This window comes from Gordonia sp. B8661-1, assembly GCF_059427765.1.
In genome coordinates this window covers 113,978-171,648 of record NZ_JCAHRL010000005.1, presented here as the reverse complement: position 1 = coordinate 171,648, position 57,671 = coordinate 113,978, and the positions used below count along the sequence as shown (strand labels likewise).

Genomic DNA, 57,671 nt, shown 5'->3' with positions numbered 1-57,671 from the left:
GTCCGCCCGACGAACCGGTGAGTGCCGGTTTCGCCCCGTACAACCGCGGCAAGAAGTCGGTGCGGATCGACATCCGGTCCGATTCCGGTGCACGCGAATTCGATGACCTGCTGGGCACGGCCGATGTCCTCGTGAGCAACCTGCGGCCGGGATCACTGGCTCGCGCGGGTTGGGACGCCGACACCCTGCGCCGCGATCATCCGGAGCTGATCGTCTGCGAGATCACCGGATTCGGTGTCACAGGCGGTCCCTACAGCCGGTGGCCCGCCTTCGACTCCGTTATCCAGGCGATGAGCGGTCTCAGCAGTCTGCTCGGCGAAACCCCGGACGCACCACCGGGACTCGCGCCCATGTCGACGATGGATCTGCTGTCCGGACTGTACGCGGCCTTCGGTATCTCCACCGCATTGGCGGCGCGCGCGAACGGATCGTCGGTGCGGCATGTGGATGCCGCGATGTACGACATCGGTGCCGCCTTCCTGCTGCGACCGCTCACCCTCTACGACTACACGGGCGTACCGGAGACCCGGGGCGGCGACGCGTTCAGTCCGGTCGGCGCGTTCCGGGCGGGCGACGGCACGTGGATCTCCATCGTGATCCCGACCGATGAGATGTGGCGCAGAACCTGTGCCGCGGTGGGTGATTCGTCCCTGGCCGACGATCCCCGCCTCGCCACCGTCGTGGATCGCGCACGACACATGGGTGAGGTGATCGTCCCCGCACTGGAGCGATGGGCGTCGACACTGAGCGGAGCCGAGGCGGCGGAGGCACTCCGGTTCGCGGGGCAGCCCGCCGGACCGGTGCAGTCCGTCGCCGACGTCCGGGACTGTCCGCAACTCGATCACCGTCAGTTGTTCCTGCCGCTCGACATCGAGGCGCCACGCGCCGCGGGCGAGGGCCCGATCAGCACACCTCGCCTGCCGCTGCTGTTCGACGGCGCCGCCGCGGAGAACGGTCATGTGCCCACGCTCGGGGAGCACGACGACGAACTTCTCGGACCTCGCGATCCGGAGCCGTGAGCCGGGTGATCTCGATACGCCCTCGGCCGGCGCCTCGGGCTACTCGATCAGCGGAATCGTTCTTCACCGGTCGAGTAGACCACGAGCGCAGCAACTTCGATCAGCGGAATCGTTCTTCACCGGCCGAATAGACCACGAGCGCAGCAACTTCGATCACCAGCTCGGTTGTCGCCGGTCGAGTAGGCCACGAGCGCAGCAACTTCGATCACCAGCTCGGTTGTCGCCGGTCGAGTAGGCCACGAGCGCAGCGAGTCGCCGTATCGAGACCACTCACTGCGACTCAGCTCTCGGCAGCGTCGAGCCGTGCTGCCACCTCGGCCGGGAAACCGCCGGTGGCGATCGGCCCCCACCGCACCGGTGTGATCCGGATCAGCGACTTGTCCTGCAGCCGCATGGCGGCCCGGTACTCGTCCCAGTCCGGGTGTTCGCCACCGATGGCACGGAAGTAGTCGACGAGCGCATCCTCGGCCTCCGGCATGTCGAGCACCTCGGCATCGCCGTCGACCTGAACCCACCCGCCGTCCCACTCGTCGGACAGCACACAAACACTCACGCGCGCACGGTGTTTGGCATTGACGGTCTTCGCCCGCCCGGGATAGCTGGCGATCACGATGCGGCCGCTGTCATCCACTCCGCCGGTCACCGGCGACATCTGTGGACTGCCGTCGGATCGTCTCGTGCACAGCACCATTCGGTGTCGCGGGCGGATGAACTCGAGGAGTTCACGTCGTTCGACGGAGTCGGCGGTCGCGATATTGCGGGGCATGCCCGCACCCTACGCCGCCACCGTGTCGGTGTCAGAGCCGGAAACGCCCGGCGAAGGCACGCAACGGCATATCCGCACTCGTCAGGATGCCCGGCGGTGCGGCGACGACCGAGGTGATCGCGTTGAGCGCGGGCATTCCGGTGACCGTCATGCCGATGGAGGCGAAGGAATCCGGATCGCTCAGGTCGACGCCCGCCTTCGGGAAGATCATGTGCTTCGAGTAGATCGAGGGATCACCGGTGATGTGAGTGATGTAGCAGCCCTGGATGTTCCACGACGGTTCGGTCCGTGGCGTCATCTGCCACTCCAGGTGTGTCTCCACCCGCGGCACACCGTCGACCATGCCCTGGTACGTGATGTAGCTGCCGCCCAGCGAGCCCTTCGGCAGGAAGTACCAACCGAGATCGACGTCCTCGGTGCAGGCGCCGAGCTCGTAGGAGAAGGCCACCTCGTCGAGTTCCAGGTCGAAGCAATCGGCCATCAGATAGACCGAGTCGGCGAAGACCTCGGTGAACTTCCGCAATGACGCCGGGATGTCCGGGTCGTCGACGGGTCGGCCGTAACCGACCTCCTGCCAGGTCTTCGCGGAGTGATGGCAGGACACATCGACAGATTCGGTGACGGTGATGTTCTGGATCTCGGCCACATCCATGGACTGCACCACGCCGATGATCTGGCAGGCACCCGGATTCATGCCGGTGCCGTAGAAGGTGGCGCCGCCGCGCAGGCATGCCTCCTGCAGGATCTCGGTCGTCCTGCGGCCACTCGGATGCGGGTGGTTGGTGTCGCGGTGGAATCCGGTGATCCAGTCCGCGGTGGTGACGACGTCGATACCGGCTTCCAGCACCCGCACATAAAGGTCCTCGTCGGGGAAGACGCCATGGAAGGTGACGACATCCGGTGCGGCGGAGATGATGTCCTCGACGGTGCCGGTGGCGACGACCCCGATGGGATCGCCACCGACGATCTCGCCCGCGTCCTTGCCGATCTTGTCGGGCGAATAGCAGTGCAGTCCGATGAGTTCGAGGTCGGGATGATGGGCGATGCGCCCGATCATCTCGCTGCCGACGTTGCCGGTCGCGACCTGGAACACCCGGATCCTGGGGCGAGAAGTCATGCTGCTGTGTGCCTTTCGCTAGTCGGAGACCGATGACCGGGCGGCGACGATCGCACCGCTCTGCGGGCTGTGGGCCGGATCGACGCCGGCGGGGCCGCCGTCGGGATAGAACTGGCGCGCCCAGTTCCGGAGCGCGGTGAATCCCGCGTATTCCTTGCGGGACAGCGCGGGCGGATCCGAATAGCGTTGGTGCGCCCAGATCTCGATGTCGGCTTCGAACTGCTCGATGACGAACCCGGCCATCGATCTGCCGTAGTCGGTGAGGACGTCGGGGCCGATCACGTCGGCCTCCTCGCCCGGCTTACGGCCGATCCAGACGGTGAACCGCACGTCGGAGGTGCGATCGTCGACCGGGGTCACCGCGGGCATCGTGCGATTGTCGATCATTCCCCAGCTCCGCGTCACCGAGCAGCCGAGGCCGGCATTGATGGATTCCACACCGCTGGTGGCGCCGTCGAGTGTCGCGCCCTCGTCGAAGGCGATGGTGAAGTCGACGTGGGACACCGGGCCGGAGAAGTCGTGCCGGGTGAACTCGGGCATGAACGGCGTCTTGTGGACGAACGTGAAGTGGGCGAAGTCGACGCCGTTCTCCATGATGTACTGCGGATGGATCTCGAGCCGCCGACGGAACAGCGTGGCACCCGGCACGGGCGGATAGTAGTCCTCCGCGCTGCGTCCCCATCCCGCCGTGCCGGGGCCGAAGCCCGAGAAGACGTCCGGCACATCGAAATACGGCGGCCGGTTGTCGACGTCGAACCAGATCCAGACCGCCTCGTTGCGCTCGACGACCGGATAGCTGCGGATGCGACGTCCACGGTTCGGATGATTCTCGTACGGGATACAGACGTTGCGCCCCTCGGCATTCCACTCCCAACCGTGGAACGGACACACCAGGTTCTCCCCGACCACGTGGCCACCGTGACCGAGATGCGCCCCGAGGTGTTCGCAGTAGGCGTCGAAGACCGACACCGTCCCGGAGGCTGCACGCCACGCGACCATCTCGCGCCCGAAGTACGTCATCTTGTGCACCTCACGGACGCCGATCTCGGTCGACCAGGCGACCTGGAACCAGCCGGTCGGCTCCATCGACAGCGGCGTCTTGGCCATGCACATACTCCTTCCGGACACCCTACTATCGGATCGTAGTGGGTTCTACGAATTAATAACAGTGGGTTCTATGTTTCTGTCCGGCCACTACGATCGGCTCATGTCCACCTCCACGACCGGCACCGGCGGACGCCGGACGAATCGTCGCGGTGAGGCCACCCGCGAGGCCATGCTCGACGCCGCCCGCGACGCACTGGCGTCGGGCGAGCCGGGATCGGTGTCGGCGAACCGGATCGCCAAACAGGCCGGCGCCACCTGGGGAGCGGTCAAGTATCAGTTCGGCGACGTCGACGGCATGTGGGCGGCGGTGCTGCGCCGGACCGCCGAACGTCGCGGCGACCTGCCCTACCGCCCGGACAATCCGTCGTCACTCGCCGACCGCGTCACCGAGATCGTCGAGATGCTCATCGCCGGACTCGATACCGCCGATTCGCGCGCCATCGAGAACCTCCGGGCCGCACTGCCCCACGATCAGGCGGAACTCGAACGCCTCTTCCCCCGCACCGCGAGCGAGTTCGCCTCCTGGAACGAATCCTGGGCCGTGGCCTGCCAGAAGGCCTTCGCCGATCTCGACGTGGACCCGGACCGTGTACGCGACGTCGCCGCGTTCATTCCCGGCGCGCTGCGCGGTCTCGTCTCGGAGACCCGCCTGGGCAGTTATCAGGACGCGACCGTCGCGCGGCGAGGCTTCGCCAGGGCCGTCACCGCCTATCTGGAACCTCCCTCCCAGCCGGAATGACCACGGCATTGCGCCGAACCGGCCCGGACATCACCGGTGGTGCCCTAGCTTCGAGTGTCGAGTGACCATCGCACCCACACGAGGGAGTTCTTCATGTCCGCTGTCGTCGTCATCGCCACCATCTCGCCGAAGCCCGGTCAGGAGGCGGCCGTTCGGGATGCCGTGCTGACCGCGATTCCCCAGGTCCATGCCGAACCCGGCTGCGGACGGTACGCGCTCCACGAGGGCACCGGCGGATCGACCGATCTCGTGATGATCGAGCAATGGGAGTCGATGGACGCGCTCGCCACCCACGGCGGGGCGCCCGCGCTGACCGAACTCGGCAAGGCCATCGGCGATCTGCTGGCCGCGCCGCTCGACGTGAAGGTCTTCACGCCCGTGCCCGCAGGCGACGCCGACAAGGGTGCCGTCTGAGCGCTGCTCCGGAGATCCCGCGAGAACCTTGATCTCGCGGGATTCGCCGTGCTAGACAGATAGAACGAGCGTTAGATCGGGACCCTGCCGGGTGCCCGCCGGAGCGTTCGGGCACCTGAGATCTCCGGTCTGCACCGTCCGGGGCAGCAGCGCATGCGAGGAGTGTGAACCGCCGATGCCCCGTTCATCGAACAAGCCGGCCGTCGGCACGTCGACCGCGGTCGAGGCCGTCGCCGATTGGCGTGAGGACAGTCCCAATCCGTTGCCCGCGACCCTCGTCGCCGCCAAGGACGCGTTCCACGCCCGCGGCTTCCACGGCACCACCATCCGTGACATCGCCGCCCGTGCGGCGGTCTCGCTGCCCACCCTCTACTACCACCACGACAACAAACAGGGCATCCTCGTCGCGCTGCTCGAGGAATCCATGTCGTCGGTCCTGTGGCGGGTCCGGCTGGCGATCGCCGACGCCGAGGACCCCACCGGCCAACTGTCCAATGCCGTCGAAGCCATCGTGCTCCACATGACCGCCGACCTCGAGTTGGCCAGTGTCGCACGGGAAGTGCGCTACCTGGACCCCGACAACCCACACCGTCGCCACTACGTCGAGATGCGCGGCGAGGTCGAGGACATCCTCGACGAGGTTCTCGAACGCGGTGTCGCCGACGGCAGTTTCCGGCTGAGCGGCGACCGCCGCGACGTGCTGAGGTACCTGCTCGGCGCCTGCCAGGAGGTCACCACCTGGTATTCGCCCACCGGTTCCCGCACCCCCGCCGAGGTCGCGTCCTCCTACGCCGAGATCTCCCTGCGCCTCATCGGGGCGCACCCGTAGACCCGACAGATTCCACCGTCCACCTGATTGATCACGAGAGGCACACACCATGAAACGCACAGTCTTCGAGCCCGAACACGAACAGCTCCGGGAGACCGCGCGGCAGTTCCTCGCCCGCGAGTGCGCACCGCACGTCGACGAGTGGGAAGCCAACGGACAGGTCGATCGCTCCGCCTACGTGAAGGCGGGTGACGCGGGATTGCTCGGCTTCAACATCCCCGAGGAATTCGGCGGCGGCGGTACCGACGACTTCCGGTTCAACGCCGTGGTCGTCGAGGAATTCGCGCGCTTCGGCGGCGCGGCCCCCGGACTGAGCCTGCAGAACGACGTCCTCGTCCCCTACTTCCTGAACCTCGCCAACGAGGAGCAGCGCAAGCGCTGGATGCCCGGAATGGCCAGTGGCGAAACGATTCTCGCGGTCGCGATGACCGAGCCCGGCGCTGGCAGCGACCTCGCGGGCATCAAGACCTCGGCCACCCGCGACGGCGACGACTACATCCTCAACGGGAGCAAGACCTTCATCTCGTCGGGTATCAACTCCGACCTCGTCGTCGTGGTCTGCCGCACCAACCCGGATCCCGCGGCCGGGCACAAGGCGTTCTCGCTGCTGGTCGTCGAGCGCGGCATGGAGGGCTTCGAACGCGGACGCAAGCTCGACAAGATGGGCCTCAAGGCACAGGACACCGCCGAACTGCACTTCGACAACGTGCGCGTGCCCGCCGCCAACCTGCTCGGCGAAGAGGGCAAGGGCTTCTATCACCTGATGGCCAATCTGCCCTCGGAGCGACTGTCGATCGCCATCGGCGCCATCGCCGGCGCACGTGCCGTCTACGACGAGACACTGCAATATGTGAAGGACCGCAAGGCATTCGGCAAGCCGATCGGCACCTTCCAGCACAACCGTTTCGTGATGGCCGAGATGTCCACCGAACTCGACATCGCCGAGCAGTACATCGACCGCTGCCTGCAGGCGGTCGTCGACGGCGACCTGTCCGCCACCGACGCCGCCAAGGCCAAGTGGTGGTGCACCGAACTCGCCAAGCGCGTCATCGACCAGTGTGTCCAGTTGCACGGCGGCTACGGCTACATGAACGAGTACCGCGTGGCCCGTGCCTACACCGATGCCCGCATCCAGACGATCTTCGGCGGCACCACCGAGATCATGAAGGACCTCATCGGCCGCGACATGGGGCTGTAGTCCAACCACCGACCGAGCAGCCGGCCGGGCCGCCTCCACCGCTGATCGAGTAGCCGACGAGCCGCCAGGCGAGGCGGCGTATCGAGATCCCGCACACCAGATCTCGATACGCCCTCGGCTAGCGCCTCGGGCTACTCGATCAGCAGGTGGCGTTGTCAGTCCCCGCGCACGCCGTCGCCCAGCAACAGGTGCGCACTCTCCCGTCCGTCGAGTACCCGGCTGGTGCGTTGAGCGACGCGCCAGCCGTCGCCGGTGCGGGTCACCTCGAAGCGGTGCGCGGTGGCGCGGGCGACGAGAAAGCGTCCGCGCTTCTCCCCGTCACGGGGTGCGCGGTGCAGGACGAGCAGCGAATGGCACACGGCGACAGCGCGATCCGTGTCGCGCTCATCAAGTCGCACGTGGGCGGGTCCGAGAAAGTGTGCGCACCCGTTGGCGATGAGTCCCTGATGGCCGTCGGAGCGGACCATCGCCTCGATCTCCGCGCGGCCGCTCATGGACATCTCGTCGACGTCGTAGCCGCCGTCCTCGGTCCAGAGCGCTGCCACCCCCTCGGCGTCACCGTCGTCGACCAGCGGTCCGTAGGCCGCGATCAACCGGGCGATGTCGCGCTCGTCGGATAACCTGCGGACCTGTTCCTCGAGCGCGGCGAGACGTACCTCGACACCGGTCATCGCGCCACATCCCTCATCTCGGCCAGCGCTTCGAGCTGTGCCACATAGTGTTCCACGGAATCCGCGCTTATCGATGCAGAGAGGATCGTCGCTCCCGCGTCCTCGGTGCGGCCGAGTGATTCCCGGGTTCGTTCCGGGTCTCCGAGGGGATCGACGGTGCCGCAACTCAGCACCACCTCGAAGCCCGACGGCATGTCCACGTCGTCGAGCATGGCACGCATCTGCTTGCGGCCCAGCGCGAACGGCATCCATCCGTCGCCGAGTTCGACGGCACGGCGCAACGATCGCGCGGTACGGCCGCCGACCCACATCGGCACCGTCGGCGCGACCGCATTCGGTGCGACGACCAGGTCGCCGAAATCGTAATGACTGCCCCGGTATTCGGGCTTCTCGACGCCGAGGGACGCACGCAGGGCACGCATGGCGTCATCGGCACGGTCACCGCGGCCGTCGAAGGCGGCACCGAGGAGTTCGAACTCCTCCTGCAGCGACCCGACACCGACACCGAGCACGAGTCGTCCGCCGCTGATCGCATCGAGGGTGCCGTAGCGCTTGACGATCTCCAGCGGATGGTGATAGCCCAGCACCAGGACCTGCGTGGCCAGCCGGATCCGTTCGGTGCGTGCGGCCAGAAAACCGAAGGTGGACAACGGGTCCCAGTAGACACCACCACGTTCGACGGCCACACCGGTCGGCACGGCGACGTGCTCACTGCAGGTGAGGTGATCGAAGCCGAGCCGGTCGGCGGCCGTCGCGATCTCGGCGAGTTCGGCGATGCCCGCATGCTCCTCCCAGGCGGCGTGCGCACCCGGGTACTGCGTGACGATCGGGCTGGAGATGCCGATACGCATCGTCAGCCGTCGGCCTTCTCGTCGCGCGGCAGCATCGCGCGCATCGCCTTGTACATACCCCGCACCAGCTTGGAACGGTCCATGCCGGACTGCATCTCGACGCCCTTGGCGTTGCCGCCGGCGATCCAGACCGGACCGTCCTTGAGATGGTCGAGACCTTCGCGGGCCACATCCGCCGGCTCGGAGACCGAGATTCCCGGCAGGTCGAAGTTCAGACCAGCGCGTTCCATCGCGGGCGTCCGGGTCACGCCGAGCACCAGTTCCAGGACATCGACGCCGGTGCCCTGGAGTTCCAGCCACAGCGCCTCGGCGAAGATCCGTCCGAAGGCCTTCACGCCGCCGTAGATGCTCTGCTGGTACTGGCCCAGATAGCCGCTCATCGAGCCGACCAGCAGGATGCCGCCGCGTCCGGCGTCGCGCATCCGTCGCCCGAAGTGATGAACCAGCGCGAGTTGCGTGGTGAGGTTGAGGTCCAGCACCGTCTGGAACCCGGCCAGCTCACCGTCCAGGAAGGTGTTGCCGTAACTGTTCGCTCCGGCGTTGTAGATGAGCAGCCCGACGTCGAGATCCTCGGTGGCGGAGACGATCTCCTCGACGGCGTCCGCGGTGGTGAGGTCGAGCGCCAGCGTGCGCACCTCGACACCGAGCGCCTCCACCTGTTCGGCGGTGGCCGCCAGTGGTTCCGGCTTGCGGGCGATCAGGACCAGATTGATGCCGGCCTCGGCCAGTTGCGTGGCGAAGGCCGCGCCCACCCCCTCGGAGCCTCCGGCGATCACGGCCCACGGGCCGTACTGCTGCAGATCTGTCGTCATCGAATGTCTCCTCGACACTGTCCGGTCGCTGTCTGCCGACACCTCTCCCCGCGGAGGTGTGGCACATGTGATTCGGACGGTACGCGCAGGTCACAGCACTCGGGGCGGATATCCCGCACAGCGAGACCACCGCGGTGGCCGGGTGGGCCGGATCGGACGTGCGCCCCACACGTATGCTCGCATCCGATCAGCGGCCCTCAGGAGGTCGACGGAGGAAACGAGCTCGGCAACAAGGGGGCAGGCTCATGCTGGACGGCGTCCGCACGCTGTACCGACTGACTCGCGGGGAGCGGGTCGTCGAGGACCGGCCGACACCGAACACGGTGATCGCCGAAGGTCACCACCGGACGCTGCGCCGGTACGGCACCGACGACGACCTGGCCGCGGCCCGCGCGAGCGGCTCCACCCCGGTCCTGCTGATCCCGCCGTTGGCGGTGCCCGCTCGCTGCTACGACCTGGCGCCGGACATGTCGCTGGTCGCCTTCCTGCTGTCCACCGGCCGCATCCCGTATGTGATCGACTTCGGCGAGATGGGCTATGCGGATCGTCACCTCGGGTTCCGGGATTTCTTCGACGACATCGTGCCGGAGGCCATCGACCGTCTCCTCGCGGATTTCGGCGACGCTTCCGGAGTCGATCTGGCGGCATGGAGTCTGGGCGGCACCGTCGCCTTCCTGACCGCGGGCGCCCACCCGGAGCTGCCGATCCGGTCGATCGTCGCGGCGGGTACACCGCTCGACTACGCGAAGATCGCGCCGTATCCACTGGTCACCCAGCTGTTGCGCCCGGTGCGCGGCAAGCCGGTGACCTACGCACTGAAGGCCATGGGCGGCATCCCCGCTCCCCTCGTGCGCTTCGCCTATCGCGCGACGGCCTGGGAGCGGGAGCTCCGCAAGCCGGGCTACATCATGCGCAATGCCGACAACACCGAAGCCCTGGCGCGTATGCAGGTCATCGACTGGTTCCAGGAATCGCTGCCCGGCTATCCCGGCAAGGTGTCGGAGGAGATGTGGGAGGTCCTGGCGTTCCGCGGCGAACTGGCCGCAGGCTTCCTGCACTTCGGTGATCGCGTCGTCGACCTGACCTCGATCACCGTGCCGATCCAGTTGTTCGGCAGCCACCGGGACGCGATCGTCAGCTGGGGCGCCGCACAGCACGGCGTCGACCTCTTCGCCGATTCCGAGCAGGTGCACTTCACCACCGTCGAGACCAGCCACCTCGGCCTCATCGCCGGAGCCGATGCGGCGGCCCACTCCTGGCCGCGTATCGCCGAATTCCTGGACTCGCTCGATGCCGAACGGATGACCTCGGCCTGAGCTTCGGCGTAACCGTCACCGCTCCGGTGTCCAGAGGAGCCCCTGACACTCCGAGTGAGCGCAGCGGTGACGGTTACGCCATGACCCGCCGCACCGACGACCCCATACCCTGGTGACATGGTCGACGTCGCAGTGGTGGGCAGTCTCAATCTCGACGACATCATCCGCCTGGAACGAATGCCCGACGTCGGGGAAACCGTACTGGGCCACACCATGACGCAGCGCCCCGGCGGGAAGGGCGCGAACCAATCCGTGGCCGCAGCGGCCGTCGCATCGACCGCGCTGGTCGGAGCGGTCGGCGACGACGATGCGGGGACACGGCTGCGCGCGGTGCAGACCGACGGCGGCGTCGACGTCTCCTGGTTGCGCACCGTGTCCGGGATCAGCGGCCGCGCCATCATCGAGGTGAACTCCGCGGGCGACAACCGGATCGTCGTGCTGTCGGGTGCGAATGCCACGGTCGACGACGACCACACCACGCGTGCCCTCGACGATCTTCGCCCGACAGTGGTTCTGACACAGCTGGAATCACCGACACGGGTCACCGCGTCCGCCGCGGCATGGGCGGAGGCGAACGACGCCCGGTTCATCCTCAATCCGAGTCCGGTCGCGACGATCGACGCCGCGATCCTCCGGGCCGCCGACCCGCTGGTCGTCAACGAGCACGAGGCCGGCTTCTACGCCGCCGACAGCGATTCGGCCGCATCGCCATCGGACGATCCGGAGGATCTGGCCCGCAGGCTGCTCGGCATCTGTCGTTCGGTGGTGATCACCCTTGGGGGTGACGGGGTGGTCGTCGGCGAACCGGGCGACGGCCGCCCGCAGATCCACGCCCTTGCCGTGGAGCGCGTCGACGTCGTGGACACGACGGGTGCGGGCGACCTGTTCGTCGGACGCCTGTCCGGACTCGTCGCCGGCGGCACCGGACTCGTCGACGCCGCTCGCGACGCGGCGGCCGCAGCCACCCGGCTCGTCGCCGAGAAGCGTGGCTGAACTCCCGAAATCCTGATGATCCGAGCGGGATTCAGGAGGTGGGCGCCGCCTCCCGCTCCGACACACGCTGGGTCCAGCGGTACAGGCCGATCAACGTCAGGACGAACAGCACGACGCCCAGAAGCTGCGCCCAGCCCTCGAATCCGTCGCCGATGAACGGCAGACCGAGGACCCCGTCGTCACCGGTACTGGCGACGATCCCGGCGAAGACCACGTTCCACAGGCTCTCGCCGACGATCATGCCGGTGGCGGCCAGCACGCCGAGTCGCTTCTTGCGCTCCACGTTTCCGCCGCCGCGCTCGGCCCACTTGTTGTAGAAGAATCCGATGACCGCACCGATCGGAATGATGAGCGTGACCGACATCGGCAGGTACATACCCATGCCCACCGCGAGCGGCGGAAGACTCTTGCCCGGCACCGCACGCCGGAAGACCTCGTCGACGACGATGACCGCGGCACCGATCAGCGCGCCGAAACCGAGCATCGCCCAATCGATCGACCCGCCCAGAACACCTTGGGCCAGTGAGGAAATGAGGCCTGCCTGCGGGGCGGCCAGTGCATCCTCACCGGCGCCGGGTGCTCCGACGAAGCCGAACGCGTTCTGCATCAGGCTCAGGATCGGCGGGATGATGAGCGACCCGAAGGCCACGCCGATGATCAAGGCCACCTGCTGTTTCCACGGTGTGGCGCCGACCAGCTGACCGGTCTTGAGGTCCTGCAGATTGTCGTTGGAGATGGTCGCGACACCGAAGACGATGGCCGCGACGAACAGTGTGAACGCGATCAGTGCCGCGGTCTCCGCGGGATTCGCCGAACCGAAGGTGACCTTGATGAGGATGGCCGCGATGACGACCACCAGGATGCCGACACCCGAGATCGGGCTGTTCGACGAACCGATGAGACCGGCCATGTAACCGCAGACGGAGGCGATCACCAATCCGATGAGCAGGACGAAGATGATGCTGACGGTGATGATGCCCGCGGAGTGGTGCGCCAAGGCGGTGTTGCGCAGGAAGTCCCACAGCAGCCAGCCGATCGGGATCATCGACGCCAGCACCACACCACCGACGATGGTGATCGGGATGTCCTGTTCGGTGAGGTCGACCGTGTGTCCGGCGCGGCGTTCGCGGGTGGAGGCCATCGCCTCGCGGATACCGCGGATGATCGGTCCGAGGATCTTCAGCAACGTCCAGACCGCGGCGACCGCAATGGCGCCCGCCCCGATCATGCGGACGTCGTCGCGGAAGAAGGCCGCCACGGAGTCGTCGATGCTGCCCGTGTCCGGCAGCTTGTCCCAGGACACCAGCGGCAGCAGCACGAAATACGACAGGGCGAGTCCGACGAGCATCGCGATGCCGACCGCGAGACCGACCAGGTGGCCGACGCCGATCAGCGAGAAGAGCATGCTGGCGCTGAACATCGAACCGCCCGCGCCGATCTTGAAGACACCGGACAGGTCGGCGGCGATGACCTTCGTCTTGGTGAGGACGGAGAACACGGCGGACACGACGGCCGAGACCGCGATGACCAGGAGCCCTCGCCGATTCTCCTCATGTCCCTGGGCGGTGTCGCCGACCTTCAGGACCTCGGCGGCCGCGGCACCCTCCGGATACGGCAGATCGGACCCGGTGACGAGCGCGCGGCGCAGCGGGATCGAGTACATGACACCGAGCACACCGCCGAGGGCGCAGACGGCGACGGTGATCCAGTACGGGAAACCCGTCCACCAGCCGATCATCACGAGACCGGGCAACACGAAGATGATGGCCGAGAGTGTGCCCGCCGCGGACGCGATGGTCTGCACGATGTTGTTCTCGACGACAGTGTGATTCGCGAAGTTCCGGAGAATTGCCATCGAGATGACGGCGGCCGGGATGGCGGTCGCGAAGGTCAGACCGACCTTGAGTCCGAGGTAGACATTCGCGGCCGTGAAGACCAGCGTGATGAGACCACCGAGGATGACGCCACGGAGGGTCAGCTCCCGAAGACTGTGGGTACGAGGCCCGGGAACCTCTGGCGCGATACCGGCCATCGATTGGACCGCCTTCCATCCCGACGTTTGTTTACGCATGCGAACGTTCCAACAATAGGGCCGGTACTGCGCGCCGCGCAGACGAACGCACCACCGGCGTGGCGCGGAATCACCGACGCGGGCGGACCACCAGCAGGAGCGACACCGCGACCGCCAGCAGAACCGCGGTCGACAGCAGCGAATAGGTCGTCGCATGCCGTGCCACCCAGGTGGTCGCCTCGAGATGGCCGTCCGGTGCCATCGGATTGCCGGCTCGAAGACGCACCACGGAGATCACCGCCGATGCCGGATTCCATTCCGCGAGTGCACGTAAGGGGCCCGGCAGATCGGCGGTGGCGACGAACGCCGTCGACAGGAACACCGCCGGAAATGCCGGAATCAGGAAGGCCGCCACCGTCGACTCGCCGCCACCGGACACCGATCCGATGACCGATGCCACCCCGGACACCGCGCATCCGAAGAACAGCAGGACGACGACCGCCACGATCATGTCCCACAGGTTCCCGTGGAATCGCCACCCGACCAGCAGGCCGACGACCGCCATCACGACGATCACCACGGTGTTCACCACCAGATCGGCGGCCATCCGGCCCACGACCGGAGCGAACCGCGAGATCGGCACCGACGCCAAACGGTCGAGCACACCGAGCCGCAGATCCTCGGAAGTGCCGAGGGCCGTGAACATTCCGTTGAAGACCACGGTGAGCGTGAAGATCCCGGCCATCACAAATTCCCGATAGGAACCGGCGCCCGACGAGCCGCCGAGCGCCATGCCGAAGACGTACGAGAACAGCACCACGAACATGACCGGCAGCACGAGCGCGGTGACCACGAGCCGTCGGGTCCTGAGGAAAGTGGTGAGATCCCGGCCCGCGATCACCCCGCAGTCCCGGGCGAAGTCCGCCGCGTCGCGCGCCACGACACGAACACGCGGATCGATCTTGGTGACCGTCATCGGCGAACCTCCCGCGGCGGGCCGTCGGCACCGTCATCACGGTAACCGCCGGTGAGAGTGAAGAACACGTCATCGAGCGTCGCCTCGCGCACCCGCGCCGCCGCCACCTCGACACCTTCCCTGGTCAATGCGCTCACCGCGTCGGCCAGCGCACGGGGGCCGTCGGCCGCGCGGAACTCCAGCGTGCGGAATTCCGTGACACCGTCGTCGACGGAATCGACGTCCGCGCCCACCATCTGCCGCGCGAGGATCGCGCGGGCGGAGTACCGGGCGGCCGGATCCTCGAGCGTGATTCGGACGACGTCGCCGCCCACCGCCGCCTTGAGCGCCCCCGGGGTGCCTCTGCGGATGACCCGGCCGTGATCGACGATGGCCACCTCGTCCGCGAGTTCGTCTGCCTCGTCGAGGTATTGGGTGGTGAGGAGAACCGCCGCGCCATCGGCGCCGAGACCGCCGATCACATCCCACATGTCGCGTCTGCTCTGCGGATCCAGTCCCGCGGTCGGCTCGTCGAGGATCACCAGTGAGGGCCTCCCGACCTGTGCGGCAGCGAGATCGAGGCGGCGGCGCATCCCGCCGGAGTAGGTCCCGACCTGACGATCGGCCACTTCGCCGAGGCCGAACTGCTCGATGAGCACGGCGGCCCGCGCGCGACCGGCCTGCCCGCGCATGCGGTGCAGTTGCGCGAGCATCGTCAGATTCTCTGCACCCGTGAGCTTCTCGTCGACGGCGACATGCTGGCCGGACATCCCGATGCGGCCACGTATGCGCCGTGGTTGATGTACCGCGTCGATTCCGTCGATGAGCACCACTCCCGATGTCGGCCGGTCGAGACCGGCGATGATCCGCGCGGTGGTCGTCTTGCCCGCCCCGTTCGGCCCGAGAAGGGCAAGCGTCCGCCCATGGCCGATGCGCAGCGACACGCCGTCGACCGCGCGGACCGTCGACGCACCACGGCCGAAGACCCTCGTCACGTTGTGCACCTCGACCACCGCGGCCGCCGCACCATCGGCAGCCGGCCGGATATGGGCGCGGTGCGCGATCGCTGTGCGGGTCGAAATCGGCTCGCGCACAATATCGTTGAGGTCCGCCCCGATCTCGTCGATCACCGGGCTGCGGCCGAGTTCCTCGTGTGTGACGTCGAAGTCACGAACCTCCACCTCACCGGCGACGTACGGCCCCCACAGTCCGACGTGCAGTCCTCGCCGCGCATCCCGGGTCGCACGGTAGAACACCATGTCACCGTCGAAGACCGACGGGATGTGGCGGCGTTCGAGTTCGATGTCGTTGAGGTGCCCGGAGTAGAGCCGGCCCAGCATGTCGGCGTCGAGTTCGCCTGCGGGGCCTCCGATCTCGTGCAGCTTTTCGATGGCGGAGTCGATGGTCGTGACATCGTCCACCGCACATCCGGCGAGCCCCTCCACCAGGCCGGACAGGTCCGGTGCGCCGGAGCCGCGCCGGGTTCCGGTCTGGTGCGCGTCGGCCATCGGGTAGGAATCCAGCAGCACCAGCCGGACCTCCTCCCCGAGCCTGCGGAGTTCACATCCCATGGCGTGCGCGATCACACCACCGAGACCCCAGCCGACGAGGACATAGGGTCCCGCCGCCTGTGCGCCCCGAATGGAGACGACGTATCCGCGCGCGAGTTCGGCGATCGATGCCGCCGGCGGTACCGCCGCCGTAATGCCCTGTGCCTGTACGCCGACGAGTGGAATCGCCGGATCGAGTCGGGTGCCGAGTCCGATGTACTGCCAGGCCACACCGAATTCGGAGTGGATGCAGAACACGGTGGGGCGCCCGCATCGTCCGCCGTCCGCCGGTCGCAACGGCAGCAGATGGTCGGTGACCGGTCCGATTCCGGTGGCCGGAACGCCTGGCACCGCGGATGCCGCCACCTGGGCTGCGATGGCACCGACCCGCGCGTCGTCGAGGAACGCGCGCATACCGATATCGGTGGCGCCGAACTCGTTTCGCAGGCGGTCGACCGCCAGGGCGGCCTGCAGCGACGTGCCACCGCGCCCGAAGAAATCGTCGTCGGGTCCGAGCATCGGCACGCCGAGCACCTCGGCCAGGACCCGGGCGACGCGCCACGGAACACCGGCCGGGTCAGCGGCGGGATCGCCGACCGTCATGTCCGGGCGGGGCAACGCGCGGCGGTCCGGCCTGCCGTCGGGCAACCGGGGGATGCCCGACAGCGGGACGAACTCGTCCGGGATCATGTGGCGCGGCAGCCGCTGAACGAGGTGCGTCCGCATCTGCGCCGGATCGATCGGCTCGTCCGAGGACACGTAGGCGATCAGGGAGGGGCCGTCGGTGGCGACCGCCCGCCTGGGCGCCACCGCGATGGCGGCACGGACCTCGGGATGGGATTCGATGGCGCGCACGACACCCGGCATCGATACCCGGAAGCCGCGGACGATCCGCCGGTCATCGGCGCGACCGACGTATTCGAATTCCGCCGTTCCGCGCTCACCCATGCGCCAGCGCACCAGCATTCCGGTCCGGAACATGCGCTCCTGGTCGGCGGTGCGCGCGTACGGATTGGCGACGAATCGGGCGGCCGTGGTCCGCCGGTCGGACGTATACCCCTGCGCGACACCGGGACCCGCGACGTACAGCTCGCCCACCACACCGGGAGGCAGGGCCGACAGCCGCTCATCGCAGACCAGCAGCTGTGTGCGTGCCAACGGCGACCCGAGGGTGTGCCGCCGGGGATCGACCTCCGCGACGGTCGCCGCGATGCTCACCTCGCCGGCGGTGTACATCGTCAGCAGTCGCCGGCCCGGTGCCCAGTCCTCGATGCTGCGTACGTGCGGCGTGCCGCCGCCGACGGCGATCGTCGCCAGCTCGGGCAGATCACGAACCGGCATCTCAGCCAATCCGGCCGCACTGCGATACAGGTGGGTGACGTGGCGACGCCCGATGAGATCGACAAGTGCCTGGCCACCGTCCGCCTCCCGGGGCACGATCACCAGGGTGGCCGTCGCCCAGGTCGCGACCAGGATCTCCAGCACTCCCGCATCGACACCCGGCGCCGCCGCGTGCGCGACCAGCGCATCCCGGCCGACGTCCATCGCACGGGACATCGATTCGGCGAGCGGGGCCAGCCCCCGTTGTCCGACAAGGACTCCGGGCCCGGAGAAGCCGGACGGATACACGAGATACGCGGGATCGGTGGAACGGGTCTCGGGCAGGTCCTCCGCGTGCGTGGATGCCGCCCGCACCGACCGGTCGGCGTCGACCGCGATCCAGGTCAGGTCCTCGGGGCCGGGCCCGAAGTCCCGGCGGCCGATGGCGAACCCACCCGATCCCGTTCCGCCCGTGCCCGCGCCGCGTACCGTGCGCCGCAGGAAACGATCGATGCGTGCGGATCCGATGGCGGGGTCGATCGCGACGTGAATACCACCGGCACGGATCACCGCCCAGAACGCGACGACCGACGCGATCGAGCGGTCGAGGACGACCGCGACCCGGTCTCCTTCGCGCACACCCGAATCGAGCAGTCGGATCGCGAGATCGGTGGCCATCGTGTCGAGTTCGCCGTAAGTCACGCCGCGGTCCTCGGTCTCGATCGCGGTTGCCGACGGCGCGCGGCGCACCGCCCTGTCCAGCAGACCCGACAGGGGCATCGGGTTGACCGAGACGTGCGGTCCGCCGCCGACGAGGTCGTTGATGTCGCCGGGTAGCAGGATCGGCAGGGCGCCGACCGCGGTGCCGGGTGTCGAGATCGCCGCCGAGAGCAGGGCCACGAATCGGTCGAGAATCGCCGCGGCAGTGGATGTCCGGTACAGGTCGAGCCGATGGCGAAGGGTCAGACGCAGACCGTCGTCGACCGTGCCGACCTCGATCTCCACATCGAACGGGCTGTTCCGGGTGGCCTGCGGCCGGAACCGCAGACCGCCGCCGTCGCCGCCCGGTACCTGCCTCTGGTCCACGAGGAGGACCTGGAACACCGGATGCGCCGACTCGTTGCGCGCGGTGGCCACGGCCGCGGCAACCCGGTCGAAAGGAGCCGCCGCCGCGGCGAGGTCGTCGGTGTCGGCCAGGTGCACCCGATGAGTCAGTTCCTCGAAGGACTCCGACGGCTCCACCGTGGTGCGCAGGGCTATCAGGTTCTCGAAGGGCCCCACGAGATCCCGCATCCACGCGTCGTCGCGGCCCGGCACCGGTGTGCCGATCACGATGTCGTCGAGACCGCCGAGCCGATGCACCGTGGCCACCAGGGCCGCGTGCAGGACGGCGAACTCCGAGACCCCGGCGGTGCGGGCGAACCCCGACAGCGCGTAGCGGTCGGCCGACCTCAGTTGCGCGGTCACCTCCCCGGCAGCGGTGTCCATCACCGCGGGACGCGGGACATCCTCCTCGAAGGTGCTCTCCCCCGGTGCATCCCGGAGACGAGCAACGAAATGATCGATGGCCCGCAGGTGCCTGCCCTGTCGTCGCTGCCACACCGCGTGATCGGCGTATTGCAGCGGCAGTCCGGGCCATCCGGGCTCGGCGCCCGCGCGACGAGCCCGATACGCGAGCGCCAGATCGCGGGACAGTGGCGCGATCGATCCGGGATCGGCCGCGATCCGGTGGATCACCAGGACCACCGTGGTACTCGCATCGGACGTCCGGATCACGCGCGCCCGGATCGGCAGACCGGTGTCGAGCCGGAAGCCGAGATCGGCGAACTCGGCGATCACCCCGTCGACATCCGCGGTGTCGATGTCGGCGACCGAGTCGAGCGGGATCTCGTCCGGAGTCGGTTCCAGGACATGCTGATACGGGCCGATCCGGTCGGCCAGGTAACTGCTCCGCAAAGTCTCGTGCCGCATCAGTACGTCGTGCAGCGCGATCCTCAGGACGTCGTCATCGACGCCGCCCCGGCCGTCGAGTCCGTCCGCGTCGAAGGTGGCGAGGAGGTGATAGGTCGATCCGCTGTCGAGTTTGTCGAGCAGCCACAACCGTTCCTGCGCGGACGACAACGGCAGCCGCCCCGTCCGGGACACCTCGCGCGGGATGTCGGGCAGCATCTCCGGCGGCGCGACCGGGCCGGTCACATCGACCGGCGGTAGGGCGGGTGCCGCCTCACTCTCACCCGCCGGATTTTCAGCAGCGACGCCGCTGTGCACGAGTTCGGTGGCGCTGCTGTCGATCCGATCGTCCGACGCACCCGAACCGTCGTCGCCGACGAGATCCAGGATCAGATCGCCGTCCGGGCCGACCACCCATCGCACACGTTCACCGGTCCGATACATCCGCTCACCGGGCCGCAACGGGCTGGCCACGAAAGCGGCCGCGGTCGCCGCGGTGTCCCGCCGATAGCCCTGCGCCAGTGGCGCACCCAGCACATAGAGCTCGCCCGGCACACCGATGGGCACCGGACGCAGCCGGGAATCGAGCACCACGACACTGGTGCCGCGCACGGGAGCGCCGATGCCGAACCGGTCGTCGGTGATGCGCGCGACCGTCGTGGCCATCCCACCCTCGGGCGAGCCGCGGAGCCAGAACAGATGCCTGCCGATTCGCCACTGTCCGGCGAGATCGGGTGACAGGCACTCCCCACCGGTCATCACATAGGCGAGATCGGGAAGTCGGTCCGGCCGGAGGCTGTCCAGGGTGATCGGCGGCAGATAGGCATGGGTCAGCTGGGTGGAGGCGATCAACTGCTCCAATTCCGTTCCACCACTGACATTTTCGGGCACCACGATGAGCGTCGCCCCGGACGAGGCCGCCATCAGCATCTCCATGATCGCGGTGTCCTGGGCGGGCGACGCGAACGCCAGGATTCGCGCGTCCGCGGTGATCTGCATGCGCTCCCGCAAATCGGTGGCCAGATTGGCCAGGCCACGGTGGGACACGACGACGGCGGACCGGCGTTCGTCGGCACCCGTCCCGTGAATGACGTAGGCGGCGGCCGAGATCGGCGGAATCACCCCGGGATCGTCCTTCGCGCCCTGGCCGTCGAGGTAGTCGGAGATCTCCGGGGTGTCGACGACCAGCCACTCCAACGGCGCGCCGTCGATCTCGTGCGCCCGGTCGGTGATGCCGAGACGGCAGGTTGTGTCGGACAGGATCTCGCCGATGCGGTCGACGGGATCATGGGGGTCGAGCGCCGCGATCGCCCCGCCCGCCAAGGCGATACCCCAGAACACGATCAGCGATTCGAGGGACCGTGGCACATGGGTGATAACGAGTTCGCCGGGCTCCACGCCGATCTCCACGAGAAGGGTGGCGAGCCGCGCCGCCCGGTGATGCAGATCGGAGTAGCGGAGCAGACGGGCCCCGTCGACGGCGGCCGGCCGATCCGGATGTGCCTGCGAGGCCGAACGCAGCAGTTCGGCGAGCGTCGCCTCCTCGGCACCGGCCGGCCCCGATGCGGGGTACACCCGATGGCGGTCGTCGTCGCCGATCACCGGCAGCATCCCGATCCGCGTGTCGGGTGCCCGCACCGCCCAGGAGAGCAACACCAGCAGGGCATCGATGATGGCCTCGGCCTGATCGTGCGGATACATGTCGCGGGCATGCCGCAACTCGATCTCGCCGTCGATGCCGAGAATGAACTCCAGATCGACGCGCGAGATCGGCACGTCGTACGGCCGGACGTTGACCTCCACACCCGGCATGGACACGTGCATCACGCCCTGCGACCGCTGCGTGAGGACGACCTGGAAGATCGGCCCGCGGCCGGGCACCGTGGGCGGATCGAGGAGGCGGACGAGATCCTCGAAGGGGAACTCGCTGTGCGCCCGTGCGTCGACGTCCACCGAAGCCGTGTACTCGAGATGTTCGGCGAAGGTCTTCGCCTCGGCCACATGCGTTCTCAGCGGCACCGAGTTGACGAACATGCCGACCAGATCATCCAGATCCGGTTCGTCGCGCCCCGCGACCGACGTACCGATCACGATGTCGTCCCCCGCCCCCAGGCGGGACAGCAGGATGGTGAGCGCCGCATGGACCAACTGGAACGGGGTGACGCCACGTGCCTCGCACAGTTCGGCGACCTGCGTCCAGGTGACGGTGTCGACCGCCCGGCGCACGGTACCGACACGCGTCGCGCCGTGTACGGATCGCGGCCGCAGCGGCGGCACCGACGACTCCGCGGGCGCACCGTGCAGGGTGTCGAGCCAGAACTGCCCCAACGATTTCCGGCGATGCTGAATCGTCCGCTGATGCTCGACGGCATAGTCACCGAAGGTCCGCGCGAGCGGGGTGAACTCCGGTTTCCGCCCCGCAAGACGCGCCGAGTACGCCGTGGCGAGGTCGCGGACCAACGGCACCATCGACGGTCCGTCCACGGCGATCTGGTGGAGCACGAAGAGCAGCCGATAGCGTTGCCCGCCGAGTTCGAAGATCCTGGCCCGCAACGGAACCTGGGTGGCGAGGTCGAACGGCTCGGCGGTGAACACCTGATCGGCGTCGTCGAGTCCGTCTCTCCTGAGGGGCACCATCGTGAACTCGAGCTGTCCGGCCGCCGATGGCAGGGTGCGCTGCACCGGCGCCTGGGGGCCGACCGGATACACCGTGCGCAGGGGCGCGTGCCGATAGACCACATCCGCGAGTGCGGCCCACAGTGCGGGGATGTCCAGATCTCCGTGGAGATCGAGCGCGAGGCGGATATGGTGCGCCGAGTCGGCCTCGATCCTGTTGCGGCGCCACAGTTCCTGCTGCGCGGGCAGAAGCGGGACGGCCACGTCGGTGTGCGCATCGTCCACCGGCGGCACCGGCTCGAGATCGGTGGGTCCGCCCGGGATCTCGGGCGGTGCGAGGGGCGGCACGGGGTGCGGCAGGATGGGCAGGACGACGTCACGGGTGGCACCGGCCGCAGGCCCCCGGGACGACGCGGTCTGCCCCGGATGGACCGGAACGCGTGCCACGCTCGGCACCGGCATGTCGGCGGACTCGAGGAGAGCGGTGAGGGCACCGATCCGCGGCGCCACGAGAACCTCGTCGGCGGTGATGGTACGGCCCGTCATGATGCTGAGCCGACCGGCCACCCGGTGCGCGGTGGCCGCATTGCCTCCGAGATCGAAAAGGCTTGCCCGCATGTCGATCTCCGCCGGGGACGAACTGCCCACCGCATCGGCGAAGACCTGCGCCACGGCCTGTTCGGCGGCGGATTCGGGATAGGTTCCCGACAGTCGATCCGGGATCGGCAGCCGTTCCTCGTCGATCGCGCCGTTGGCGGTCGACGGCAGCGTGTCGAGGACGACGATGTGATCGGGCACCGCGTACCAGGGCACCGACACGGCGAGTTGGTCCCGCAGGGCGGCCGCGTCCCCGGTGCCCGCGACGTAGGACACCAGTTGTCCCACCGCGGCCGTGCCGTCGTCCATCATGCGGGTGGCCGACTGCTCGACGCCGGGGAAGGTCTCGAGAAGCGCGTCGATCGCACCGAGTTCCACCCGGAAGCCGTGGACGACCGCGTGGCCACCGCCGTGCCCGATGAACTCCAGCCGGCCGTCGTTGCCCCAGCGCGCCAGGTCGCCGGTTCGGTACATACGTTCCCCGGCAATGTCATTCGGATTGGCGACGAAGCGGGCGGCGGTGCCTGCCGGGTCGTCGTGGTAGCCGCGCGCGAGCCCGACACCACTCAGGTAGATCTCACCGATGGCACCCGGGGGCACCGGGCGCAACCGGGCGTCCAGGACGTGCAGCCGGGTGCCGCGCACCGGTCGTCCGAGCCGGGACGGCACACCGGCGGCGGGCGTGCCGACGACGGCGGTGCCCTGCATCTCGGCCATGCCGTAGAAATCCACCATCGTGCGGCCGTCCATACCGGGCGCCCCGGTGCCCCAGCGGTCCGCAATGAGTTGCGGTGCGGGCGCGCCGTTCACCACGAGGGTCCGCAGATCGCCGAGGGCGCCGGGTTCCAGCGTGGCGGTGTTCGACGGGGTGAGGAACGCCGTGGTGATGCGTTCGACGAGCAGTGCGGTCTGAACCCCCGCACTGCCGGTCGCGTCGGTGGGCGGCACGACCAGGGTGCTGCGGCTGGCCGCCGCGACGATGACGTCGAGCGCGGACACGTGAAAACCGGTGGAGCCGAAGTGCATCAGCCGGCCACCGATGTCGATCGCCGCGGTCGAGATCAGGTCGTCGACGGCGGCGCCGAGACCGCGGTGGGTGACCCCGACGGCCCCCGGTACGCCCGGCCACCCGGCCGTGAGGAACAGGCAGGCCAGCTGATCGAGATGGATGACGCGCGCGGGCACCGTGGATTCGGCATCGGTGGCCGTGAGCCGGTACACGTCGTCGGCGTCCAGGCCTGCGACCGGATGGACGAATTCGGCGATGTCCTCCAGGCTCAGTCCGGGCACCCGGGGGTCCACGGGCACGCAGGCCGCGCCGGTTTTCGCGACCGCCCACATCGCCACGACGTACTCCAGGCACGGTCGCATGCGGAGCAGCACCGCCCGTTCCGCCCGCGCACCGATACCGGCCAGGTGTCCGGCGAGCCGATCGGACATCCAGTCCAGCTCCCGGTAGGTGATACTGCGGTCCGAGTCCTGAACCGCGATCGTGTCCGGAACACGAGATGCGTTGATGCGAAATAGCTCCGGAAGTGAGGGGCCCAGTGCGTCGGAGACGGCGGAGGCCTCCTCGCGTCGCCGTCCGGTCAATCCCACGACGTCATGGGGATCCAGGAGGTCGACGTCGGCCACCGTCGTCTCGGCCGCGCTCGTCACGAAACGATCGAGGTAGCGATGGAACCGTTCATGATGACGACGCAGATCGTCGGGCGAGCCGCAGGCCGGATTCATCTCGAGGTCCATGCGGAATCCGGTGGCGTCGGCCTGGCGGACACTGAGGGCGACGTCCTCGACCGGACCGGAGGTCAGCGGATGGAACTCCCCGCCGACCGGTCCGAGACGGATCATGGTGGCGGGCACCATCATCGAGATGACGTCACCGCATCCGGAGCCGGGTGCCCCGGGTCGGAGCACGGGTGCGCCGATACCGGCCGCCGGATACAACTGGTGCCGCAGCGCGCCACGGATGTCGGCGTCGATCTGCGCGGCGAACGCGCCGACGCCCATGTCCCCGATGCGGATGGCGAGGGGCAGGGCGCTCGCGGTACTGCCGGCGGAGACCCGGGCCGCGGCGGTGACCCGCGCCGGCACCGACAGTGCGAGCAGTGTGTCATCACGACCGGCCAGTCGAGCGGCATAACTGCCGAACGCAGCCGTCACCAAGCGGTCCGGGGTGGTGCCGAGTTCGGTCGCGGCCGCGGCCAGCCGCCCCCCGAGTCCGTGATCCAGGGTTCCGTTGTGCCGCAGATTCATCCGCGAGGGTGCCGCGTACCGACCGGTCAACGGTACGGGGGTGGGCAGGGACGGGGCCCGCCGTGACCAGTAGCCCGCATCCGTCTGTGCGCGTGTCGATGCCAGGTACTTCTGTTCGGCGGCGACCATACCCGCCGGGTCCAGTGGCCGTGGCCGCAGACGCGGCGGATCGGTCCGCTCGATCGCGGCGCTGTAGTGCTCCGCCGTCTGCGTCACCAGCGCGAAGATCCCGTGATCGTCGAGGACCAGGCGATGGGCCCGGACGTACCAGAGCCAATGGTCCGGGCCGACCTGGATGAGCCGCTGCACGACGGGCACCCGCGCGGTCGCGCCCGGCGGGGTACTCGCCTCGGTGCGCATCCACTCCACCGCGCGGGCGATCCGCGCGGGCAGATCGTCGGCCCCCTGCACCGCGGGCAGACTGATCACGCGCGGGGCGAAATCGATGTGTTCGTCGACGATCTGTTGCGGAGCACCGTCATCGCCGACCACGATCCGCGTGCAGGGTGACACGTATTCGCGACCGACGGCGTGCGCGGAGGCCGCGAGCAGATCCGGGTCCAGAGGTCCGGGCACATGCACGTATCCGGCCACCGTGTACGCGATGTCCGGCGCGGCCTGCTGATCGAGCCAGGTGGCGAATTGCGCACTGCTCAACGGAACAGGCAACACCCTTATCCCCCAAGGATCGTTCCCGACGACTGACCCCGACCGCCCGCACGACTGTCATCCCGTGGCCGACGATGACTCACCCGCGCCGACCCCGCGGTGTCCCCACACCGTGAGGTCCGAGCATCCTCGGAGCCGAGCGCCGTTGCGCCCGACTGAATTTGTCGAACCGACCTGCCGAAACGCTAATGCGCCTGACCCCGCCACGCAAGTCACCCGACCGACGTGTCATGCCCTCCGGTCATTCGTTGCCGGGGACCGCGCAACCGTCCGGCCCGCAGGCGTCCGCCGCGGTGTCGCCGATCGGCACGACCCGGTCGTCGGCGGCCCGGCGCAACGCCTCGGCGAAGACCTCGGTCGGCTGTGCGCCCGAGACCGCGTACTTGCCGCCGAACACGAAGAACGGCACTCCGGTGATGCCCAGTTCGGCCGCCTGCTGTTCGTCGGCGCGCACCTCGCGGGCATACGCTTCGGGATCGTCGAGGACGGCCCGTACCTCATCGGCGTCGAAACCGGCGTCGGTGGCGACACGCACCAGCGCCTCCCGGTCGCCGAAGACCGGCCGGTCGTCGGCGAAGTTCGCGGCGTACAACGCATCGAGCAGTTCCTCCTGGCGGCCCTGGGCGAGCGCGAAGTGGAGAAGCCGGTGCATGTCGAAGCTGTTGCCGAAGTCCCGCCCGGCCGTCTGGTAGCCGAGGCCGAGTTCGGCGGCCTGGGCCGCAAGCCCCTGCTCGTTGGCGGCGGCCTGATCGGCCGGGATGCCGTACTTCGCCGCGATGTGTTCGATCACCGGTCCGCTGTGATCGGCGGGCAGAGTCGGGTCGAGTTCGTACGACCGGTGCACCACCGACACCCCGTCACGACCGGCGAAGTCCCGTAGCGCCGCGGTGAAGCGGGCCTTGCCGAGGTAGCAGAACGGGCAGTTGATGTCGGTCCATATGTCGACGGTGAGCGGAGCGGTGGGCTGTGCGGATGCGGTCATGATCGCTGCAACACGTTCTCCGGGTGCGGTGTTCCGCCCGCCGGCCGAGACGGATGCGGCCGTGATCGCGCCGGGTGAGTTGTCCGGTTCGTGGGTATTCTCTGCACCGTGCTGACGAACTCCTGCCCCTGCGCCGGCGATTCCCCGGAATCGTCGGGCGGGAGCGTGGGCGCCGGACCGGATCAGATCGGGGAGCTGGAATCCGAGTTCGTCGACCTGTGGCGACGCGGCCGCACCCAGACCCGGGAGCGATCCCGGCTGATTCATCCCCGCCTCGATGCCACGCTCTATCCGCTGCTCGTGGTGCTGGCCCGCCATGATCACCCGGTACCGATGTCGGAGCTGGTGGACCTGCTGGAACTGGAGAAGTCGACGGTCACCCGGCAGATCGATTCGGTGGTCCGGCTCGGTCTGGTGGAACGCATGCCGGATCCGGCCGACGCGCGCGCCCGGCTCATCGGTCTGACCGACGAGGGCCGGGCACGGCTGGACGAGGTGTCGGTGGCCGCGTTGGAGCGCTGGCGCGATCGATTGTCGCGCTGGGATCCCGCGGACGTGCGGGAACTCACCCGCCTCCTGCGCAGGCTCGCCGACGAGCACTGACCTTGTTCTCCGCCACGTGAGCAACGGACCCCGATCACGTACTCGGGCCGCGGGAATATCCAGCATTAGTTGCATGTTGCATCCATCTGTGGATATAGTTGCGAGCATCAACTAGCCGGGGCGACAGTCGTCGCCCCGCATCCTTTTCCGGTCACCGGCCCATTCCGACCGATGCCCTCATCACCGCAGACCCCTGGCGACAGCCGTGGGTCCCGACACTTTTCCGGGAGGTACCCGCATGAGCACGACCGCCACGCAGGCCGCCGACACGGATACGCCGATGACCCACCGCCAGAAGCTCGAAGCGCTGGTCGGCCTGCTCCTCGGCATGTTCGTCGCGTTCCTGTCCTCCACCGTCGTGTCCAACGCGCTGCCGACGATCATCACCGATCTGCACGGCACCCAGGACCAGTACACGTGGGTGGTCACCGCCACCCTCCTCGCGTCGACCGCGACGACCCCGCTCTGGGGCAAACTCTCCGACCTGATGAGCAAGAAGCTCCTCGTCCAGGCCTCCCTCACACTGTTCACACTCGGCTCCGTGCTCGCCGGACTCTCGCAGTCGGTCGACATGCTCATCGGTTTCCGCGTGATCCAGGGCCTGGGCCTCGGCGGTCTGCAGGCTCTCGTGGTGATCGTCATCGCCTCGATGTTCAGCCCGCGTGAGCGTGGCCGTTACCAGGGCCCGATCGCCGCGGTCATGTCTCTGGCGACGGTGGCCGGTCCGCTCATCGGCGGTGTCATCGTCGACACCAGCTGGCTGGGCTGGCGGTGGACCTTCTACGTGTGCGTCCCGCTCGCCGTCATCGCACTGCTCGTCATCCAGCGCACGCTGAACGTGCCGGTGGTCCGCAAGCCCGTGCACATCGACTATCTCGGCGCCTTCTTCATCGCGGCCGGCGTCAGCACCCTGCTGATCTGGGTCACGTTGGCGGGCAAGCAGTTCGACTGGACCTCGGGCGTCTCCTACGGGCTCATCGCCCTCGGCATCGCGCTCCTCGCGGCCGCCATCTTCACCGAGACGAAGGCCAAGGACCCGATCATCCCGCTGCGGCTGTTCCGGGACCGCACCACGTCGCTGGCCACCATCGCGAGCATCTCGGTCGGTGTCGCCCTCTTCGGCAGCGCGGTCTTCCTGGGCCAGTACTTCCAGATCGCCCGCGGATACTCACCGACGGCAGCGGGTCTGCTGACCCTGCCGATGGTGATGGGTTCGATGGTCTCGGCGACGGTGTCGGGCAACCTGATCACCCGCTTCGGCCGCTGGAAGGGCTACCTGGTCGGCGGTGCCGCGCTGATGACCGTGGCCTTCGCGCTACTGGCCACCATCGACGCGCACACCAACATGGTGCTGCTCGGTTCGTACCTGTTCGTTCTGGGCCTCGGCATGGGCATGACCATGCAGAACCTGGTGCTGGCGGTCCAGAACAACGTCGGTCACGCGGACCTGGGTGCCGCGACGTCGACGGTCTCGTTCTTCCGTTCGCTCGGCGGCGCGGCCGGGGTGTCCGTCCTGGGTGCGGTGCTGTCCAATCACGTCACGGATCTGATCGCCACGGGTCTCTCGGCTCTCGGTGTGGACATGTCCCGCTCGTCGGGCGGTGCGAGTCTGGCCAACCTGAACGAGTTGCCCGCACCGATCGCCGCGATCGTCCGTGGCGCCTACGGCGACGGCACCGCACGCATCTTCCTGATCGCCGGCGCCATGGCCCTGATCAGCCTGGTGGCCATCCTGTTCATCCGTGAGGTCGCGCTGAACACGATGAGCGCCGACGACCAGCGCCGGCAGGAGTCGCTGACCAGCACCGACGACGGCGAACGGATCGACGCCGAGATCTCCGAGAGTGTGCACGGTGATCCGATGGTCATCGAGCCCGAACGCGAGCAGCTGGCCGCGGGCCGTCGGTAGCCGGTTCAGCGACGTACGCGATACCTGAGGTACAGCACGTCCGACTCGCAGGTGCGCGACTCGATCAGCTCCAGGTCGCGGCGCTGCTCATCGCGACCGAAGTACGGCACACCTCCTCCGACGAGTACCGGACACACCCGAATCCGGTACTCGTCGATGAGGTCGGCCGCGGCGGCCTGCGCCGCCAGCTCCGCGCCGCCGATGGCGATCACGCCGTCCCCCGGCTCGGCACGCAGACGGTCGATCTCCTCCGCGAGGGTCCCGGTCGCGAGCCGGGCGTTGCCCTCCACGTCCGACAGCGTCGTGGAGAACACGAGCTTGGGCACGGCACGCCAGAGTCGCGCGAATTCGGCGGTCGAGTACGGGGAATCGGGGAGTTCCTCCATGGTCTCCCAGCCCAGCATCGTCTCGTACAGGCGCCGTCCCATCAGGTGCACGTCGACTCCCCGGACCTCGTCGGTCGCGATGCCGAAGACCTCCTCGTCGGGTGCTCCCCAGTCGAAGGAGCCATCGGGTCCCATCACGAACCCGTCCAGGGACATGCCCAGCGAGTAGGTGACCGGGCGTCGTCCCGGTTCCCGCGTCGAATCCGTCATCTCGTCATCTCCCGACTCGGTGCGCTCCGACGACGGAACGCTTCTCCATGGTCCGACCGCGCTGCGAGGCAGAACTCATCGCGGCACGGGCAGGTTGTCGCCGATGGCCCGTGGCAATAGTCTGCGCCCATGCGCTACGGGATCTGCATACTTCCGGAGAACTCCTGGCACGCGATGCGGCCCCGGTGGGAGCGGGCCGAGGAGATGGGCTTCGACCACGCCTGGACCTACGATCACCTGGTGTGGGGCGGTTTGCCCGACTCCCAATGGTTTTCGTGTATGCCCACCCTCACCGCGGCGGCCATGGTCACCACCCGCATCGAACTCGGGGCCTTCGTCATCTCCCCCAATTTCCGGCATCCGGCGTCGCTGGCGCGTGAGGTCCAGACCCTCGCCGACATCTCCGGAGATCGGTTGCTCGTCGGATTGGGTGCGGGCGGAACACCCGACGACACCATCCTCGGTGCCCCCGCTCTCGACGCGCGCCATCGGGTCGACCGACTGCAGGAGTTCACCCTCATGCTGGACCGCGCACTGCGCGAGGACCATCTCACCACCGACGGCGAATACTTCTCGATCCGCGATCTCCGGCTCGTCGGCGGCCCGGTCCGGGAGCGTATCCCGTTGATCCTGGCGGGTAACGGCCCCCGATCGGTTCGGTTCGCGGCACGGCACGGAGACGGCTGGGTCACCACCGGCCCGGCGGCAGGCGGACGCTCCACCGCCGACGGTCTCGACGCCTGGTTCGCCGGCGTGGCCGAATCCGCGGCCGTCTTCGCCGAGACCGCGCCACAGCGGCCCGGGGATGAACCGATTCGTCGCTACCTGAGTCTGGATGCCTCGCCGGTGAACTCACTGGAGAGTCTCGAGCGCTTCGACGACATGGTCGGGCGCGCAGCCGAACTCGGCTTCACCGATGTCATCGTGCACTGGCCGCGGGACACCGAACCGTACCGGGCGGGCGAGGACGTGCTGAGCGACGTCGCCGCGCACCGCCTGCAGCCGTGATCACCCGACTACCCTGAGAAACGTGAGCATTCGCGCAGGCATCATCGTCACCGGCACCGAGGTCCTGTCCGGCCGGGTGGCCGACCGCAACGGCCCCTGGGTCGCCGACCAGCTGCTGTCCCTGGGCGTCGACGTCGGGCACATCACCATCTGTGGCGACCGCCCCGACGACCTCACCGCCCAACTGGCCTTTCTGACCGCGCAGGGCGTCGACCTCATCGTGACGACCGGCGGGCTCGGACCGACCGCCGACGACCTCACCGTCGAGACCGTCGCAGGATTCCGCGGCACCCCATTGCGCGAGGACCCCGAAATGGAATTTCACATCGAGGGCATCGTGCGTCGCTGGCGTGGGCTCGAATCCGGTGCACCGCTGCCGGATGCGCTGCGCACAGGCGTTCACAAGCAGGCGATGGTTCCGCTTGGCGCCCAGCCCATTCCACCCACCGGAACCGCGCCGGGCATCGTGATGCCCGCCGAGGGCACCGCTCCGGCCGTTCTGATCCTGCCCGGTCCGCCCGCCGAACTGCAGGCGATGTGGCCCGCCGCGGCCGCCACGCCGCCGGTGTCGGCGGTTCTCGCGGCGGCCGACGTCGAGCGGCAGTCGACCATCCGCGCGTACGGACTGACCGAGGCCGACCTGGCCGAGACCCTGCGCATCGCCCGGGCCGAACTCACCGGCTTCGACGACCTGGAGATCACCACCTGTCTGCGGCGCGGTGAGATCGAAATGGTGACCCGGTATCCGGAATCGTCCGCATCCGCCTATGCCGTGCTGTCCGGGATCATGGCGGATCGTCATGGCACACAGATCTTTTCCGATGACGGTTCGACCGTCGACGATCTCGTGGCTGCCGCACTCTCCGGGCATTCGGTGGCCACGGCCGAATCCTGCACCGGTGGCCTCGTCGCCGCCCGCCTCACCGATCGCGCCGGATCGTCGGACTATGTGATGGGCGGTGTGGTCTCGTACTCCAACGCGGCCAAGTCCGACATGCTCGGTGTGCCCGCCGATCTCATCGCCGAACACAGAGCGGTGAGCGAGCAGGTCGCCCGGGCGATGGCCGAGGGCGCGATGCACCACTTCGGCACCGACACCGCGATCTCCACCACCGGCATCGCCGGCCCGGGTGGCGGATCACCGGAGAAGCCCGTCGGCACAGTGTGTTTCGGACTCGCCGTGGCAGGCGCTCCGACGGTGACCGTCACCCGCCGGTTCCCCGGCGACCGCACCTCCGTGCGGGAACTGTCGGTCACCGCGGCCTTCCACCTCCTTCTCGGCGCCCGGTAGCGGTCAGCGACCCGGCGCCGAATCGCTGTGCGACCGACTCCGACCCGCGGGCCAGAAGCGTGACATCCGCGGCCGCGAGGAGAAAGGCGGCCCCGGCACCCAGGTACCGGTCAGCCACCCGTGGGTCAAAGGCGTTGACCCCCACAGGTTTATCGCACGCAGTCACGGCCTCGAACACCTCGAGGACGGCGGTGACGACCTCGGGATGGGTCTGCTCGCCCAGGAATCCCATCGATGCGGCGAGGTCACTGGGGCCGACGAAGACCCCGTCCACCCCGGGGACCGCGGCGATCTCACGGGCGTTGCCCACGCCCTCGGACGATTCGATCTGCACGATGACAGAGACATGGTCACGCGCATGCGCCAGATAGTCGTCCACCCGGTTCCAGCGGGCCGAACGGGCGAGGGCACTCCCCACGCCGCGGCATCCCAACGGCGGATAGCGGGTGGCCGCCACCACGGCCTCGGCCTGCTCCGCGGTCGCGATCATCGGGACGAGTAGATTCTGCGCGCCGAGGTCGAGGACCTGCTTGATGATCACGGCATCGGCGGTGGGCACCCGTACGACCGGGGACACGGGATACGCCGACACCGAATGTAGTTGGGCCAGTACCGAAGTCAGGTCGTTGGGTGCGTGTTCCATATCGATGAGCACCCAGTCCAGACCCGACCCGGCCATGATCTCCGCGGCGATGGGGGAACCCGAACACACCCAGCCCCCGATGAACGGACGTTCCGCCTCGTCGACGGCCGAGCCGAAGGTGGGGCTCAACTGAATCGGCATGACACCGTCCCCAGCGGGCCGTAGTCGGCGAAGACCACGTCGCCTGCGTCGATCCAGATCGGCCGTGTGAAGGACCCCGCCAGCACGATGTCGCCGGCGTGCAGTCCCTCGCCGTGGCGAGCCAGCGCGTTCGCCAGCCACGCGACACCCGTAGCGGGATGGTTGAGGACCGCCGCAGCCACCCCGGTCTCCTCGATGACCTCGTTCCGGTACAGCATCCCCGACACCCAGCGCAGATCGACATCCTCGGGCCGGACCGGTCTGCCGCCATGGACCATGGCGCCGATCGCGGCATTGTCGCTGATCGTATCGACGATGGAACGTCCGTCCAATTCCACACGGGAACTGAGGATCTCCAATGCGGGCACGACGTAGTCGGTGGCGCCGATGACGTCGAACATCGTCACTCCCGGACCGTCGAGCGGGGCGCGCAGGACGAAGGCCAGTTCCATCTCGATACGGACGTTGCCGAACCGGGCGTGATCGACCGTCGACGAGTTGGCCACCACCATCGAGTCGAAAATCGATCCGTAGTCGGGCTCGTCGATCCCGGTGGCGGCCTGCATCGCCCGGCTCGTCAAACCGATCTTGCGGCCCACCGGACGTTCGCCCGCCTCGATGCGGCGGCGGCGCCATTCATGCTGCACGGCATAGGCGTCGTCGATGGTCATCTCCGGATGCCGCCGTGTCGGCCGGGAGATGGTCCGGCGCTCACGCTCGGCGACCATCAGTTCGTCGGCGAGATCGGAGATCGTCTGCGCCGCAAGCATCACCGCTCCTGTTCGGCGGTGAACCAGAAGCCGTCGGCTCCCAGCGTGGCGGCCAGTTCCGACTTCGCTACCCGCATGCGGAGCGGTTGTGGCCTGCCCTGCAGATCGAGAACCGCCGAGGCCTCGCTGTACCAGCTCGGTATCACCGGGTTGCCCCACCAGTCGCGTCGCTGATTGTCGTGTACATCCCAGCTGACGACCGGATTGTCGGGGTCACCGGTGTAGTAGTCCTGCGTGTAGATCTCCACGCGATGCCCGTCGGGATCCCGCAGATAGAGATAGAACGCGTTCGAAACGCCGTGTCTGCCCGGTCCGCGTTCGATGTGATCGGTGAGCCGCAGGGAGCCGAGTGTGTCGCACACCGACAGGATGTTGTGTTTCTCGTGGGTGGTGAACGCGAAATGATGCAGGCGCGGCCCGTCTCCGCCGGTGAGTGCCACATCGTGCACGGTGGGTTTGCGGCGCAGCCACGCGGCATAGAGGCCGCCCGCCGCGTCGATGATGTTCTCGGTGACGCGGAACCCGAGGTTCTCCAGGTGGGCGACCCCCTGCTCGACATCGGGCGTGACGAGGTTGACGTGGTCCATACGCATCAGCGCGCCCGCCGGCTGCAACTCGTAGCGCCAGGCGAGCCGTTCGACATGGTCTGTCTCGCAGAAGAATTCGCACGGAAAGCCGAGCGGGTCGACGGTTCGCACGGTGTCGCCGACGCCCCGGACATACCCGTCACGACGCCGATCGGTGGGACAGCCCAGCGCAGCGAAGTACGCTTCCGCCCGGTCCACGTCGGCGGGTTCGCGGACACGGTAGGACATCGTGATCACGCCGGCCGAGGGGGTTCGGCGCAGCACCAGGTTGTGGTGGATGAATTCCTCGAAGGTACGCAGGTGCACCGCGTCGGCATCGGCGTAGGTCACGACCAGACCGAGAACGTCGGCGTAGAACCGGCGCGAACGTTCCAGATCGGTCACGCCGAGTTCCACCGACGTGCAACGGACGATGTCCGGTGGTTGCGGTCCGCCCGCCACGGCATTCATCGGGCGCCGCCGAAGGTCGGGTTCTGCACCGCCCCCAGAGTGATGTGCATGGCCTGCTGCTGAGTGTGGAAGTCGAGTGACCGATACCCGCCTTCGTGGCCGAGGCCGGACGCCTTCACGCCGCCGAACGGCGTGCGCAGATCCCGCACGTTATTGGAATTGAGCCACACCATGCCTGCCTCCACGGCCTGTCCGAAGTTGTGGGCGCGCTGCAGATCCGAGGTCCAGATATAGGCGGCCAGACCGTATTTCACACCGTTGGCGAGGGCGAGCGCGTCCGCGTCGTCGTCGAACGGGGTGATGGCGACGACCGGCCCGAAGATCTCCTCCTGGAAGATCCGGGCGTCGGGCGGTACGTCGGCGAAGACCGTCGGCGCCACGAAGTTTCCGGTCTCGAAATCATCGGGTCGCCCACCACCGGCGAGGAGCCGGGCCTCGGTCTTGCCGATCTCCACGTAACGCATCACCTTGTCGAAATGCTCGGGGTGCACAAGCGCGCCGACCTCGGTGTCGGGGTCATTCGGCAGGCCGACCTTCACCCGCCGCGCCTGGTCGGCGAACCGTGTCACGAATTCGTCGTAGATCGACCGTTCCACCAGAACCCGACTGCCTGCCGTACATCGTTCCCCGTTGAGCGAGAACACCCCGAAGATCGTCGCGTCGACTGCGGCCTCGATATCGGCGTCGGCGAACACCACGGCGGGGCTCTTGCCTCCCAGTTCCATCGACAGGCCTTTGAGATACGGAGCAGCGTTGGCGAAGATCGTCTCGCCGGTACGACTCTCTCCGGTGAACGAGATCAGCGGTACGCCGGGATGTTTGACCAGGGCGTCGCCCGCCTCCTCACCCAGTCCGTGCACGAGGTTGAACACCCCGTCCGGCAGCCCAGCCTCGGCGAAGATCCCCGGCCACAGCGACGCGGACAACGGAGTGAACTCGGCGGGCTTGAGCACCACCGAGTTGCCCGCGGCGAGCGCGGGCGCCAACTTCCACGACTCCAGCATGAACGGGGTGTTCCACGGCGTGATGAGACCGGCCACCCCGATGGGCTTGCGGTTCACGTAATTGACCTGGCGGCCGGGCACCTTGTACACCTCGTCGGACTGCGCGACGATCAGATCGGCGAAGAAACGGAAGTTCTCGGCGGCCCGCCGGGCCTGGCCCAACGCCTGACTGATCGGCAGACCCGAGTCGAAGGTTTCCAGTTCGGCGAGGCGCGCATCCCTCGATTCCACGAGGTCGGCCACCCGGTGCAACACCCGGTGACGTTCCCGCGGAAGCATTCTGCTCCAGGTGCCGTCGTCGAAGGCCTCCTGGGCGGCGGTCACCGCCCGGTCGATGTCCTCCGTGCGCCCGGCGGCGGCCCGGACGTACACCTGATTCGACACCGGTTCGAGGACGTCGAAGGTCGATCCGTCCAGGGAGTCCACGGCGCGGCCGCCGATATGGTGACGTATCCGATCAGGTAAATCCTGTGGCGCGTGCGGCATTCCGAGATGCTGTGAGTTCCGCTGCTCCGCGGACGTGGTCATGCACTACCTCCTCAGCTGTTGGTCTGTTCGGCCTTCCGCCGCTCACCGGCTTCATAGGCGATGAAGGACGCCAGTGTGGCAGCGCGATGCCGACGGCACAGGTCCTCGATCTCCGCGAGCGGTGCCCCGTTCTCGATGCTGCGCACGATCTGTTCGTGCTCACCGACCGATTCGCGGGCGCGGTCCGGCACGAACGCGAACGTCGATGCACGCAGGCGGTCCAGCATCGCCCACTCCGCTTCCACCAGCGTCACCAGCCGCGGATTGGTGCACCGGGCGAACAATATCGAATGGAATCGCCTGTTGGCCTTGGTGAATTCGGCCGGGTCGAAGTTGTCGAGCAGCGCGATCATCTCGTCGTTCACCGCCCGGGCCGCGTGGAGGTCGTCGTCGGTGAGTTCGCGTGCCGCCAACGCCGTCGCCGCACCTTCGAGCACGCTGAGCGTCTCCATGCACTCCCGGTACGACGTGTCGTCGAGCATGGCGACCTGGGCGCCGACATTGCGCTCGAACGTCACCATCCCCTCGGCCTCGAGCTGCCTGATGGCCTCGCGCACCGGGACCACGCTCATATCCAGATCGCTTGCCAGAGTGCTCAATACCAGCCGATATCCGGGCGTGTACTCACGTCGCTCGATGCGCCCGCGGATCGCCTCATAGGCGATCTGATGCTTACTCGGTTGTCCGACCCCGCTCACCCCTGTGTGGCTCAACGTGTCGCGCGCCATTCCGCGTACCTCGACTTCCACTGGTCCTCCGGCGGAAACAGTCCACGCACCGGATGGCCTGCCGCGACCATGTCGGCGACCCATCCGTCCATCAGTTCCTGCTCCGCGGCCTCGTCGACGACGTCGTCGGCGATCTCGGCGGGCACCACGACCACACCGTCGCCGTCACCCACGATCAGATCCCCGGGCACCACCGCGGTGCCACCACAGGCGATCGTCACATCTCGGTCCCAGGGCACATGATGCCTGCCGAGCACCGCCGGGTGCGCGCTGCGCGCGAACACCGGCAATCCGGTGGCCACCAACGCATCACGGTCTCGGACCGCACCATCGGTCACCACTCCGGCGGCACCGTTGACGCGCGCTCGGAGACCCAGCACGTCGCCGAGGGTGCCCGCGCCACGCTCCTCGCGGGCGTCGATCACCAGCACCTCGCCGGTGCCGATCTCGTCGAAAGCCTGCTTCTGCGTGTTGTATCCGCCACCGTGCGCACCGAACAGGTCTTCGCGGCCGGGTATGAACCGCAGGGTGCGCGCCCGGCCCGCCATCCGTTCACCGTCGGCCAGCGGATACACACCGTCGATGACGACGTTGTTCAGTCCGCGCATCCGGAGCTGTCGGCTCAACGTCGCGACGGATACCTGGGATGCTTTGTCGCACAATGCCGCATCTCGTTCTGGGGATCGGGAGGAGAACGGCGGCGTGCCGGCCCCTCGTTCCTTCGGCACGCCGCCGCCTTCCCCAGTGACCCCCGAGATCTGTGACGTGCCCCGGGCGCGGGCACGTAGTGCGTCGTCGACCGCAGGCACCGCGCCCAGGGTCGGGTCGAATCCGTCCGCACCCGCGACCACCGAGGTGCGCAGGCGTCCGGACGTGGGAGAACCCGCCGAATCCGGCGAGTCGACCTCGACGATCACCTCCGACCCGGGTTCGACCACACTTGCGCCGGCCGGTGTACCGGTCAGGATCACGTCCCCCGGTTCCAGCACGAGATGCTGCGACAGATCCGCGACCAGTTGCGGGAAGCCGAACAGGAGATTGGACGTCCGATCCTCCTGCACGAGTTGGCCATCCACCCAGGTTCGCAGTCGCAGCGAGTCCGGATCGATGATCCTGGCGTCGATGAAATCCGGTCCGAGCGGGGTGTACCCGGTCCGCCCCTTGGCTCGCAGGTTGGACCCGGAATCTGCGGGCTGCAGGTCCTGAAGACCGAAATCATTTGCAGCGGTGACGGACTCGACGTGCTCCCAGGCGTCCGACATCGAGACGCGGTCGGCACGGGTGCCGATAACAAGCGCGACCTCGCCCTCGAAGACCAGCAGCTCGGTGCCCGCAGGCCGCTCGACGCTTCCATCGTTCCGGCCGATCGAACTGGCCGGCTTGAGGAAATACGACGGGACATCGGGACGACGCCCACGCTGCTCAGCCCGGGCCGCGTAGTTCAGATGAACCGCAATGATCTTGCCGGGGCGCATGGACCTCCCTCCAGGCCTTGCATCGTATTCGAAATCGTATATGATTTTTGTGCAGGCCGCAAACATGTCGACACAAAGGTCATCCGACAAAGGAGTCATCATGAGCCTGCCGAGCCGACCAGCGTCGGCGCCGGAGCCACAACGCGCCGAATCCTCTGACAATCAAGACAATTCACCTGCCGCGGCAGATCCGCGAGCCACCATCGCCACGCCGCGTGAGCGCAAACGTGTTGTCGCCGCGACGATTATCGGCACAACGGTCGAGTGGTACGACTTCTTCATCTACGGCGCCGCCGCGGGCCTGGTCTTCGACAAACTGTTCTTCGAGGCGGCGGGCAGCGGCATCGCCCCGATCCTCTCCTTCCTCACCGTCGGCATCAGCTTCGTGTTCCGCCCACTCGGCGCATTCATCGCCGGACACATCGGGGATCGCTATGGCCGGCGGGTCGTCCTGGTGATGACCCTGGTCACGATGGGCCTCGCGACAACCCTGATCGGCGCATTGCCCACCTACGCCACGATCGGTATCGCCGCACCCATCATGCTCGTGATACTCCGTGTGCTCCAGGGCATTTCAGCGGGCGGCGAATGGGGTGGTGCCGCGCTTCTGGCCGTCGAGAACGCGCCGACGCCCAGGCGCGGGATCTTCGGGGCCGCACCGCAGATCGGTGTTCCGCTCGGCCTGCTGCTGGCCTCCGGGATGATGGCGCTGATGACCACCGTCTCCGGCGACGATTTCGACGTCTGGGGATGGCGTATCCCGTTCCTCCTGTCCATCGTGCTGGTCGGCATCGGGTATCTGATCCGGATGCGCGTCCACGAGAGTCCGGTCTTCCTCGAACTCGCCGAGCGTCGCCGTCGCACGCAGGTCCCGATCGCCGCGCTCTTCCGCAAGCACACGCCGCTCGTGCTGGTTGCGGCCCTGATCTTCGCCGGCAACAACGCGGCAGGCTATATGACCACGGGCGGATACATCCAGAAATACGCGACGGATCCGGACGGCCCGGTCGGGCTCCACAAGGGACCCGTCCTGATCGCCGTGGCCGGGTCCGCAGTCACCTGGCTGATCTTCACCGTGGTCGCCGCGGCGGTCAGCGACCGGATCGGACGACGCACCACCTACCTGATCGGCTGGGTGTTGCTGATCCTCGGACTGCTCCCCCTCTTCCCGCTGGTCAACACGGGCAACATCGGTCTGCTGTTCGTCGGGTTGGCGCTGCTCACCATCGGACTCGGATTCACCTACGGGCCACAGGCCGCCCTGTACGCGGAACTGTTCCCGGCCTCGATCCGGTTCTCCGGGGCGTCGATCTCGTACGCGATCGGCGCCATCCTGGGCGGAGCCTTCGCACCGACGATCGCGGCCGCACTCGTACGTGCCACCGGCACAACGGCTTCGGTCACCATCTACCTGGTGGCCATGTCCGTACTCGCACTCTGCGCGACCCTGCTCCTGCGCGACCGGACCGGTATCCCTCTCGATCCCGGTCACGAGGCGGAGCAGGAGAAGAGTTCACTGCACGGCATCCGGTGACGGCGACGGACGGGTGTCGAGCGTCAATTGCAGGAAGGCCAGGTCGAGCCACGCCCCGAATTTCGCCCCGACCTGCGGCAGGACGCCGACGTTACGGAAGCCCAGCCGCTCATGCATGGCTATCGAGCCGGCATTCGTGGCGTCGATGCCCGCGATCATCACATGCTTGCCCGCGCGACGCGCCCGCTCGATCAGCTCCGCCATCAGAGCGGTGCCGATCCCATTGCCGCGCTGATCATTCCGGACGTACACCGAATGTTCGACGGTGTACCGATAGCCGTCGAAAGCCCGCCAATCCCCGTACGAGGCATAGCCGAGTACCTCGGCGCCGGTCGCGTCGACGGCCACCAGCACCGGATGGCCGGCCTCCCGGCGGGCCGCAAGCCACTCCCGCCGGTTGGCGGTGCCCACGAGCCGGTCGTTCCAGATGGCCGTCGTGTGCTCGACCGCATGGTTGTAGATCGCCGCGATCGCCCCGGCATCGTCGGCCACCGCATCCCGAATGTGCATGTCCACCATGGTGACACGGCGCGGGAGTGATCTCGATACGCTGCCTCGCTGCGCTCGGAAGCTACTCGATCAGCGAGGCGGCAGCGCAGCGCCCCACCGCTGGTCGAGTAGGCCGCGAGCACAACGCATTCACCACCGGTCGAGTAGGCCGCGAGCACAACGCATTCACCGCCGGTCGAGTAGGCCACGAGCGCAGCGAGTCGCCGTATCGAGACCCTGGCACTAGTTGTAATGCGGGTTGTTGCCGACCGGGATCTCGATGTTGATCGGCATCCGGAGTTCGGACATGTACAGCAGCACGAACTGGCGGAGGAATTCGTCGAACAGCCAGTACGCCTCCTTCGGCACACCGATGTTCAGAGCCCCTTCACGAACGGCGACGTAAGGGCCCCAGGCTGTTTCGAGCAGTGGGCTCCACACGGGTTCGCGCGGGATGTGCAGCCAGTCCGCGACCTGATCGCTCAGCATGAACCGCGTCAGCGCGCCCAGGACGCCTCGGGACACCAGCGAAAGATCCAGATTCTTCCCGAGGTCGAGCAGGATGTCGGCGAGCTTCTGGCCCTCCGGCGTGGGCGCGAGGATCGGATCGAGCACCTGCCGAGCCTGCGCATCCGCGGCGGTCCAGGACTTCGGGATGTACTGGTCCTCGACGCCCAGCATGTGCGCGGTGACCTGCCACGAATGCAGGAACCCCACCGATTCGTCGGCGGCGATCGGCACCCGCCACTTCTTCAGATTGCGCATCACGGTCGTCGGCAGGCTGTGCCAGGTGACCATGATGTCGGCCTGACTGATCGGGATCTTCTCCGGCGCGGCGTGCCCCCACCACGGCGACTGCGGCAGGAGGTGCCGCACCGCGGAATGTGCCAGACGTGTCTTCACGCAGGTGACGATCATCTCGCCGTCGGGTCGATAGGCATTGAGCGAACCGATGTCGTATCCGAGCTTCGCGGTCTTGGTGATGCGGTCCTTCATGTCCGCGCCGCCCTTGGAGTAATAGACGGCGCGCGCCTCCTTGGGGATCACCGTGCTCATCATCCCGCTGGCGAACCCGTACAGGACGCCGAGGTAGGTGCCGCGTTTCTGGTTGAACCGCACCGCATCCGCCAGCTTGCCGTGGTCGGCCCAGTCCGGCAGCCTGCGGGCATCGTCGAGGAAGCCGTGCAGCTCCCGGGGCAGTCCCGCCGGTAGTGGCTGACCGTTCTTGGTCCAGGAGCGCAGAATCCGGTTGACCTTGGGGATCTCGCCTCGGGTCTGCAGGTCGGCCATCAGCGGGTCGAGCTTCTCGTCCCATGCCTCGCGCGGATCGGTGCCACTGCCGTATCCGGGTAGCGACTGCGCGGGCGACCAGGTCCACGGCGTGGACGGCGCCACCGCGGCCACGGCGCCGGCAGCACCGACCACACCACCGGCCTTCAGTAGATTGCGTCGACTCAGTTCGGTCATCTCACCTTTTACCTTCCCGACAAGCGTTGCGAATGACGACGCGACAGGAGCCGAAGTCGTCAAATCTGAGTGTGCGTGTATTCAGATATGCACGAGTATGCCCGCCATGTTTCATATATGTGAGCGTTTCGCGGTATTGCCGCGAGCATCTGCCAGACTGTGGAGGCCATGGCCAGCCGCACCGCACGTCCCTACAACGGGGTCGACAACGAGGAGCGGATCGCGGTCCGCCTGAACAAACTCCTGCAGGCGGGTCTCGACATCCTCAGCGACCCGCTCGGCGACGACGATCTCACCCTGCGGGTCATCTGCCGGCGGGCCGGTCTCGCGCAGCGATATTTCTACGAAAGCTTCACCGATAAGGACGAATTGGCGGCCGCGGTCTATGACTGGGTACTCGCCGGCGTCATCGGATCGACGCAGGATGCGCTCGTCGGCGCCACACCGGAGAACGGTTTGCGCGTCGGACTCACCCAGGTGGTCGAGAGCGTGACCTCGGACCCGCGCGTGGGGCAGCTCCTGTTCAGCCCGCATCAGGACAACGCCGTCGTCGTCCGGAAACGGTTCGAGTCGACCTCCACCTTCGTCGACCTGTTCAGCGACGTCCTGCCCGTCCGATATCGCCCCGAGCCCGAGGGCCGTGCCCCGATGATCGCTCACTTCCTGGTCGGCGGGGTCGCCCAGGCCCTCGCCGCCTGGCTGAACGGCGACACCTCGATCGACAAGCAGCAACTCGTCGACGATCTCGTCGAGATGGTGTCGGTGCACGGCATCGGCCGTCGCCGTACACGCTGACGCCGGCCCCGACAGTCCACACCGCCGCTGCACGCGCTCCGGGGGGACGAAGCGGCATCCGGCGGTCCGCACAGTCCATATGCTGGGTGATGTGTGCCGCCCCAAGGTTCCGGAGGTCTCCCGTGAAGCGCCGCGTACCGAGTGACGACATCGACGAGGCCGATGTCGTCGTCGATGCTCCGAAGACCTACGCGGCAGGGGTCCCCGCGGTGCTGGTGTCGCTGCGGCGCGGCATGGAACAGATGGGCGTGATCCGAACGACCCGCACGCTGCTGCGGCTCAATCAGCGCGACGGCTTCGACTGCCCGGGCTGCGCCTGGCCGGAGACACCGGGGCATCGCAAACATGCCGAATTCTGTGAGAACGGCGCCAAGGCCGTCGCGGAGGAGGCCACCCGACGGGTGGTCGATCCGCAGTTCTTCGCCACGCACTCGATCGACGAACTGGCTGCGAAGACCGACTACTGGCTCGGGCAGCAGGGGCGGCTCACGCATCCGATGGTGCTGCGGCCCGGTGACACTCACTACACGCCGATCGAGTGGGATGACGCGTATGAGCTGATCGCCGACGAGCTGCGCGCACTCGCCTCGCCGGACGAGGCCGTCTTCTACACTTCCGGCCGCACCAGCAATGAGGCGGCGTTCCTCTACCAGTTGATGATCCGCGCCTACGGCACCAATAATCTGCCCGATTGCTCGAACATGTGCCACGAGTCGTCCGGGACCGCCTTGTCCGAGACGATCGGGATCGGCAAGGGGTCGGTCTCGGTCCCGGACGTCGAGAACGCCGACCTGATCCTGATCGCTGGCCAGAATCCCGGCACCAATCATCCGCGCATGCTCTCCACATTGGAGAAGGCAAAGGCGAACGGCGCCAAGGTGATCGCCATCAATCCGCTTCCCGAGGCCGGGCTACTGCGTTTCAAGGATCCGCAGAAGGTCCATGGCGTGATCGGCGACGGCGTACCGATCGCCGACGAGTTCCTGCAGATCCGGCTCGGCGGCGATCAGGCACTGTTCCAGGGACTCGCGAAGCTGCTTCTCGAGGCCGAGGACCGCAGTCCGGGAACGGTTCTCGATCACCGCTTTCTCGCCGACCACTGCGCGGGCTGGGACGCCTACGCCGAGCACCTGCGTGCCGTCGACCTCGATCAGGTCCTCGAGGCGACCGGATTGTCGCGGGCGGAACTCGACGCGACCGCCACCGACCTCATCGACTCGGACCGGACGATCATCTGCTGGGCGATGGGTCTCACCCAGCACACCCATGCCGTCGCGACGATCCAGGATGTCGTGGCACTTCTGCTGATGCGCGGCATGATGGGCAAACCGGGTGCGGGCGTCTGCCCGGTGCGCGGGCATTCGAATGTCCAGGGCGACCGCACCATGGGCATCTGGGAGAAGGCACCCGACGCGTTTCTCGACGCACTCGACGCCGAATTCGGCATCACCAGCCCGCGCCACCACGGCTACGACGCCGTCGACTCCATCCGCGCCATGCGCGACGGCAGGGCATCGGTCTTCCTGGCCATGGGCGGCAACTTCGTGTCCGCCACCCCCGACACCGACGTCACCGCGTGGGCTCTGCGTAATTGTTCACTGACCGTACAGGTCTCGACGAAACTCAACCGGTCGCACGTCATCACGGGCCGCACCGCGCTCATCCTGCCGTCGCTCGGTCGCACCGACAAGGATATTCGCGGAGGTGTCAAACAGCAGGTGACCGTGGAGGATTCGATGTCGGTGGTCCACCTGTCGCGCGGCGGACTCACACCGTTGAGCGATCGGATGCGCAGCGAGGTCGCAATCGTCTGTGAACTTGCCCGGCGACTCCTCGGCCCCGGCCATTCGGTGCCATGGCAGACGTTCGCCGACGACTACGACACCATCCGCGACGCGATCTCCCGGGTCGTCCCCGGTTTCGCCGACTTCAACACCAAGGTCCGTCGGCCCGACGGATTCACGCTGCCCCATCCGCCCCGCGACGAACGCCGCTTCGAAACCGCTACCGGCAAAGCGAATTTCGTCGTCAACGAGATGCGGTGGCTGCCCATTCCGTCCGGGCGGCTGGTCCTGCAGACCATGCGGAGTCACGATCAGTACAACACCACCATCTATGGCCTTGATGATCGGTATCGAGGCGTGAAGGACGGCCGTCGGGTCGTCTTCATCAATCCGGCCGATATCGAACAACTCGGGTTCACCGACGGCGACCGCGTCGACCTGATCTCCGAATGGCATCGCTCCGACGGCGCCTGCGAGGAACGGCGCGCCGACGATTTCCGCCTCGTCGCCTACTCCACACCCGTGGGCAACGTCGCCGCCTACTATCCCGAGACGAATCCCCTTGTGCCGCTGGACAGTGTGGCCGAAAAGTCCAATACGCCCGTTTCGAAGGCCGTTACCGTCCGCCTCGAACCACATATGCGCTGACAACCCCTTCCCCTCGCTAACGAACAGGTCTACTATCACTCGTAGTAGCCCGCTGCGGCATGCGGGAGGGCTGCGGACGTCTGATGTTAGGGGACATCATGTCCGACTCCGGTCGGCTGTCACATCAAGCGCGAGAACTGGATTCGAGATATCACCTGGCTGCCGGTGTGCGGAGGCAGATCAACAAGGTGTTCCCGAGCCACTGGTCGTTCATGCTCGGCGAGGTCGCGCTGTACAGCTTCATCGTCCTGCTGATCTCCGGCATCTATCTCACGCTGTTCTTCGACCCGTCGATGTCGGAGGTGATGTACGACGGCGCCTACCAGCCACTCAACGGCGTGATGATGACCCGCGCGTACGAGACCACGCTGCACCTCTCGTTCGAGGTGCGCGGCGGATTGTTCGTCCGGCAGATTCACCATTGGGCCGCACTGCTTTTCGCGGCGTCGATCATCGTGCACATGGCGCGGATCTTCTTCACCGGCGCGTTCCGGCGGCCTCGCGAGGCCAACTGGATCATCGGCTGCGTACTGCTGATCCTGGCCCTGTTCGAGGGCTTCTTCGGCTACTCGCTGCCCGATGACCTGTTGTCCGGCACCGGACTTCGCGCCTTCACGGCCGGTGCGCTCGGACTGCCGATCGTCGGCACCTGGGTTCACTGGGCGCTGTTCGGTGGCCAGTTCCCGGGGAACATCGTGCTGCCCCGGTTGTACGTGATCCACGTACTCCTGTTCCCCGGGATCATCCTCGCGCTCATCGCCGCGCATCTCGCACTGGTCTGGTACCAGAAGCACACCCAGTTCCCGGGACCCGGACGGACCGAGAACAACGTTGTGGGAGTGCGCATTCTGCCGGTTTTCGCCGCCAAGGCGGGCGCGCTTTTCGCGATCGTCACCGGCGTTCTGGCGATCATGGCAGGGATCTTCCAGATCAATCCGGTCTGGAATCTGGGACCCTACAACCCCGCGCACGTCTCGGCCGGTTCGCAGCCGGACATCTACATGATGTGGACCGACGGACTCCTCCGGCTCATGCCGGCGTGGGAACTGTATCTCGGTCGCTACACCGTGCCCGCCAGCAATTGGGGCGTGCTCGTTATCGGCATCGTGTTCGTCGTGATGATGATCTATCCGTGGGTGGAGAAACGTCTCACGCACGATCGCGCCCATCACAATCTGCTGCAGCGGCCGCGGGATACCCCGGTGCGCACCGGAATCGGCGCGATGGCCTTCGCGTTCTACATCATCCTGACGCTCTCCTGCATGAACGACGTGATCGCGATGAAGTTCCACATCTCGCTCAACGCGACGACCTGGATGGGACGCATCGGCCTGATCATCGTCCCGCCGCTCGCCTACTTCGTCGCCTATCGGTGGGCCCTCGCCCTGCAACGTGCCGACCGCGCCGTACTCGCCCACGGCATCGAGACCGGTCTCATCAGACGGCTGCCGCAAGGCGAGTACATCGAACTGCACCAACCGCTCGGCCCGGTCGACGAGCACGGTCACCCGATCCCACTCCCCTACGAGGGCGCGGCCGTACCGAAGCGGATGAACAAGCTGGGTGCTGCCGGATCTCCCGGTACCGGTTCCCTGCTCCTGGCCGATCCGCCTCAGGAACAGGCGGACAACGCCCTCACCGCGGCAGAAGACGAAGAAGCCGAGTCCGCCGCTCTCCGTTCACTGTCGGAGAGACCATGACGGTCGTCGATGTCCTGGTGCTGATCGTCGCGGCGGTGGGCTGGACCCTGTCGGTCCGCCGGATCACCGCGCCCGCCCGCGATGCCGACTTCTGCTCGACGGTGTGGGAGTACGCGTCCGGCGGCACGCGCGCCGCCGACAGTCTCCTGGACGCGAAGCACCGGCTCGAACGATCATCGGCCCTCCCCGCACTCGTGGCGGGCGGCATCGCCGGTACCGTCGCGGGCCTCTCGACATCACTCCCGGCAGGCGCCACCGGATCGGCGGGATGGCTGGTGGTGCTGGCGATCGTCGTGGTGGCGTCGAGCGTCGGAGTCGCTGGACTCTGCGCGGCGATCACCGGCCGCACCGCCGTGCGGCAGGCAGACCTCGTCCGCGGGGGCGCGTGACCCGACCGACGACCGGTGCCGATGTCCACGGTGAGCACGTTGGAGTGCGTTATGCACATCCGACGGCCCAGCTGTGACGGTTATGGATCCGGCACGATCTCAGCCCGCCTCCGCGATCGGAGTGATGATCCCAGGTGGCGTGCTGAGGGCGTTGTCGGTGTAGCGATGCCCCCAGAAACTGGGCTTGTTGAACGTCCGCGCCACCCAACTCAGATCGTCGACGACCAGTCCCCCGTAACCCAATTCGATCTGGAACCCGGATGGCGTGCCGACGTATGTGGACGTCATCAGGTCATTACTGTGACGGCCCAGCGTCTGCATCGTCGGGGCGTCATGTGTGGCCAGGAGGTCGATGGCTTTCCCGAGGTCGTCCATCGACTCGTATTCGAGCATCAGGTGATTGAACCCGACATGACCGGGCAACTCGGACAATGCCAGCGAGTGATGCCTGCCGTTCACGTGATAGAAGCGGACGTTGAAATAGGGCGAGATGATCCGGTCGGACAACCGGAAGCCCAGTACGTCGGCGTAGAACTCGTTGGCCGCCCTCATATCCGGTACCTGAAAGACCACGTGACCGAGGCCCTGGTCACCGGTCACGAATCCGGCGCGCATGGTGCGCCCGTTCCGGAACGAGTACGGCGTGGCGGTCTTTCCCCAGCTGAGCTCATGACGCAGTCCCCACGGATCGGTGAACCAGGCCATCTCGGCCACCTCACGCTCCTCGCAGAGCTTGTCGTCGGCCCAGGTGATCTCCACGCCCCTGCCCTCGAGTTCGGCGGCGAACGCGTGGAGGTCGGTCTCATTGGCGAGCCCCCAACCGGCATACCGGAACTCGTCGACGTCCGCGGGGTGGATTGCCATGCGGTAGTTGACATCATCGACGGCAAGGCGAATCGCACCGTCGGGTCCCGGCTTTGCGAGCATGGCACCCAGCAGTCCCGGACCATACGTCGTCCATGCCTGGGCGTTGGGCGAGCCGAAGCCCACGTAGGACAGTTCCTGGATCACGATATGACTCCCCGTTCGTCGCAGTATCCGAACTTGCTCTCACAGAAGAACGTACGGCCCGATTGATTGTTGGTCAACCAATCATTGGTGCTTCCAACTATTAAGTTTCCCGGCTACTCCGCGTCGGCGGTGACCGAATCGCCTATTCTGAGAGCATGACCACGCCCGCACTGGAGAATCGCCTCGGATATCACCTCGTCCGGACGGCGATGAAGGTGCGCAAGGAATACGTGGACGCGCTCGCCACCTGCGATCTCCTGCCCAACCACCACGCGATCCTGGCCGTGCTCAGCGAGTACGGTCCGACATACCAGAAGGCCCTGGCGCACCGGACGACCGTGGACAGCGGAGACCTCGTCGGCTACCTCGACGCCCTGCAGGACCGCAAATACGTGACCAGGGAACGGGACCCGAAGGATCGTCGGCGGCACCTCGTGTCCATCACCGCGGCCGGACGAAGGAAACTCGCGACAGCCGATCGCCGTCTCTCCGCGGCCGAGGACAAGCTGTTCGCCGGCCTGACGGCGAAGAAGCGTGCCGAGTTGGTCGGAACGCTCACAGAGATCTACAGCCGCACCGTACCCGAACTCATCGACTTGTAGATCCGTGCACATCAAGGCCGAGCCGGGCAAGACGGACTGGGTCGACGAGTGCATCGATCGCGGTGATACGGGTACCCCGGATGGTGAAACCCATGACGGAGAAAAGGTTTTCGCCGACGATCACCACCGCCCCCGCGGCGCCGTTCACCCACGCGGGCCGCACGGACGGATACAGCCGGGCGTAGGTTTTCGTGTGTCCGCTGACCGCCTCGGCGCCTCGCAAGGTCGTCGTGGCACCCGGGCGAAGCCGCCCTCCGTCGATGCGCAGTTCCACGTCGGGATGCAGGATGTTCAGCAGCGCACCGAAGTTGCCGTCCCGGGAGGCGGCGAAGAACGCATCGACCAGCTGTCGCTGCCGGACGACGTCCGCAGCGGGTGTCGGCGCGTTGCGCATCCGTCGCCGTGCCCGGCTCGCCAGTTGCTGTACGGCGGCCTCGGATCGATTGAGCGCGCCCGCGATCTCGGCGAACCGGATTCCGAACGCATCGTGCAGCACGAAAGCGAACCTTTCTGCCGGCGTGAGCAACTCGAGTGCCATCAGCAGTGCGGGACCGACCGCCTCGCCGAGCAGGACGTCATCCTCGGGAACGGCCGGGTCGACCCATGTCACGATCGGATCGGGCACCAGGGTCCCGGCCGCCACCTCGCGTCGATGGCGCCGGGTGCGCAGCATGTTCAGACATACGCGCGCGACCACCGTCGTCAGCCAGGCACGCATGTTGTCGACGGACTCCGGGTTCTGATCGCGTATTCGCAACCATGTTTCCTGCAGCGCGTCCTCGGCATCATCGAACGACCCGAGCATCCGGTAGGCCACGGCGCGCAGTCGCGGTCGATGTCGCTCGAACTGCTCGTCGGACCACCCGCTCCCGGTCATCGTCGCCCGATCACCACAGCGGACGAGTGACGAGCAGGGTGACCAGTGCCGCCACCGACATCAGCAGGAAGAACACGGCCCCGCCGATCTTCGTATCGCGTACGCGACCATGCATCGCCAGCGCGCCGATGAAGTAGAGCACGAGCCCACTCGACGCCGCCGCACCGATCCCCGGCACGATGATGCCGACGAGGAGTCCGACCGCACCCGCCCCGAGCAGGACGCCGAACGGCCGCATCCAGCGACGGTCGATCCGGAGGTCGTCGGCCACGGTCTCGACGGAGTGCGCTCCGAGGAGACCGAGGGATGAGGCGTAACCGGTCATCAGGGCTGCCAGGACGGTGACCACGAGGTAAGTGACGTACATACTTCGACGACACTGCGCAGCTCCGAAACCTGACATCCGGCCGTCGTTCGGTGCCGGATCGTCGGTGGGCGGAACCGGGTAGAGCCCATGTCACCTGCCGGATTTCTGCCTATATGCGGGTAACGCATCGGTCGAACCCTGCAGCCATGCTCGCGCCCGCCGATGGGACACCGAGGGCAGCCGCTTGCTGATGTCGGCGATGGTGGTGGCACGTAACGATTCCCGCCACGCCGCGTCGGCGTCATCCATGATCCGCGCGATATCGCAGGGGCCGGTGCACAATTCAGCGGGCACCGCGCATGCTCCGCGCTGCCGGATCTCGGTACAGACGAATGGCGGAGCAGTCCCGTCCACGGCCTCCACGACGTCGAGCACGGTGATCTCGGCGGCGTCACGGGCAAGCCGGAAACCGCCTCGCGGACCGGACGTGGCGATCAGGATCCCCGCCGCCGACAACGACTTGAGATGCTTCGCGAGGTAGGCGTCCGGCAGACCGTAGTAGCCGGCCAGCGTACTGCGCGGAACCGGTGTGCCCGGTGGCGCGTCGACGAGCACCACACAACAGTGCATGGCCCACTCCACCCCTTGGGACAGCTTCATGGGGACAGTCTAGCGTTTCGTGGTATTGATAGATATTCAATGTCCATGATAGACCTGAACGATGGCAGAGACGGGGCTCTCCTCGAATCGGACGACGCCGGCGACGCCGGCGGACTTCCGGATGTTGGCCGTGGCCCTCATCGCGACCGCGATGGCGAGCTTCGACCTCTTCGTCGTGAACGTCACAACCGAAGTGCTGCACAGGGATTTCGGCGCGAACGAAGCGGCCCTCGAATTGATCGTGTCCGGGTACGCATCGACCTATGCCGCAGGTCTCATCACCGGCGGACGGCTCGGGGATCGATTCGGCTACCGGCGCATGTTCGTGGCCGGTATGGCCGCGTTCAGCGTGACGTCACTGCTGTGCGGGGTGGCGCAGAATCCCGAACAGCTGGTCGTCGCCCGCCTCGCCCAGGGCGCCGCCGCCGCTGTCATGGTCCCGCAGGTGCTCTCGCTCGTCGCCGCACGTTTCCCGGCCGAGCAGCGCGGCAGGGCCACCGCATGGTACGGCGCCGCAGCCGGTATCGGCGGCATCGCCGGTCAGCTCCTCGGCGGAGTTCTCCTGAACCTGGATATCCTCGGCTTGGGTTGGCGCACAGTGTTTCTCGTGAACGTGCCGATCGGCGCGATCGCCTGCGTGCTGGCGCTGCGCACGCTGCCCGCGATCACCGGCCCGCACCGGCGGTTCGACGTTCCCGGCGCGCTGGGCATGACTGCCACCCTCGTCCTCGTGCTGACACCTCTGACCCTGGGGCGTGAAGCCGGCTGGCCCGCGTGGACGTGGGTGTGCCTGGCCTCGGCCACGCTGACGGGCTGGGCGACCTGGCGATGGCAGCGAACACTGCTCGCACGACGCGGCGAACCGGTCCTCAACCCCAGACTGCTTCGGAACCGATCGTTCGTGCGACTGCTGGGCGCCGTCGCGCTGTTCCAATTCTATTTCGGCGCATACATGTTCAGCCTCGCACTACTCCTGCAGGACGACCTGGGCCTCGACCCGCTGAAGGCCGCGCTGGCGTTCTTGCCGCAGGCCGTACTGTTCAGTGTGAGCTCTCTGGCGAGCGGACAACTCACCGTACGGTTCGGTCGATCGGTACCGACCGCCGGAGGCCTGATGGCGGTCGCCGGGCTAGGGGCACTGGCCATCCAACTCTGGGCGACGGACGCCAAAACCGGCCCGGTTATGCTGCTGCCTGCCCTTGGTCTGATCGGATTCGGCAACGGCCTCCTGCTGCCCCCTCTGATCGGTGGCGCACTGGCGCAGGTCGAAACACCCTCGGCGGGAAGCGCATCGGGGATGCTCACCACCGCACAGCAAGCCGCGGGCGCGATCGGTGTCGCCGCACTCGGGATGATCTTCTTCAGCGCCGGAATGGCTACCGCGTGCGTTGTATTCGCGACACTGGCCGCGCTGGCGACCGGCCTGATCTGGGCGAGACGATCGGTAACGACGACGAAGGGTTAGCCTCGCGCCATATCGACGAACTTCGACAAATGCAGTTGGTGCGCAACAGTAATCGTGGCGGTGGGGCCGTTGCGGTGTTTGCCGAGGATGATGTCGGCCTCGCCGGCGCGGGGGTCGTCGCGTTCAAAGGCGTCCGGGCGATGAAGCAGGATGACCATGTCGGCGTCCTGCTCCAGTGAGCCGGACTCGCGGAGGTCGGAGACCTGGGGCCGTTTGTCGGTGCGCTGTTCGGGACCACGGTTCAGCTGACTGATCGCGACCACCGGAACCTCGAGTTCCTTTGCGAGAAGCTTCAATTGGCGTGAGAACTCGGAGACTTCCTGCTGACGGGACTCGACCTTCTTGCCGGATGTCATCAGCTGCATGTAGTCGACGACGACGAGTTTGAGGTCGTTGCGCTGCTTGAGGCGACGCGCCTTGGCGCGGATCTCCATCATGGTGAGGTTCGGCGAATCATCAATGTAGAGCGGCGATTCGGAGATCTCCCCCATGCGGCGGGCGAGACGGGTCCAGTCGTCGTCGGTCATCGAACCGGAGCGCATGTCGCCGAGTTTGACCTTCGCCTCCGCGGAGAGCAGGCGCATGACGATCTCGGTCTTCGACATTTCCAGCGAGAACATGGCGCTGGTCTTCTTGTTGTGGATCGAGCACGAGCGCAGGAAGTCCATGGCGAGCGTGGAGTTGTGGGTGGGCACCATGGCCTCACCGGCGAGATACATGTGCTCGTCGTTGTCGACCTCGACGCACCGCACCGGCACACTCTCCACGGCCCGTACACCGACGACCCGCCGCACACCGGAACGCCGCCGGAGTTCCTTGTGCCGAATGGCCTTGTGGTGCACCGTGAACACGTCGTCGTCGGCATCGACACGCAGCCAGCCGGTGGCCGACCGCTTGTAGGTGTAGCCGAGTCCCGCGACGAGATCGGCGACCACGGCGGTCATGTGACGGGTCGCGGCGGGCACGGTGATCCAGCCGTCGTCGTCGACGGTGGCCCGCGCGTCCAGCAGACCGGCCAGCAGGGCACGGCGCTGCGCGATGGAACCACGCAGATACTCCGACGGGATCCGTCCACCGAGGTCGGCCATCAGCGTCATCACGTCGACGGGCCCCTCGGCGTCGATGCGCATCCCGATCTCCGGGTCGTCGAAGGCCATCCCGGCGAGCGCGGCCACAGTGTACGGGCCGTAGGCGAAACGCCTGCGCGGAAGATCCAGCGGCGCGGTGTTCCGGACGGCGGCCGCACCGGCATGAACCTGCAGCGCCTCGGTCGTCATCGTGCGCCGCTCGTCGTCGACCTCGACGACCCACTGATGGTCGCGGTCGGCCAGCAGCACCGAGCCGTCGTCGAACGACACCTCGTAGCACGGCCGTTCGGTCATCACCTCGGTCGCCGCGATCACCGTCGTCGGGTTGCCCCGCGCATCGAGCAGGCGATCGCCCACGGCGACCTTGCCCATGGTGGTCCAGCCGGTGGGCGTCGGCAGCGGTGTGTCCAGGGACAGCGCTTTGCCTACACCGGGACGGGCTGCGACGATGATCATCTGCCCCGGATGCAGACCGTTGGTGATCTTGTCCAGATCGGCGAAACCGGTGGGCACACCCAGCGACAATCCGCCGCGCGAGGCGATCGAATCGATCTCGTCCATCGTCGGCTGGAGCAGCTCCTCCAGCGGCACGTAGTCCTCGGCGGTGCGGCGCTCGGTGACCTCGTACACCTCGGCCTGCGCGCGGTCGACGACCTCCGCGACGTCCTGGCCGTCGGCGCCGGCATAACCGAACTGCACGATGCGGGTACCGGCCTCCACCAGGCGCCGCAGGATGGCCTTCTCCGCGACGATCTCCGCGTAGTAGCCGGCGTTGGCCGCGGTCGGCACCGTGGAGATCAGGGTGTGCAGGTACGGGGCGCCGCCCACGCGGCGCAGCTCACCGGCACGCTCGAGCTCCGCGGAGACGGTCACGGCATCGGCGGGCTCGCCCTTGCCGTACAGCTCCAGGATCGCCTCGTACACGGCCTGGTGTGCGGGTCGGTAGAAGTCCGCCGAACGCAGCTTCTCGACGACGTCGGCGATCGCGTCCTTCGACAGCAGCATGCCGCCGAGCACCGACTGTTCGGCTGCCATGTCCTGCGGAGGTTGCCGACCGAACTCCTCGGTCGGCATGACCTCACCGGAGATCGCATCGCCGTCGTCGCGTCCGCCCTTGCGGCCACCCGACACCGGCTCCATCCGGCCCGGCTCATGCCCGCGTTCATCGACGACTGCCACGAGCGTCCAACCTCCCGGAGAAGTCCTACCGCGCCGACCTGTCCGGTCACGCTGCCAATTGCATCTACCTGCTTGACACCCGTCTTAGCGCCGGGCACCGACAAACAGATCGCTCACGATCTGTGACAGGCACGTCGGAGCAGATTAGATCCATCACGGCCGGGTACTCAAACCGTGTTGGGGACAACTCTGTCAGGAAGTTGTGGACCGATTGTGGACGCGCTCGGAACCGTTGTGCACCGCCTGTGCATGACATGGGGAATTACCGCCGTCGGGTTTAACAATGTGCAGGTCAGAGGGCATCTGAGTTATACACAGTCGGTGCGGAAAATTGCCTCGGCGTGTCCCCTGGACATGTCCCTTCGGCGTGTTGCTGCCGCGGACGACCCGACCTGCAACGACCGCGACGCAACAACCTGGTGAATATTCGATGTGGCCCCGGTTACAGCTGCCCCGGCGGAATGGTGTGCGCTATGGTCCGAAGACCCGCCGACGCCGTCGGCGGACAGCGTGCACCGAAGCCGTACGCATCACCGGGGTCTGGGGGACATCACCGTGTTCACACGCAAGGGTCGTCGCGCCACGAGGTTCTTCGCCACGGCGGCAGTGGCCGCCGCACTCGTCACGGGGTCCTGGACGGCCGGAGCCGCCGCCGTGTCGGCCGCACCTGCCAGGCCCCCACTGCCCGTCGAATTCGATCTCTCGCGCTACCAGCCGGTGAATCCGGGGGCATATCGACCGCTCAGCTATGCGGACAACGGCGGCGGCTTCCTCCGCGTCGGGAAGTGGTTGTGCCGCGTCGGTCCGGGCTATCGGTACGTCGGCTGCCAGGGCAGGCCCAACACCGCTCCCCCGGCCGTGCGAGGCGTCGCCATCTCCGGCGATCAACAGGGGCCGTCGTGGGTGCCGGACTGGTCGAACTATCGCTTCGCCGCGCCGTCCGGCTTCCGCGCTCCCGTGCTGCGGGTGGGCACACGCCTCACCATCGGCGGAACCACATGCACCGCGCCCCGTCCGGACACCGTGGCCTGCCGCACCGGCGACCGGGCGTTCATCCTGCAGCCGGGCTGGCACAAATTCTTCTATCCGTCCGGCGACATCGCGCACGGCAACAATCCCGCGCCGCGTCTGCTGCCGCCCCGGCTGCAGTACTGGAATCAGCTGCCGTCCAGACCGGGCGTACCCGCCTGAGCGGGTCTCGATACGCCGCCTCGCTGCGCTCGGAGGCTACTCGACCAACGAAAACCCGCTGCGCTCGTAGGCTTCTCGACCAGCGGAAAACCCGCTGCGCTCGCGGGCTACTCGACCAACGGACCCCTCCCCGCTGATCGAGTAGCGCGAGGCGATAGCCGAGCGCGTATCGAGATCACCTGCACCACAACGAAACGGCCCGCCACGACCTCGAAGGTCGGGCGGGCCGTAACGGCTTTGTGTGGCGTATCAGCCGGCGACGACCGCCAGCTCGACGTTCGCCTGCACATCGGGGTGCAGGTTCACGACGACCGGGTAGCTGCCGGTGGCCTTGATGTGGCCCTTCGGCAGTTCGACGGTGCGCTTGTCGACGACCGGTCCACCGGCCGACTTGATCGCACCCGCGACGTCGGCCGCGGTGACCGAGCCGAACAGCTTGCCCGAGTCGTGGGTCTTCACGTTCAGCGAGACGTCGGTCAGGCCCTCGATGGCCTGCTTCAGCTCGTTGGCGTGCTCGAGACCACGGACCTCGCGGGCGGCCTGCGCGCGACGGATGTCGTCGACCTGCTTCTCGGCGCCACGGGTGGCGACGATGGCCAGCGAACGCGGCAGGAGGTAGTTGCGGGCGTAGCCGTCCTTGACCTCCACGAGGTCGCCTGCTTCGCCGAGGTTCTCCACGGCGGCGGTGAGGATGAGTTTCATATCAGTCCCTTTCCGCTCAGCGTCCGGTCGACGTGAACGGCAGCAGAGCCACCTCACGCGAGTTCTTCACGGCCACGGCCACATCGCGCTGATGCTGGACGCAGTTACCGGTCACGCGACGCGACCGGATCTTGCCGCGGTCCGACAGGAAACGGCGCAGCAGCGCGGTGTCCTTGTAGTCGATGACGGCCTTCTTGTCTTTGCAGAAGCTGCACGCCTTGGTCTTGGTGACCTTTTCGACGCGCGGCTTCCGCGTGCTTCGTGCTTTTGCCATTGGTACTCCAGGTGTGTTCTAGAAGGGTGGTTCGTCGTCCCCGCCGCCGAAGGATCCGCTCGCGGGCGCACTGCCCCACGGATCGTCGGCGACCTGCTGGCCGGATCCACCGCCGCTGGGACGGTTGCCACCGCCACCACCGGACGAGAATCCACCACCACCGCCACCGCGCGAGGCCTTGTTGACCTTCGCGGTCGCGTATTTCAGCGAGGGACCGATCTCATCGACCTCGAGTTCCACCACGGTGCGCCGTTCGCCCTCTTTGGTCTCGAAGGACCGCTGCTTGAGGCGGCCCTGCACGACGACGCGGGTTCCCTTGGACAGACTCTCGGTGACGTTCTCCGCCGCGTCCCGCCAGATGTTGCAGCGGAGGAACAGCGCTTCGCCGTCCTTCCACTCATTGGTCTGACGGTCGAAGGTGCGCGGCGTGGAGGCCACCGTGAAGTTGGCCACCGCTGCTCCCGACGGCGTGAACCGGAGCTCCGGATCTGCGGTCAGGTTGCCAACGACGGTGATGACGGTATCGCCTGCCATGTCTCTCCCCTTGGGATCGTGGATGGGCACTCGCTGATCGATGTGCGCCGGGACTCTGGGTCAACCCTAGGGTCCGGCACCGACGAGTTCGCTCGATCAGGACAAGTCTTGTGGATTACTTCCGCAGGACCTTGGTGCGCAGCACCGACTCGTTCAGCTTGAGCTGACGGTCGAGCTCGGTGACCGTCGCGGGCTCGGCATTGAGGTCGATGACCGCGTAGATGCCCTCGTTGTGCTTGGCGATCTCGTAGGCAAGACGGCGCTTGCCCCAGATATCGACGTTGTCCACCTTGCCGCCGTCCTGTCGGACAACGTTGAGGAAGGTATCCAGTGAGGGGGAGACAGTGCGCTCGTCCAGATTCGGATCGAGGATGACCATCAATTCGTAGTGACGCATAAGACCACATCACCTCCTATGGGCTAGGTCGGCCGCGGACTGTCCGCGGCAGGAGGGTCGCCTGCGTCGGCAACCGGTCCAAGATACATGACCTACCCCTGACCTGC

At 67.3% G+C, this 57,671-nt stretch carries 48 protein-coding genes (2 of these 48 running past the window's edge); 19 read left to right on the top strand and 29 right to left on the bottom strand.

Going from position 1 to position 57,671, the window contains the following annotated elements:
- Positions 1–1,019, top strand: the 3' portion of a protein-coding gene (locus AC4JJG_RS12615) for a CaiB/BaiF CoA transferase family protein (RefSeq protein ID WP_495401525.1). The gene continues 160 nt to the left of window position 1, outside the view; only the last 1,019 of its 1,179 coding nucleotides appear in the window; the start codon falls outside the window, past its left edge; the stop codon is at positions 1,017–1,019.
- Between the two features lie 280 nt (positions 1,020–1,299).
- On the opposite strand, the gene AC4JJG_RS12610 is transcribed toward AC4JJG_RS12615, so the two are convergent.
- Genes AC4JJG_RS12610 through AC4JJG_RS12600 form a run of 3 tightly spaced genes read right to left on the bottom strand, consistent with a single transcriptional unit; the run spans position 1,300 to position 4,009 of the window.
- Positions 1,300–1,785, bottom strand: coding sequence for a PPOX class F420-dependent oxidoreductase (locus AC4JJG_RS12610; RefSeq protein WP_495401526.1), 486 nt, complete (start codon positions 1,783–1,785; stop codon positions 1,300–1,302).
- Between the two features lie 31 nt (positions 1,786–1,816).
- Complete coding sequence (locus tag AC4JJG_RS12605; protein WP_495401527.1) at positions 1,817–2,902, bottom strand: NAD(P)H-dependent amine dehydrogenase family protein; 1,086 nt, start codon at positions 2,900–2,902, stop codon at positions 1,817–1,819.
- An 18-nt stretch (positions 2,903–2,920) separates the two neighbouring features.
- Positions 2,921–4,009 carry a Rieske 2Fe-2S domain-containing protein gene (locus AC4JJG_RS12600; protein WP_495401528.1) on the bottom strand — a complete coding sequence of 363 codons (1,089 nt, stop codon included), beginning with the start codon at positions 4,007–4,009 and terminating at the stop codon, positions 2,921–2,923.
- Positions 4,010–4,109: 100 nt separating this feature from the next.
- On the opposite strand from AC4JJG_RS12600, the gene AC4JJG_RS12595 reads away from it, so the two are divergent.
- From AC4JJG_RS12595 to AC4JJG_RS12580, 4 genes are all read left to right on the top strand, one after another.
- Positions 4,110–4,748: a TetR/AcrR family transcriptional regulator gene (locus AC4JJG_RS12595; RefSeq protein WP_495401529.1), complete on the top strand. Its 639-nt coding sequence runs from the start codon at positions 4,110–4,112 to the stop codon at positions 4,746–4,748.
- Positions 4,749–4,841: 93 nt separating this feature from the next.
- Positions 4,842–5,162 (top strand): putative quinol monooxygenase, encoded by a 321-nt coding sequence (locus AC4JJG_RS12590; protein WP_495401530.1) that lies wholly within the window; start codon positions 4,842–4,844, stop codon positions 5,160–5,162.
- A 175-nt stretch (positions 5,163–5,337) separates the two neighbouring features.
- Complete coding sequence (locus AC4JJG_RS12585) at positions 5,338–5,991, top strand: TetR/AcrR family transcriptional regulator (RefSeq protein WP_495401531.1); 654 nt, start codon at positions 5,338–5,340, stop codon at positions 5,989–5,991.
- Positions 5,992–6,040: 49 nt separating this feature from the next.
- Positions 6,041–7,189: an acyl-CoA dehydrogenase family protein gene (locus AC4JJG_RS12580; protein WP_495401532.1), complete on the top strand. Its 1,149-nt coding sequence runs from the start codon at positions 6,041–6,043 to the stop codon at positions 7,187–7,189.
- A gap of 155 nt (positions 7,190–7,344) precedes the next feature.
- Here the strand turns inward: AC4JJG_RS12580 and AC4JJG_RS12575 are convergent, their stop codons facing one another.
- The 3 genes from AC4JJG_RS12575 to AC4JJG_RS12565 are packed head-to-tail and all read right to left on the bottom strand — an operon-like array spanning position 7,345 to position 9,523.
- Positions 7,345–7,860, bottom strand: coding sequence for a nuclear transport factor 2 family protein (locus tag AC4JJG_RS12575; protein WP_495401533.1), 516 nt, complete (start codon positions 7,858–7,860; stop codon positions 7,345–7,347).
- On the bottom strand, positions 7,857–8,711 hold the full coding sequence (locus AC4JJG_RS12570; protein ID WP_495401534.1) for an LLM class F420-dependent oxidoreductase: 855 nt from the start codon (positions 8,709–8,711) through the stop codon (positions 7,857–7,859). The genes AC4JJG_RS12575 and AC4JJG_RS12570 overlap by 4 nt, the downstream gene beginning before the upstream one ends.
- A 2-nt stretch (positions 8,712–8,713) precedes the next feature.
- Positions 8,714–9,523, bottom strand: coding sequence for an SDR family NAD(P)-dependent oxidoreductase (locus tag AC4JJG_RS12565; RefSeq protein WP_495401535.1), 810 nt, complete (start codon positions 9,521–9,523; stop codon positions 8,714–8,716).
- A 245-nt stretch (positions 9,524–9,768) separates the two neighbouring features.
- On the opposite strand from AC4JJG_RS12565, the gene AC4JJG_RS12560 reads away from it, so the two are divergent.
- Complete coding sequence (locus AC4JJG_RS12560) at positions 9,769–10,839, top strand: alpha/beta hydrolase (protein WP_495401536.1); 1,071 nt, start codon at positions 9,769–9,771, stop codon at positions 10,837–10,839.
- Positions 10,840–10,956: 117 nt separating this feature from the next.
- Positions 10,957–11,832 (top strand): PfkB family carbohydrate kinase, encoded by an 876-nt coding sequence (locus tag AC4JJG_RS12555; protein WP_495401537.1) that lies wholly within the window; start codon positions 10,957–10,959, stop codon positions 11,830–11,832.
- A gap of 31 nt (positions 11,833–11,863) precedes the next feature.
- Here the strand turns inward: AC4JJG_RS12555 and AC4JJG_RS12550 are convergent, their stop codons facing one another.
- The 4 genes from AC4JJG_RS12550 to AC4JJG_RS12535 all read right to left on the bottom strand — a co-directional run bounded on the left by AC4JJG_RS12550 (position 11,864) and on the right by AC4JJG_RS12535 (position 26,738).
- A complete protein-coding gene (locus AC4JJG_RS12550) occupies positions 11,864–13,864 on the bottom strand; it encodes an OPT family oligopeptide transporter (protein WP_495401685.1) in 2,001 nt (666 codons plus the stop codon).
- Between the two features lie 109 nt (positions 13,865–13,973).
- Positions 13,974–14,819, bottom strand: coding sequence for an ABC transporter permease (locus AC4JJG_RS12545; protein WP_495401538.1), 846 nt, complete (start codon positions 14,817–14,819; stop codon positions 13,974–13,976).
- Positions 14,816–25,744, bottom strand: coding sequence for a condensation domain-containing protein (locus AC4JJG_RS12540; protein WP_495401539.1), 10,929 nt, complete (start codon positions 25,742–25,744; stop codon positions 14,816–14,818). The genes AC4JJG_RS12545 and AC4JJG_RS12540 overlap by 4 nt, the downstream gene beginning before the upstream one ends.
- Positions 25,745–25,997: 253 nt before the next feature.
- A complete protein-coding gene (locus AC4JJG_RS12535; RefSeq protein ID WP_495401540.1) occupies positions 25,998–26,738 on the bottom strand; it encodes a DsbA family oxidoreductase in 741 nt (246 codons plus the stop codon).
- 165 nt (positions 26,739–26,903) lie between these two features.
- Between AC4JJG_RS12535 and AC4JJG_RS12530 the strand changes: the two genes are divergently transcribed.
- Positions 26,904–27,341 carry a MarR family winged helix-turn-helix transcriptional regulator gene (locus AC4JJG_RS12530; RefSeq protein ID WP_495401686.1) on the top strand — a complete coding sequence of 146 codons (438 nt, stop codon included), beginning with the start codon at positions 26,904–26,906 and terminating at the stop codon, positions 27,339–27,341.
- Between the two features lie 280 nt (positions 27,342–27,621).
- A complete protein-coding gene (locus tag AC4JJG_RS12525) occupies positions 27,622–29,250 on the top strand; it encodes an MDR family MFS transporter (RefSeq protein ID WP_495401687.1) in 1,629 nt (542 codons plus the stop codon).
- A 5-nt stretch (positions 29,251–29,255) separates the two neighbouring features.
- On the opposite strand, the gene AC4JJG_RS12520 is transcribed toward AC4JJG_RS12525, so the two are convergent.
- Entirely contained in the window at positions 29,256–29,846 is a 591-nt protein-coding gene (locus AC4JJG_RS12520; protein ID WP_495401541.1) for a dihydrofolate reductase family protein, read from the bottom strand.
- Positions 29,847–29,975: 129 nt separating this feature from the next.
- On the opposite strand from AC4JJG_RS12520, the gene AC4JJG_RS12515 reads away from it, so the two are divergent.
- Complete coding sequence (locus AC4JJG_RS12515; protein WP_495401542.1) at positions 29,976–30,854, top strand: LLM class flavin-dependent oxidoreductase; 879 nt, start codon at positions 29,976–29,978, stop codon at positions 30,852–30,854.
- 22 nt (positions 30,855–30,876) lie between these two features.
- Complete coding sequence (locus AC4JJG_RS12510; protein WP_495401543.1) at positions 30,877–32,145, top strand: competence/damage-inducible protein A; 1,269 nt, start codon at positions 30,877–30,879, stop codon at positions 32,143–32,145.
- Here AC4JJG_RS12510 and AC4JJG_RS12505 read toward each other — a convergent pair.
- The 6 genes from AC4JJG_RS12505 to AC4JJG_RS12480 are packed head-to-tail and all read right to left on the bottom strand — an operon-like array spanning position 32,108 to position 38,471.
- Positions 32,108–32,929, bottom strand: a complete 822-nt coding sequence (locus tag AC4JJG_RS12505; RefSeq protein WP_495401544.1) for an aldolase/citrate lyase family protein — start codon at positions 32,927–32,929, stop codon at positions 32,108–32,110. The two genes, AC4JJG_RS12510 and AC4JJG_RS12505, sit on opposite strands and share 38 nt — an antisense overlap.
- On the bottom strand, positions 32,914–33,699 hold the full coding sequence (gene hpaH / locus AC4JJG_RS12500; RefSeq protein WP_495401545.1) for a 2-oxo-hept-4-ene-1,7-dioate hydratase: 786 nt from the start codon (positions 33,697–33,699) through the stop codon (positions 32,914–32,916). Before hpaH ends, AC4JJG_RS12505 begins: the two co-directional genes overlap by 16 nt.
- The gene (hpaD, locus tag AC4JJG_RS12495) at positions 33,699–34,736 is read right to left on the bottom strand and encodes a 3,4-dihydroxyphenylacetate 2,3-dioxygenase (RefSeq protein WP_495401546.1); all 1,038 of its coding nucleotides are present in this window, start codon (positions 34,734–34,736) and stop codon (positions 33,699–33,701) included. The genes hpaH and hpaD overlap by 1 nt, the downstream gene beginning before the upstream one ends.
- The gene (locus tag AC4JJG_RS12490; protein WP_495401547.1) at positions 34,733–36,268 is read right to left on the bottom strand and encodes an aldehyde dehydrogenase; all 1,536 of its coding nucleotides are present in this window, start codon (positions 36,266–36,268) and stop codon (positions 34,733–34,735) included. Before AC4JJG_RS12490 ends, hpaD begins: the two co-directional genes overlap by 4 nt.
- Positions 36,269–36,279: 11 nt before the next feature.
- Positions 36,280–36,996, bottom strand: coding sequence for a GntR family transcriptional regulator (locus AC4JJG_RS12485; protein WP_495401548.1), 717 nt, complete (start codon positions 36,994–36,996; stop codon positions 36,280–36,282).
- The gene (locus AC4JJG_RS12480) at positions 36,978–38,471 is read right to left on the bottom strand and encodes a fumarylacetoacetate hydrolase family protein (protein ID WP_495401549.1); all 1,494 of its coding nucleotides are present in this window, start codon (positions 38,469–38,471) and stop codon (positions 36,978–36,980) included. The genes AC4JJG_RS12485 and AC4JJG_RS12480 overlap by 19 nt, the downstream gene beginning before the upstream one ends.
- A gap of 100 nt (positions 38,472–38,571) precedes the next feature.
- On the opposite strand from AC4JJG_RS12480, the gene AC4JJG_RS12475 reads away from it, so the two are divergent.
- Positions 38,572–40,005 carry an MFS transporter gene (locus AC4JJG_RS12475; protein WP_495401550.1) on the top strand — a complete coding sequence of 478 codons (1,434 nt, stop codon included), beginning with the start codon at positions 38,572–38,574 and terminating at the stop codon, positions 40,003–40,005.
- Here AC4JJG_RS12475 and AC4JJG_RS12470 read toward each other — a convergent pair.
- Both AC4JJG_RS12470 and AC4JJG_RS12465 read right to left on the bottom strand, forming a co-directional pair.
- Positions 39,985–40,515 (bottom strand): GNAT family N-acetyltransferase, encoded by a 531-nt coding sequence (locus AC4JJG_RS12470; RefSeq protein WP_495401551.1) that lies wholly within the window; start codon positions 40,513–40,515, stop codon positions 39,985–39,987. The genes AC4JJG_RS12475 and AC4JJG_RS12470 overlap by 21 nt on opposite strands.
- Before the next feature lie 222 nt (positions 40,516–40,737).
- Positions 40,738–41,961, bottom strand: coding sequence for an oxygenase MpaB family protein (locus tag AC4JJG_RS12465; RefSeq protein ID WP_495401552.1), 1,224 nt, complete (start codon positions 41,959–41,961; stop codon positions 40,738–40,740).
- A gap of 168 nt (positions 41,962–42,129) precedes the next feature.
- Here AC4JJG_RS12465 and AC4JJG_RS12460 point away from each other — a divergent pair, with 168 nt between their 5' ends.
- The 4 genes from AC4JJG_RS12460 to AC4JJG_RS12445 all read left to right on the top strand — a co-directional run bounded on the left by AC4JJG_RS12460 (position 42,130) and on the right by AC4JJG_RS12445 (position 47,277).
- Positions 42,130–42,756 carry a TetR/AcrR family transcriptional regulator gene (locus AC4JJG_RS12460; protein ID WP_495401553.1) on the top strand — a complete coding sequence of 209 codons (627 nt, stop codon included), beginning with the start codon at positions 42,130–42,132 and terminating at the stop codon, positions 42,754–42,756.
- Between the two features lie 122 nt (positions 42,757–42,878).
- Complete coding sequence (locus AC4JJG_RS12455; protein WP_495401554.1) at positions 42,879–45,188, top strand: FdhF/YdeP family oxidoreductase; 2,310 nt, start codon at positions 42,879–42,881, stop codon at positions 45,186–45,188.
- A 98-nt stretch (positions 45,189–45,286) separates the two neighbouring features.
- Positions 45,287–46,888: a cytochrome bc1 complex cytochrome b subunit gene (gene qcrB / locus AC4JJG_RS12450; RefSeq protein ID WP_495401555.1), complete on the top strand. Its 1,602-nt coding sequence runs from the start codon at positions 45,287–45,289 to the stop codon at positions 46,886–46,888.
- Complete coding sequence (locus AC4JJG_RS12445) at positions 46,885–47,277, top strand: hypothetical protein (protein WP_495401556.1); 393 nt, start codon at positions 46,885–46,887, stop codon at positions 47,275–47,277. Before qcrB ends, AC4JJG_RS12445 begins: the two co-directional genes overlap by 4 nt.
- 99 nt (positions 47,278–47,376) lie before the next feature.
- Here the strand turns inward: AC4JJG_RS12445 and AC4JJG_RS12440 are convergent, their stop codons facing one another.
- Complete coding sequence (locus tag AC4JJG_RS12440) at positions 47,377–48,288, bottom strand: VOC family protein (protein ID WP_495401557.1); 912 nt, start codon at positions 48,286–48,288, stop codon at positions 47,377–47,379.
- Positions 48,289–48,443: 155 nt separating this feature from the next.
- Between AC4JJG_RS12440 and AC4JJG_RS12435 the strand changes: the two genes are divergently transcribed.
- Entirely contained in the window at positions 48,444–48,890 is a 447-nt protein-coding gene (locus AC4JJG_RS12435) for a MarR family winged helix-turn-helix transcriptional regulator (protein WP_495401558.1), read from the top strand.
- Here the strand turns inward: AC4JJG_RS12435 and AC4JJG_RS12430 are convergent.
- From AC4JJG_RS12430 to AC4JJG_RS12420, 3 genes are all read right to left on the bottom strand, one after another.
- Complete coding sequence (locus AC4JJG_RS12430) at positions 48,877–49,767, bottom strand: sigma-70 family RNA polymerase sigma factor (RefSeq protein WP_495401559.1); 891 nt, start codon at positions 49,765–49,767, stop codon at positions 48,877–48,879. The genes AC4JJG_RS12435 and AC4JJG_RS12430 overlap by 14 nt on opposite strands.
- 10 nt (positions 49,768–49,777) lie before the next feature.
- The gene (locus AC4JJG_RS12425; RefSeq protein ID WP_495401560.1) at positions 49,778–50,134 is read right to left on the bottom strand and encodes a DoxX family protein; all 357 of its coding nucleotides are present in this window, start codon (positions 50,132–50,134) and stop codon (positions 49,778–49,780) included.
- Positions 50,135–50,224: 90 nt separating this feature from the next.
- Positions 50,225–50,734 (bottom strand): RrF2 family transcriptional regulator, encoded by a 510-nt coding sequence (locus AC4JJG_RS12420; RefSeq protein WP_495401561.1) that lies wholly within the window; start codon positions 50,732–50,734, stop codon positions 50,225–50,227.
- Between the two features lie 61 nt (positions 50,735–50,795).
- Here AC4JJG_RS12420 and AC4JJG_RS12415 point away from each other — a divergent pair, with 61 nt between their 5' ends.
- Entirely contained in the window at positions 50,796–52,199 is a 1,404-nt protein-coding gene (locus AC4JJG_RS12415; protein WP_495401562.1) for an MFS transporter, read from the top strand.
- Here AC4JJG_RS12415 and dnaB read toward each other — a convergent pair.
- The gene (gene dnaB, locus AC4JJG_RS12410; protein WP_495401563.1) at positions 52,196–54,466 is read right to left on the bottom strand and encodes a replicative DNA helicase; all 2,271 of its coding nucleotides are present in this window, start codon (positions 54,464–54,466) and stop codon (positions 52,196–52,198) included. The two genes, AC4JJG_RS12415 and dnaB, sit on opposite strands and share 4 nt — an antisense overlap.
- A 549-nt stretch (positions 54,467–55,015) precedes the next feature.
- On the opposite strand from dnaB, the gene AC4JJG_RS12405 reads away from it, so the two are divergent.
- Positions 55,016–55,657, top strand: coding sequence for a hypothetical protein (locus tag AC4JJG_RS12405; RefSeq protein ID WP_495401688.1), 642 nt, complete (start codon positions 55,016–55,018; stop codon positions 55,655–55,657).
- 249 nt (positions 55,658–55,906) lie between these two features.
- Here AC4JJG_RS12405 and rplI read toward each other — a convergent pair whose 3' ends face one another.
- The 5 genes from rplI to AC4JJG_RS12380 form a co-directional block, all read right to left on the bottom strand.
- On the bottom strand, positions 55,907–56,359 hold the full coding sequence (gene rplI, locus AC4JJG_RS12400; RefSeq protein WP_495401564.1) for a 50S ribosomal protein L9: 453 nt from the start codon (positions 56,357–56,359) through the stop codon (positions 55,907–55,909).
- 16 nt (positions 56,360–56,375) lie between these two features.
- A complete protein-coding gene (rpsR, locus tag AC4JJG_RS12395; protein ID WP_495401565.1) occupies positions 56,376–56,633 on the bottom strand; it encodes a 30S ribosomal protein S18 in 258 nt (85 codons plus the stop codon).
- 18 nt (positions 56,634–56,651) lie between these two features.
- Positions 56,652–57,167, bottom strand: a complete 516-nt coding sequence (locus AC4JJG_RS12390) for a single-stranded DNA-binding protein (RefSeq protein WP_495401566.1) — start codon at positions 57,165–57,167, stop codon at positions 56,652–56,654.
- Positions 57,168–57,282: 115 nt separating this feature from the next.
- Entirely contained in the window at positions 57,283–57,564 is a 282-nt protein-coding gene (rpsF, locus tag AC4JJG_RS12385; protein WP_495401567.1) for a 30S ribosomal protein S6, read from the bottom strand.
- A gap of 92 nt (positions 57,565–57,656) precedes the next feature.
- Positions 57,657–57,671, bottom strand: partial view of an SRPBCC family protein gene (locus AC4JJG_RS12380; protein WP_495401568.1) — the 3' portion only. 495 nt of this gene lie beyond the right edge of the window; the window shows 15 of its 510 coding nt (coding positions 496–510); the start codon falls outside the window, past its right edge; the stop codon is at positions 57,657–57,659.

Excerpts from the sequence above, each read along its gene's own strand:
- AC4JJG_RS12610 (WP_495401526.1), bottom strand. The coding sequence starts at position 1,785 with ATGCCCCGCAATATCGCGACCGCCGACTCCGTCGAACGACGTGAACTC.
- AC4JJG_RS12605 (WP_495401527.1), bottom strand. The coding sequence starts at position 2,902 with ATGACTTCTCGCCCCAGGATCCGGGTGTTCCAGGTCGCGACCGGCAAC.
- AC4JJG_RS12600 (WP_495401528.1), bottom strand. The coding sequence starts at position 4,009 with ATGGCCAAGACGCCGCTGTCGATGGAGCCGACCGGCTGGTTCCAGGTC.
- AC4JJG_RS12595 (WP_495401529.1), top strand. The coding sequence starts at position 4,110 with ATGTCCACCTCCACGACCGGCACCGGCGGACGCCGGACGAATCGTCGC.
- AC4JJG_RS12590 (WP_495401530.1), top strand. The coding sequence starts at position 4,842 with ATGTCCGCTGTCGTCGTCATCGCCACCATCTCGCCGAAGCCCGGTCAG.
- AC4JJG_RS12585 (WP_495401531.1), top strand. The coding sequence starts at position 5,338 with ATGCCCCGTTCATCGAACAAGCCGGCCGTCGGCACGTCGACCGCGGTC.
- AC4JJG_RS12580 (WP_495401532.1), top strand. The coding sequence starts at position 6,041 with ATGAAACGCACAGTCTTCGAGCCCGAACACGAACAGCTCCGGGAGACC.
- AC4JJG_RS12575 (WP_495401533.1), bottom strand. The coding sequence starts at position 7,860 with ATGACCGGTGTCGAGGTACGTCTCGCCGCGCTCGAGGAACAGGTCCGC.
- AC4JJG_RS12570 (WP_495401534.1), bottom strand. The coding sequence starts at position 8,711 with ATGCGTATCGGCATCTCCAGCCCGATCGTCACGCAGTACCCGGGTGCG.
- AC4JJG_RS12565 (WP_495401535.1), bottom strand. The coding sequence starts at position 9,523 with ATGACGACAGATCTGCAGCAGTACGGCCCGTGGGCCGTGATCGCCGGA.
- AC4JJG_RS12560 (WP_495401536.1), top strand. The coding sequence starts at position 9,769 with ATGCTGGACGGCGTCCGCACGCTGTACCGACTGACTCGCGGGGAGCGG.
- AC4JJG_RS12555 (WP_495401537.1), top strand. The coding sequence starts at position 10,957 with ATGGTCGACGTCGCAGTGGTGGGCAGTCTCAATCTCGACGACATCATC.
- AC4JJG_RS12550 (WP_495401685.1), bottom strand. The coding sequence starts at position 13,864 with ATGGCCGGTATCGCGCCAGAGGTTCCCGGGCCTCGTACCCACAGTCTT.
- AC4JJG_RS12545 (WP_495401538.1), bottom strand. The coding sequence starts at position 14,819 with ATGACGGTCACCAAGATCGATCCGCGTGTTCGTGTCGTGGCGCGCGAC.
- AC4JJG_RS12535 (WP_495401540.1), bottom strand. The coding sequence starts at position 26,738 with ATGACCGCATCCGCACAGCCCACCGCTCCGCTCACCGTCGACATATGG.
- AC4JJG_RS12525 (WP_495401687.1), top strand. The coding sequence starts at position 27,622 with ATGACCCACCGCCAGAAGCTCGAAGCGCTGGTCGGCCTGCTCCTCGGC.
- AC4JJG_RS12520 (WP_495401541.1), bottom strand. The coding sequence starts at position 29,846 with ATGACGGATTCGACGCGGGAACCGGGACGACGCCCGGTCACCTACTCG.
- AC4JJG_RS12515 (WP_495401542.1), top strand. The coding sequence starts at position 29,976 with ATGCGCTACGGGATCTGCATACTTCCGGAGAACTCCTGGCACGCGATG.
- AC4JJG_RS12505 (WP_495401544.1), bottom strand. The coding sequence starts at position 32,929 with ATGCCGATTCAGTTGAGCCCCACCTTCGGCTCGGCCGTCGACGAGGCG.
- hpaH (WP_495401545.1), bottom strand. The coding sequence starts at position 33,699 with ATGCTTGCGGCGCAGACGATCTCCGATCTCGCCGACGAACTGATGGTC.
- hpaD (WP_495401546.1), bottom strand. The coding sequence starts at position 34,736 with ATGAATGCCGTGGCGGGCGGACCGCAACCACCGGACATCGTCCGTTGC.
- AC4JJG_RS12490 (WP_495401547.1), bottom strand. The coding sequence starts at position 36,268 with ATGACCACGTCCGCGGAGCAGCGGAACTCACAGCATCTCGGAATGCCG.
- AC4JJG_RS12485 (WP_495401548.1), bottom strand. The coding sequence starts at position 36,996 with ATGGCGCGCGACACGTTGAGCCACACAGGGGTGAGCGGGGTCGGACAA.
- AC4JJG_RS12480 (WP_495401549.1), bottom strand. The coding sequence starts at position 38,471 with ATGCGCCCCGGCAAGATCATTGCGGTTCATCTGAACTACGCGGCCCGG.
- AC4JJG_RS12475 (WP_495401550.1), top strand. The coding sequence starts at position 38,572 with ATGAGCCTGCCGAGCCGACCAGCGTCGGCGCCGGAGCCACAACGCGCC.
- AC4JJG_RS12470 (WP_495401551.1), bottom strand. The coding sequence starts at position 40,515 with ATGCACATTCGGGATGCGGTGGCCGACGATGCCGGGGCGATCGCGGCG.
- AC4JJG_RS12465 (WP_495401552.1), bottom strand. The coding sequence starts at position 41,961 with ATGACCGAACTGAGTCGACGCAATCTACTGAAGGCCGGTGGTGTGGTC.
- AC4JJG_RS12460 (WP_495401553.1), top strand. The coding sequence starts at position 42,130 with ATGGCCAGCCGCACCGCACGTCCCTACAACGGGGTCGACAACGAGGAG.
- qcrB (WP_495401555.1), top strand. The coding sequence starts at position 45,287 with ATGTCCGACTCCGGTCGGCTGTCACATCAAGCGCGAGAACTGGATTCG.
- AC4JJG_RS12445 (WP_495401556.1), top strand. The coding sequence starts at position 46,885 with ATGACGGTCGTCGATGTCCTGGTGCTGATCGTCGCGGCGGTGGGCTGG.
- AC4JJG_RS12435 (WP_495401558.1), top strand. The coding sequence starts at position 48,444 with ATGACCACGCCCGCACTGGAGAATCGCCTCGGATATCACCTCGTCCGG.
- AC4JJG_RS12430 (WP_495401559.1), bottom strand. The coding sequence starts at position 49,767 with ATGACCGGGAGCGGGTGGTCCGACGAGCAGTTCGAGCGACATCGACCG.
- AC4JJG_RS12425 (WP_495401560.1), bottom strand. The coding sequence starts at position 50,134 with ATGTACGTCACTTACCTCGTGGTCACCGTCCTGGCAGCCCTGATGACC.
- AC4JJG_RS12420 (WP_495401561.1), bottom strand. The coding sequence starts at position 50,734 with ATGAAGCTGTCCCAAGGGGTGGAGTGGGCCATGCACTGTTGTGTGGTG.
- AC4JJG_RS12415 (WP_495401562.1), top strand. The coding sequence starts at position 50,796 with ATGGCAGAGACGGGGCTCTCCTCGAATCGGACGACGCCGGCGACGCCG.
- rplI (WP_495401564.1), bottom strand. The coding sequence starts at position 56,359 with ATGAAACTCATCCTCACCGCCGCCGTGGAGAACCTCGGCGAAGCAGGC.
- rpsR (WP_495401565.1), bottom strand. The coding sequence starts at position 56,633 with ATGGCAAAAGCACGAAGCACGCGGAAGCCGCGCGTCGAAAAGGTCACC.
- AC4JJG_RS12390 (WP_495401566.1), bottom strand. The coding sequence starts at position 57,167 with ATGGCAGGCGATACCGTCATCACCGTCGTTGGCAACCTGACCGCAGAT.
- rpsF (WP_495401567.1), bottom strand. The coding sequence starts at position 57,564 with ATGCGTCACTACGAATTGATGGTCATCCTCGATCCGAATCTGGACGAG.